This is a genomic window from Halomonas sp. Ps84H-12 (genome assembly GCF_024124725.1).
Taxonomy (GTDB): Bacteria; Pseudomonadota; Gammaproteobacteria; order Pseudomonadales; family Halomonadaceae; genus Vreelandella; species Vreelandella aquamarina.
Genome location: NZ_JAMXSJ010000002.1, coordinates 57,672 through 115,342, shown reverse-complemented (window position 1 = coordinate 115,342; position 57,671 = coordinate 57,672). Strand labels below are relative to the sequence as shown.

44 protein-coding genes (2 of these 44 cut by a window edge) are annotated in these 57,671 nt (G+C 56.5%); 23 read left to right on the top strand and 21 right to left on the bottom strand.

Annotated features, from left to right (window positions below):
* On the bottom strand, nt 1-1,169 hold the 5' portion of the coding sequence (locus NH344_RS01570) for a L,D-transpeptidase family protein (RefSeq protein WP_253027437.1). 463 nt of this gene lie to the left of the window's left edge; 1,169 of the gene's 1,632 nt are visible here — the first part of the coding sequence; the start codon lies at nt 1,167-1,169; its stop codon lies beyond the left edge, outside the window.
* A gap of 172 nt (nt 1,170-1,341) precedes the next feature.
* On the opposite strand from NH344_RS01570, the gene NH344_RS01565 reads away from it, so the two are divergent.
* The 7 genes from NH344_RS01565 to NH344_RS01535 all read left to right on the top strand — a co-directional run bounded on the left by NH344_RS01565 (nt 1,342) and on the right by NH344_RS01535 (nt 9,325).
* Nucleotides 1,342-2,061: a murein L,D-transpeptidase catalytic domain family protein gene (locus NH344_RS01565; protein ID WP_044628986.1), complete on the top strand. Its 720-nt coding sequence runs from the start codon at nt 1,342-1,344 to the stop codon at nt 2,059-2,061.
* Between the two features lie 340 nt (nt 2,062-2,401).
* Complete coding sequence (locus NH344_RS01560) at nt 2,402-3,334, top strand: CZB domain-containing protein (RefSeq protein ID WP_253027436.1); 933 nt, start codon at nt 2,402-2,404, stop codon at nt 3,332-3,334.
* 87 nt (nt 3,335-3,421) lie between these two features.
* On the top strand, nt 3,422-4,441 hold the full coding sequence (locus NH344_RS01555) for a patatin-like phospholipase family protein (protein ID WP_058575936.1): 1,020 nt from the start codon (nt 3,422-3,424) through the stop codon (nt 4,439-4,441).
* Between the two features lie 316 nt (nt 4,442-4,757).
* Nucleotides 4,758-6,110, top strand: coding sequence for a NarK family nitrate/nitrite MFS transporter (locus tag NH344_RS01550; protein WP_058575935.1), 1,353 nt, complete (start codon nt 4,758-4,760; stop codon nt 6,108-6,110).
* Between the two features lie 79 nt (nt 6,111-6,189).
* Nucleotides 6,190-7,446, top strand: coding sequence for a nitrate regulatory protein (locus NH344_RS01545; protein ID WP_062361438.1), 1,257 nt, complete (start codon nt 6,190-6,192; stop codon nt 7,444-7,446).
* An 89-nt stretch (nt 7,447-7,535) separates the two neighbouring features.
* A complete protein-coding gene (locus NH344_RS01540) occupies nt 7,536-8,222 on the top strand; it encodes an SDR family oxidoreductase (RefSeq protein WP_044628981.1) in 687 nt (228 codons plus the stop codon).
* A gap of 110 nt (nt 8,223-8,332) precedes the next feature.
* Nucleotides 8,333-9,325, top strand: coding sequence for an LLM class flavin-dependent oxidoreductase (locus NH344_RS01535; RefSeq protein WP_253027435.1), 993 nt, complete (start codon nt 8,333-8,335; stop codon nt 9,323-9,325).
* Between the two features lie 10 nt (nt 9,326-9,335).
* Here the strand turns inward: NH344_RS01535 and NH344_RS01530 are convergent, their stop codons facing one another.
* A complete protein-coding gene (locus NH344_RS01530) occupies nt 9,336-9,512 on the bottom strand; it encodes a hypothetical protein (protein ID WP_233420299.1) in 177 nt (58 codons plus the stop codon).
* A gap of 302 nt (nt 9,513-9,814) precedes the next feature.
* Between NH344_RS01530 and NH344_RS01525 the strand changes: the two genes are divergently transcribed.
* On the top strand, nt 9,815-10,309 hold the full coding sequence (locus NH344_RS01525) for a GNAT family N-acetyltransferase (protein ID WP_137094241.1): 495 nt from the start codon (nt 9,815-9,817) through the stop codon (nt 10,307-10,309).
* Between the two features lie 115 nt (nt 10,310-10,424).
* On the opposite strand, the gene NH344_RS01520 is transcribed toward NH344_RS01525, so the two are convergent.
* Both NH344_RS01520 and NH344_RS01515 read right to left on the bottom strand, forming a co-directional pair.
* The gene (locus tag NH344_RS01520) at nt 10,425-10,982 is read right to left on the bottom strand and encodes a DUF1415 domain-containing protein (protein ID WP_137094239.1); all 558 of its coding nucleotides are present in this window, start codon (nt 10,980-10,982) and stop codon (nt 10,425-10,427) included.
* Between the two features lie 90 nt (nt 10,983-11,072).
* Nucleotides 11,073-11,741, bottom strand: coding sequence for an FCD domain-containing protein (locus NH344_RS01515; protein WP_089676102.1), 669 nt, complete (start codon nt 11,739-11,741; stop codon nt 11,073-11,075).
* A 189-nt stretch (nt 11,742-11,930) separates the two neighbouring features.
* On the opposite strand from NH344_RS01515, the gene NH344_RS01510 reads away from it, so the two are divergent.
* Complete coding sequence (locus NH344_RS01510) at nt 11,931-12,488, top strand: chromate transporter (protein WP_089676101.1); 558 nt, start codon at nt 11,931-11,933, stop codon at nt 12,486-12,488.
* Complete coding sequence (locus NH344_RS01505; RefSeq protein WP_172415982.1) at nt 12,485-13,015, top strand: chromate transporter; 531 nt, start codon at nt 12,485-12,487, stop codon at nt 13,013-13,015. Before NH344_RS01510 ends, NH344_RS01505 begins: the two co-directional genes overlap by 4 nt.
* 335 nt (nt 13,016-13,350) lie before the next feature.
* Here the strand turns inward: NH344_RS01505 and arfA are convergent, their stop codons facing one another.
* The 3 genes from arfA to NH344_RS01490 all read right to left on the bottom strand — a co-directional run bounded on the left by arfA (nt 13,351) and on the right by NH344_RS01490 (nt 17,376).
* Nucleotides 13,351-13,500, bottom strand: coding sequence for an alternative ribosome rescue factor ArfA (gene arfA / locus NH344_RS01500; RefSeq protein ID WP_074210948.1), 150 nt, complete (start codon nt 13,498-13,500; stop codon nt 13,351-13,353).
* Between the two features lie 296 nt (nt 13,501-13,796).
* Nucleotides 13,797-14,693, bottom strand: a complete 897-nt coding sequence (gene cobA / locus NH344_RS01495; protein ID WP_253027434.1) for a uroporphyrinogen-III C-methyltransferase — start codon at nt 14,691-14,693, stop codon at nt 13,797-13,799.
* On the bottom strand, nt 14,653-17,376 hold the full coding sequence (locus NH344_RS01490) for a nitrate reductase (protein WP_253027433.1): 2,724 nt from the start codon (nt 17,374-17,376) through the stop codon (nt 14,653-14,655). The genes cobA and NH344_RS01490 overlap by 41 nt, the downstream gene beginning before the upstream one ends.
* Before the next feature lie 634 nt (nt 17,377-18,010).
* Between NH344_RS01490 and NH344_RS01485 the strand changes: the two genes are divergently transcribed.
* The 4 genes from NH344_RS01485 to NH344_RS01470 all read left to right on the top strand — a co-directional run bounded on the left by NH344_RS01485 (nt 18,011) and on the right by NH344_RS01470 (nt 23,365).
* Entirely contained in the window at nt 18,011-19,330 is a 1,320-nt protein-coding gene (locus NH344_RS01485; RefSeq protein WP_044628972.1) for an FAD-dependent oxidoreductase, read from the top strand.
* Between the two features lie 17 nt (nt 19,331-19,347).
* Nucleotides 19,348-21,873, top strand: coding sequence for a nitrite reductase large subunit NirB (gene nirB / locus NH344_RS01480; protein ID WP_253027432.1), 2,526 nt, complete (start codon nt 19,348-19,350; stop codon nt 21,871-21,873).
* Nucleotides 21,874-21,901: 28 nt separating this feature from the next.
* Nucleotides 21,902-22,276, top strand: coding sequence for a nitrite reductase small subunit NirD (nirD, locus tag NH344_RS01475; RefSeq protein WP_044628971.1), 375 nt, complete (start codon nt 21,902-21,904; stop codon nt 22,274-22,276).
* Between the two features lie 132 nt (nt 22,277-22,408).
* Nucleotides 22,409-23,365 carry a cation diffusion facilitator family transporter gene (locus NH344_RS01470; protein ID WP_054641359.1) on the top strand — a complete coding sequence of 319 codons (957 nt, stop codon included), beginning with the start codon at nt 22,409-22,411 and terminating at the stop codon, nt 23,363-23,365.
* Nucleotides 23,366-23,369: 4 nt separating this feature from the next.
* Here NH344_RS01470 and NH344_RS01465 read toward each other — a convergent pair whose 3' ends face one another.
* Nucleotides 23,370-24,524 carry an MFS transporter gene (locus NH344_RS01465; RefSeq protein WP_044628970.1) on the bottom strand — a complete coding sequence of 385 codons (1,155 nt, stop codon included), beginning with the start codon at nt 24,522-24,524 and terminating at the stop codon, nt 23,370-23,372.
* Between the two features lie 176 nt (nt 24,525-24,700).
* Here NH344_RS01465 and NH344_RS01460 point away from each other — a divergent pair, with 176 nt between their 5' ends.
* A complete protein-coding gene (locus tag NH344_RS01460; protein WP_044628969.1) occupies nt 24,701-26,089 on the top strand; it encodes a PLP-dependent aminotransferase family protein in 1,389 nt (462 codons plus the stop codon).
* Between the two features lie 67 nt (nt 26,090-26,156).
* Here NH344_RS01460 and NH344_RS01455 read toward each other — a convergent pair whose 3' ends face one another.
* The 4 genes from NH344_RS01455 to NH344_RS01440 form a co-directional block, all read right to left on the bottom strand.
* Nucleotides 26,157-27,653 (bottom strand): alanine/glycine:cation symporter family protein, encoded by a 1,497-nt coding sequence (locus NH344_RS01455; RefSeq protein WP_044628968.1) that lies wholly within the window; start codon nt 27,651-27,653, stop codon nt 26,157-26,159.
* A gap of 90 nt (nt 27,654-27,743) precedes the next feature.
* On the bottom strand, nt 27,744-28,511 hold the full coding sequence (locus tag NH344_RS01450; protein ID WP_054641358.1) for a metallophosphoesterase: 768 nt from the start codon (nt 28,509-28,511) through the stop codon (nt 27,744-27,746).
* A 43-nt stretch (nt 28,512-28,554) separates the two neighbouring features.
* A complete protein-coding gene (locus tag NH344_RS01445) occupies nt 28,555-29,358 on the bottom strand; it encodes an alpha/beta hydrolase (protein WP_054645167.1) in 804 nt (267 codons plus the stop codon).
* A 63-nt stretch (nt 29,359-29,421) separates the two neighbouring features.
* Nucleotides 29,422-31,134, bottom strand: coding sequence for a thiamine pyrophosphate-dependent enzyme (locus NH344_RS01440; RefSeq protein ID WP_054645168.1), 1,713 nt, complete (start codon nt 31,132-31,134; stop codon nt 29,422-29,424).
* A gap of 574 nt (nt 31,135-31,708) precedes the next feature.
* Between NH344_RS01440 and NH344_RS18230 the strand changes: the two genes are divergently transcribed.
* A complete protein-coding gene (locus NH344_RS18230; RefSeq protein WP_255303821.1) occupies nt 31,709-31,831 on the top strand; it encodes a hypothetical protein in 123 nt (40 codons plus the stop codon).
* 54 nt (nt 31,832-31,885) lie between these two features.
* Here NH344_RS18230 and speG read toward each other — a convergent pair whose 3' ends face one another.
* Together speG and NH344_RS01430 are read right to left on the bottom strand one after the other, a co-directional pair.
* Nucleotides 31,886-32,440, bottom strand: coding sequence for a spermidine N1-acetyltransferase (gene speG / locus NH344_RS01435; RefSeq protein WP_058578657.1), 555 nt, complete (start codon nt 32,438-32,440; stop codon nt 31,886-31,888).
* A 124-nt stretch (nt 32,441-32,564) separates the two neighbouring features.
* Nucleotides 32,565-33,923: an FAD-dependent oxidoreductase gene (locus NH344_RS01430; RefSeq protein ID WP_253027431.1), complete on the bottom strand. Its 1,359-nt coding sequence runs from the start codon at nt 33,921-33,923 to the stop codon at nt 32,565-32,567.
* Between NH344_RS01430 and ltaE the strand changes: the two genes are divergently transcribed.
* Entirely contained in the window at nt 33,922-34,932 is a 1,011-nt protein-coding gene (ltaE, locus tag NH344_RS01425) for a low-specificity L-threonine aldolase (protein WP_054641357.1), read from the top strand. The two genes, NH344_RS01430 and ltaE, sit on opposite strands and share 2 nt — an antisense overlap.
* Before the next feature lie 40 nt (nt 34,933-34,972).
* Here ltaE and NH344_RS01420 read toward each other — a convergent pair whose 3' ends face one another.
* The 3 genes from NH344_RS01420 to fhuB form a co-directional block, all read right to left on the bottom strand.
* Nucleotides 34,973-35,584 carry a LysE family transporter gene (locus tag NH344_RS01420; RefSeq protein WP_054645171.1) on the bottom strand — a complete coding sequence of 204 codons (612 nt, stop codon included), beginning with the start codon at nt 35,582-35,584 and terminating at the stop codon, nt 34,973-34,975.
* Nucleotides 35,585-35,738: 154 nt separating this feature from the next.
* Nucleotides 35,739-36,527, bottom strand: a complete 789-nt coding sequence (gene fhuF, locus NH344_RS01415; RefSeq protein ID WP_058578658.1) for a siderophore-iron reductase FhuF — start codon at nt 36,525-36,527, stop codon at nt 35,739-35,741.
* Entirely contained in the window at nt 36,524-38,515 is a 1,992-nt protein-coding gene (gene fhuB, locus NH344_RS01410; protein WP_058578659.1) for a Fe(3+)-hydroxamate ABC transporter permease FhuB, read from the bottom strand. Before fhuB ends, fhuF begins: the two co-directional genes overlap by 4 nt.
* A gap of 198 nt (nt 38,516-38,713) precedes the next feature.
* Between fhuB and NH344_RS01405 the strand changes: the two genes are divergently transcribed.
* Both NH344_RS01405 and NH344_RS01400 read left to right on the top strand, forming a co-directional pair.
* Entirely contained in the window at nt 38,714-39,658 is a 945-nt protein-coding gene (locus tag NH344_RS01405) for a siderophore-interacting protein (protein WP_058578660.1), read from the top strand.
* On the top strand, nt 39,651-40,274 hold the full coding sequence (locus NH344_RS01400; protein ID WP_054641356.1) for a cytochrome b: 624 nt from the start codon (nt 39,651-39,653) through the stop codon (nt 40,272-40,274). Before NH344_RS01405 ends, NH344_RS01400 begins: the two co-directional genes overlap by 8 nt.
* Nucleotides 40,275-40,515: 241 nt before the next feature.
* Here the strand turns inward: NH344_RS01400 and NH344_RS01395 are convergent, their stop codons facing one another.
* From NH344_RS01395 to NH344_RS01385, 3 genes are read right to left on the bottom strand one after another with little or no spacing between them, the layout of a single operon-like run.
* Nucleotides 40,516-40,791: a type II toxin-antitoxin system RelE/ParE family toxin gene (locus NH344_RS01395; RefSeq protein WP_054641355.1), complete on the bottom strand. Its 276-nt coding sequence runs from the start codon at nt 40,789-40,791 to the stop codon at nt 40,516-40,518.
* A complete protein-coding gene (locus tag NH344_RS01390; RefSeq protein ID WP_054641354.1) occupies nt 40,788-40,985 on the bottom strand; it encodes a hypothetical protein in 198 nt (65 codons plus the stop codon). The genes NH344_RS01395 and NH344_RS01390 overlap by 4 nt, the downstream gene beginning before the upstream one ends.
* 29 nt (nt 40,986-41,014) lie before the next feature.
* Entirely contained in the window at nt 41,015-42,703 is a 1,689-nt protein-coding gene (locus tag NH344_RS01385) for a cyclic peptide export ABC transporter (protein WP_063744345.1), read from the bottom strand.
* 212 nt (nt 42,704-42,915) lie between these two features.
* On the opposite strand from NH344_RS01385, the gene NH344_RS01380 reads away from it, so the two are divergent.
* From NH344_RS01380 to NH344_RS01365, 4 genes are all read left to right on the top strand, one after another.
* Nucleotides 42,916-44,028, top strand: a complete 1,113-nt coding sequence (locus tag NH344_RS01380) for a GNAT family N-acetyltransferase (RefSeq protein WP_058578661.1) — start codon at nt 42,916-42,918, stop codon at nt 44,026-44,028.
* Nucleotides 44,029-44,051: 23 nt separating this feature from the next.
* Nucleotides 44,052-45,344 carry a lysine N(6)-hydroxylase/L-ornithine N(5)-oxygenase family protein gene (locus NH344_RS01375; RefSeq protein ID WP_054641353.1) on the top strand — a complete coding sequence of 431 codons (1,293 nt, stop codon included), beginning with the start codon at nt 44,052-44,054 and terminating at the stop codon, nt 45,342-45,344.
* 119 nt (nt 45,345-45,463) lie between these two features.
* Nucleotides 45,464-47,632 carry a TonB-dependent siderophore receptor gene (locus NH344_RS01370; RefSeq protein WP_058578662.1) on the top strand — a complete coding sequence of 723 codons (2,169 nt, stop codon included), beginning with the start codon at nt 45,464-45,466 and terminating at the stop codon, nt 47,630-47,632.
* Nucleotides 47,633-47,794: 162 nt separating this feature from the next.
* The gene (locus NH344_RS01365) at nt 47,795-48,682 is read left to right on the top strand and encodes an ABC transporter substrate-binding protein (protein ID WP_058578663.1); all 888 of its coding nucleotides are present in this window, start codon (nt 47,795-47,797) and stop codon (nt 48,680-48,682) included.
* A gap of 136 nt (nt 48,683-48,818) precedes the next feature.
* Here NH344_RS01365 and NH344_RS01360 read toward each other — a convergent pair whose 3' ends face one another.
* Nucleotides 48,819-57,671, bottom strand: the 3' portion of a protein-coding gene (locus NH344_RS01360) for a non-ribosomal peptide synthetase (protein ID WP_253027430.1). The gene runs 4,974 nt beyond the window's last position; the window shows 8,853 of its 13,827 coding nt (coding positions 4,975-13,827); the start codon falls outside the window, past its right edge; the stop codon is at nt 48,819-48,821.

Here is a 57,671-nt window from a genome sequence, read left to right as displayed (position 1 = left end):
ACCAGATACTGCTCGTCCTGGCGGATCCGTGGTAGCACATCTTCACGCATAATCGTAGGCGGAATCGTCCAGCTCGGATTAACCGTTAAATGGCTGATGGAGGAGTGAATAATCGGCGTTTCACGGCTGGGCGAGCCCACCACCACTCGGGTATCCCAATGCTGGCCATTGGGGCGCGTATAATGCAAGCGATAGCCTGCAATATCGACCCATACGTTGGGCGCCCGCTCCAGCGAAGGGCGAATCCAGCGGGCGCGCTCCAGGTTGATGCGCAATTGGTTCACTCGTGCGGAGACGGGCATGTTCAGTGCCAGTCGTGTGCGCTCTCCCACTACGCCATCTTCTTGCAACTGGTGGCGTCGCTGAAAACGCATGACCGCTTGCGCTAACTCTCGGTCGAAGCTGCGAGGGTCAGCTCCTGACGCCTGCACGTCGACCATGGGGTAAGCGCTACTATCTGCTGCCAGCAGGTGGGGCTCGCCCCATAGCGTCAGGCGCTGGCGTAGCGTTTGAACGTCGTCATCAATATCGCCGGGACGCAGCGACTCCTCACGCCCCGGTAAGTAAGGCACGCTGCCCTGCTCTGCCAAACGGCGGTAATGCGTCAACGCTTCGCGCAGCTGAGCATACTCAGGAGATGCGGGGCGAGCGAAAGCCAGCGCCTGATGCACATCACCCTCTTCAACCGCCTGCACTACCCGAGGAAGTGCATAACTCCGCTCAGGGCGTGGTAAGTCCCAGTTGGGCTCGACGTCTTTAGGGTTCACTTTACCTAGCGATAAATGATCCAGTGCTAACAGCAGCGAACGGGTAGCGCGCACATCGAAGCTTGCTTTCGCTTGGGCGTCTAGCTGCTGGCTAAGCTGAAAATCATCCAACAGCGAAGCGGCTTGATAATCACTCGGCGTTAAACCGTCATCCACGAGGCTATTCAATGCGCTGACCAGCGCTTCAACACGGTTGATAGTCTGCCAAGCAGGCTGCCCATCCCTCAGTTGGTAAAACGACTCTACCGGCAGCGTTTCTCCGCTTTGCTGAATGCGCTGTGTCAGCGCTTGCTGTAACGCTTCGCTAGCGGGTTCGCTTGAGGTGGCCATCAGTGGGTAGGTTAGCGTCAGACAGAGCGCGGCCCCTATCGCCCATCGTCTTAGTGGCTGATTGTCGTTCATCGCCCCTCCTTGCGTTACTATGCAGCATTGTGGTGTGGCTTCACTCTTTTTGCTTAACGTCATATCAGCTGTTCCCGTACCGATACGCGTTTTTTATCATAGCCGTTTACGTTTACTCGTTATGACTCTACGTGTGTACCCTTTTTTCGCCACTTTAGTCAGGATTGCACCCATGCTTTTTCGCTCACGCATAACCACTGTACTGTTTTCTTTACCTATCGTGTTACTTTCTTACCCGCTTCAAGCGGCGAGTTTTTTCTCCCAGGTGGCAACAGCACCGCCCGCAGGTGTTTCTCCTCTTCACCACCAGTTACTCCAGTTAGCACCAGGGGCCACGCCCGAGGCACTGCGCCTTGCTGCCCAGGCACTAAGCTGTGCAGACCCATCAGCAGAGCGCCTAGCCGTAATTGATTACTCGCTCCCCTCTTCAGAGCCACGCATGTGGGTATTTGACCTTCACCAGCATACCCTGTTGTTTGAAGAGCTGGTGTCACATGGCCAGGGCTCTGGCGATGCGGTGGCTAGTGCTTTCTCGAACACACCTGACAGCCATCAGTCCAGCATTGGCCTGTTCCGCACTATGAATAGCTACTACGGCCGTAATGGCTATTCGCTGCGCCTGGACGGCCTGGAGCCAGAAGTGAACGATCTAGCTTTTGAGCGAGCAATTGTTATTCACGGCGCCGACTATGTTAGCGATGACTTTATTGCGCAAACCGGCCGCCTTGGCCGTAGCCACGGCTGCCCCGCCGTGCGTGAAGACATCACATATCCGCTGATTGATAGTTTGAAAGAGAACCAGTATGTCTTTGCTTACTACCCTGATGAGGAGTGGTTAGCTACTTCTCAGGTGATTAACTGCCCTACCGCACTGTCGTTAGCTCGCCGCTAAAGGGTAGGTAACAATTAAGAAAAGCAGTCGTGAAGCATGAAAATACTCCCTCTTTTTATATGCAAGAGGTTGATTTTGATCGTGAATCGATACTCTTTCCAGGCAGACATGGAAACCCTCTGCAATACTCTGTGACAAAAGATCACACAACGCTCCGCTACTGCAGGTATTGGTCATGTTTGCCTTTATGCACCCCTTTCAAACGATCCGCCGTTTAGAGCATGAAGTTACCGAGCTGCGTACTCAGCTTGCGACTGAAAAAAGCGTTCATGGTTGCCGTGCTATCAGCCTGATGACACCAGTTGAATCGATCAGCATGCTCCAGTCCAAAGGAGCAGATATGCTGGCTTCATTAAGCACGGGGGCCGAACACCATGCCGAGCAGTTAGCGAGTGAACGGGCCACTTTGTCAGACTTATTTGCGCGGCTTCATCATGCTGAACAAACGGCTCAGACGATCAAACACCAGTGTCAACGCTTCCAACAGGCAGATGTTCACTATGCAGCCCCGCTCGCTAGCGAACAGGCGCTGCACGAGCTACGCAAAATCGGTGTAGAGCTATCCCGTAACGCCGGGCATACCCGTGCACTTGCCATGACCACGGCGCTAGAGGAGGCTCATATACACCAGGAGCCCTCTGGCTTACCTGCTATCGTCAGCGATATCCAGCACCTTGCCGACCATACGCAGCATCTAGGCCACCAATTGGATCACTGGATTGAGCAGGTTGCCATATTGCTAAAAGAAGATGCTCGCGTGCAGGCCCATCAGCGGGAAACATCTACGGCGCTGGCCAATGCAGCCCAAGCGGCAGAGCAGGTGATAGAGCAACTCATGGATCAAGCACGTCATATGTATAAAGTGATTCACCACAGCACCACGACGGCCTGTTTGCACGCTGCCAAGCTAGAGCACGCCGTTTGGAAAAGTCGGATCTACCACCAGCTACTTTCCGCCTATTTCGAGGACCACATGGTGGATCATCAGCACTGTACGCTAGGCCGCTGGTACTTTACGGGCGAGGGGCAGCGCTATAAACATACCGAGGCGTATCGCTCGCTGGCGGCTCCTCACCGCCGCTTCCATGAAAGCGGCTTGGACGCTTTGCGCTATGCAAGACAAGGGGATCATACGGGTCAACTGGCCTCCCTAGCACTAATGGAGGAAGCAAGCGTAGCACTTGCTAAGCAACTTGATCAGCTTATGGAGCAGGCTGTTTATGAGATACCGATGTCAGCAAGTCATCCTTCACCGCTTGCTGATGCGCCTTAAATTGCTCCCCATATAACACTCCTCCCGTAATGCGTTATTTATGCCATGCTGAGCATGGAACTCATAACGCAGACGGTGAGGATGACGATGGCAGCTGCAAAGAAGCTAGATCTCGCGCTACAAGGCGGTGGAGCCCATGGTGCTTATACCTGGGGAGTTATTGATCGACTTCTGGAAGATGACCGTATTGAGATTGAGGGCATTAGTGGCACCAGCGCAGGCGCTATGAATGGCGTAGTCATGGCAGATGCCCTTACCCGTGGTGGTAAACAGGCCGCCCGGCAATCTCTCAGGAATTTTTGGAAGGCGGTAAGCCGCGCGGGCATGGCAAGTCCTATCCGCCGCTCGCCGATGGATGTACTAACCGGCAATTGGAGTTTGGAGCACTCCCCCGGCTATATCGCCATGGACTTGATGACTCGCCTGGTGTCGCCCTACCAACTCAACCCACTCAATTTGAATCCATTGCGCGATATTGTGGCGGCCCACATCGACTTTGAGCGGGTACGCCAGTGCGACCAGCTAAAGCTCTTTGTGGCAGCTACTAACGTGCGCACCGGCAAACAGCGTGTGTTTCGTCGAGAAGAGATGAGCGTCGATGCGGTCATGGCATCGGCTTGTCTGCCCTTTATGTTCCAGGCTGTGGAAATCGACGGCGAAGCATATTGGGACGGCGGCTACATGGGCAACCCAGCCCTCTTCCCCTTAATGGAAGAGTGCAGCGCAAGGGATATTCTGTTGGTACAGATCAACCCGATTCGCCGTGATGAACTACCCACCTCCGCTTCGGCCATTATGAACCGCCTTAACGAAATCACCTTTAATGCCGCGCTGATTAAAGAAGTGCGCATGATCGCGCTGTTGAAACGTACCCTTGAAGAGCAGGGTATTGAAAACTGCTACCAGCAGTCGCTTTTTCACCGCATTAGTGGCGATCAGGCACTCGATAGCTTATCGGTTTCAAGCAAACTCAACTCTGAATGGCCATTTTTATGCCACCTGTTTGACCAAGGGAGAGAAGCCGCCGACAACTGGATCACGGCTAACTTTGATGCCATCGGCCAACGCTCAACCCTGGATATTGATGCAGTATATCTGCACGAATAACTCCCTTCAGCCATCCAGCACTGCCCCAACTTGGCGCACTCTGCTCATGAGGAGTGCGCTCACTTGATTAATCTAGTGATTTTATTTCCCTTAGCACTGCTTTGAAAAAACAGTAAGCAACTGATTTAAATATTTAAAAAGACAGATGGCGGAGTATTTGCTTATTGCTATGCAGTAGTAGTAGGCGTGGACCAGGCCCGCAAGGGTACGAGTGCGTCGAACCTGACCTTCAATGGCGAAGGCATGTTCTCGTAACCACGCAACGCCTGATGCGTTGTGTCTCGGCAAACTCGTTCTATGCTCTGTGAGGCCATCCATGGACATTCGCAATAAAGCCAACCGCATTCGACTGTTGAACTTCTCAACACCGCAAATGCGCGCGTTTCACCTCTCCTGGTTCGCATTTCATATCTGCTTTTTCGGCTGGTTCGGCATTGCGCCGCTGATGGCGGTGGTTCGCGAGGATCTATCGCTCACCCAAACCCAAATCGGCAATACCATTATTGCCTCGGTGGCGATCACCGTGGTGGTGCGCCTGTTGATTGGCGTGCTGTGTGATCGTATTGGGCCACGTAAAACCTACACAGGCCTACTGATGCTCGGGTCCATTCCGGTTATGGGTATTGGTCTGGCTAACAGTTTTGAAACGTTTTTGCTGGCCCGCCTAGCGATTGGCGCTATCGGCGCTTCGTTTGTGATTACCCAGTACCACACCACCATGATGTTTGCGCCCAATGTGGTTGGCACAGCTAATGCCACGAGCGCAGGTTGGGGCAACCTAGGCGGCGGCACCACACAAATTGTTATGCCGTTGATTTTTGCGGGCATGCTGATGCTAGGCGTTAATGAGGCGCTCGGCTGGCGTCTGGCCATGGTCGTGCCTGGCGTAGTGCTATTTTTTACCGGTATCGCTTACTGGCTGTTCACTCAAGATGCCCCAGATGGCAACTTCAGCGAGCTGCGCGCCCGCGGTGAGCTACCTCCAGCCACCGGAGAGCATGGCGCAGCCCAGAGCTTTTTAGCGGCGGCAAAGGATATCCGCGTTTGGGCGCTGTTTGTAGTGTACGGGCTCTGTTTTGGGGTCGAGCTGACCATCAACAATATCGCGGCAATCTACTTCTTCGATAAATTCGATCTTACCCTGGCAACCGCCGGCTTAATCGCAGGCCTGTTCGGCTTAATGAACATTTTTGCTCGTACCCTTGGCGGAGTTTTTTCCGACCTATTCGCTAAACAGGGTGGGCTAAAAGGACGCGTCCGCTGGCTCTTTATCGCACTAGTATGCGAAGGAATCGCTCTCGTCGCCTTCTCGCAAATGCATGTACTCAGCTTGGCGATTGGCATCATGCTGGTATTTAGCCTGTTCGTGCAGATGGCGGAAGGCGCCACCTTTGGTGTGGTGCCCTTTATCAATAAAAAAGCCTTAGGCGCAGTGGCCGGTATCGTCGGTGCAGGCGGTAACGTGGGCGCTGTATCGGCAGCGTTTCTATTCCGTAGCGAAAGCCTCAGCTACCAGCAAGGCCTCTTTTACCTCGGCTTAACCGTATTGGTACTTGCCTCCTGCGTACTGGTCGTTCGCTTTAGTGATGCCACCGAAGCAGAAGAAGCCAGCGCCTATCGTGATGCGGTAGGCAAAGACACAGGAGCAGGCGCACTGTCATTGCGTTAATATTAATTAACACCGCCCCTGCATACGCATCGCTGTGGGGGCTTTTTACCTTTAGGCGGCGAGTAATAAGGAAATCAACATGTCTTCTGCCCAACAGCTACTCTTAACCGCCCTGCGCTGCGACATTGATAACCTTAACCACCTAGCAACCACAGCAGATATCGTCAGCGATGTCAGCCAGTTTATTCATGTGCTTCAACGCGAGCGAGGAGCCTCGACGATTTACTTAGCCTCAAAAGGCAAGCGTTTTAAAACTCGACGAGCCACTTACCTGCAGCATAGTCAAGCGGCGGAAGCCTCGATGCGTCAGCGTCTCGAAGCGCTTAGCCAGGAATCACGGCCACAGGCGACAGCGCGCTTATTACGCCGCATTGCTGCCGTCTGGCTGTCACTGGATGAACTAGATGTATTACGGCATGCAATTGAGACCTTCAACATATCGCCAGATGCAGCAACTCAAGCGTTTAACCATCTCATTAGCAATCTCTTAGCGATTGTTTTTGAAGCGGCCGACACAGCGGTCGACCCAGACATTACCCGTGCCCTGGTCGCTATTTTTCATCTTATGCAGGGTAAAGAGCTGGCGGGGCAAGAGCGCGCCTGCGGCGCCTTTGGTTTTACTCTCGGTCATTTCGACAATGCCCACCGTACGCTGCTGAACCAGTTGGTTGACGCCCAACAGCGCTGCTTTGACACCTTTGTAGAATTTGCCACCCCAGAGGCTCTGGGGACTTGGCAACAATCCCTCTCTCCTAGAACACTGGCGGACATTTGTCAGTTGCGAGATATTGCTTGCCAGCGCTCTCACCACCAAACGGCATCAGGCAATACGTTAGGTGAAACCTGGTACGAGCTCACCACCCTGCGTATTGATACGATTAAAACGGTTGAAGACACCCTGAATACCCAATTAACGGCCCTTTGCCATCATAAAATTGTCCAGGCCCAAGCAGAGCTAGAACAGACGAAGGCGAAGCCTGACAGACCGCTGCCTGCGCCCTGTGAACAGTTACTAGCCCTTCACTCTACTCAGCCGCTTGGAGACCTAACCGCCAACGCCCTCAACTCTCCGCTTAGCCGCTCACTACTGGAGCTCACTCATGCTCAATCCAGCCGCTTACAGGGGCTAAGCGACGAGCTGGAGAATACCCGCAAGGCTCTCCGTGAACGCAAGCTAATCGAGCGGGCAAAAGGATTAATCATGGCGCACCAGTCCATGAGTGAAGAGGAGGCCTACCGCTTTCTGCGAAAAACCTCAATGGACCAAAGCAAAAGCATGGCGGATATGGCACAGTCGATTCTTGACCTCTCTGCCATGCTGCAACGTAAAGAGTAAAAACAGCAGCGCTGAGCCCGATTTGCAACCTGATTAGGTTTTAGCCATGCTGAAAGCTCACCCAGTTTAATGAGCAAGGAGAGTAAGCGATGCATGACCGCGTACTGTTAATTACCGGCGCTTCCAGCGGCATTGGTGCGGCCACCGCTCGTGCAGCGGCTCGTGAAGGCTACCAGTTGGTACTTGCCGCTCGTTCAGCCGATAAGCTGACATCGCTTGCTCAAGAGCTTGGTCCAGAGAACGTACTCACCTGCGAAGTTGATGTCACCGACTTAAGCCAGCAGCAAGCTATGGTTGAACAGGCGATTGAAACCTTCGGCCACATTGATGCAGTATTCGCCAATGCAGGTCGCGGTGGCTCACCGGGTGGGTTTAGCAGCGCCGATCATGTTGCTTGGCGGGAGATGATTCTCACCAATATCTACGGCGTTGGCCTTACGCTGCAAGCCTGCTTGCCAGAGCTAAAACGCCGCCAGGGTCATATTCTTTTAACCGGCTCTGCCGCAGGCCGCACCACCATCCCAGGCTCCATGTATAGCGCCACTAAGTGGGCAGTAACGGGTATTGGTTATAATCTGCGCGAGGAGTTACGCGGCACCGGCATGCGGGTGACGCTGATTGAGCCCGGCATGGTCGATACTCCCTTCTTTGATGAACCACCCGAGTACGCGCTAGCAGACCGCGATATCGCCAATGCGGTGATCTATGCTCTGTCGCAACCACCCCATGTTGACGTTAATGAAATCCTAGTGCGACCCACACCGCCCCGAGAGTAACTCTGCTCGCTTGACGCCTTGTTTTTGCTCGTTGCTGCCCGCATAAACATAGCATTATGAAGCGTGCTAACAACTTGGCCCGCCGACCATGCATGTTTATTAGGTGACTTATGAGCCAACTTGCCTCAACCGCACTCTCTGTTCTTGACCTAGCGCCCATCCGCCAAGGCGGCAACGCTGCTGAAACGTTTCGTGATAGCGTCTCTTTAGCCCAGCATACGGAGTCTTTGGGCTATCAGCGCTACTGGTTAGCCGAACACCACAACATTGCAGGGATTGCCAGTGCGGCCACCGCCGTACTGATTGGCCATGTGGCGGGGCAAACATCTACCATTCGCGTGGGTAGCGGGGGTATTATGCTGCCTAACCACCCACCGTTAGTGATTGCCGAGCAGTTTGGCACTCTGGAAACCCTCTACCCAGGGCGAATTGACCTTGGCCTGGGCCGCGCGCCTGGCTCAGATGGTGCCACCATGCGGGCTATGCGCCGCCACGCCCATGCAGGAGTTGATGATTTTCCAGAGCGACTTGAAGAGCTGCGCCGTTATTTAGACGATGCGGACCCTCGCCAAACCGTTAAAGCCGTTCCAGGCCAAGGCACCCATGTCCCCATCTGGCTACTGGGCTCCAGCGGTTACAGCGCACAGCTCGCGGCAAAGCTCGGCCTACCCTTCGCCTTTGCTGCGCAGTTTGCGCCGGGCTATCTCTTTGAAGCATTGCGCCTATACCGGGATAATTTCCGGCCATCTAAGCATTTAGAGGCACCTTATGCGATGGTGGGCCTGCCTGTCATGGCGGCGGAAAGTGACGAGATGGCGCACTACTTGGCCACCACTGCTCAGCAAAAATTCTTAAACTTGATTCGTGGTAAACCGACCCAGTCACTGCCCCCCGTCGACACGTTAGACTGGTCCCCCATGGAGCGCGCTCAAGTAGAGCAGTTTTTGGGGGCGGCTATTATTGGCGGCCCGGAAACAGTAAAAGCGCAATTAGAAGAGTTTCAAGCACGTACCGGCGCTAACGAACTTATGATTAATAGCGACTTTTATAGCCACGCTGATCGGCTGCGCAGCTATGAGATTGTTGCCCAAGCCATACGTTAAGCCGCTCTACTCACCCTTTCGCAACGAGAAAAGCACCTGCCGCTACCATCAGCGAGCCTGCGGTACGGTTGGTGCCTTTCTGAGCGCGCGCCGATTGAAAAAAGCGCCGCGCAGAGGAAGCAAACGATGCTACCAGCATTAAGCCCATCATCAACCCAACCAGCGTTAAGCCCACCACCAGAAACATATCGCTCCGGTTTAGCACGGTGAGATCGATAGATCACATCGCTCACCGTCATACCCAGCGCCAGCGGGATACACGGACGCGTACCCGCCGACATCCCCTTAGCTAGTAACGCAAAAATTCCTGGGCCAGACGTCACGGCAAACACAAAGATAGCTAAAAAGCAGGTCAGTGCGCTCTCGATGGTCATTGCCAAGCCCTCTCGTTGTAATTTATGGCCCACTCGGTGGGGAACGATGCAACTGCGCTGAGCCGTATCAGAATATGCTAACGTAGCTTATGCCTTAATGAACGAGAAAAGACCCATGCAAACCCTTCAATTTTCACCAATGAGTGCGGATGAGTTCGCCCTATTTTGGCCCACGTTCCAGGCCATTGTAGCTGCCGAAGAAACCTACGCGATAAATCCTAACATCACTTATGACGACGCTTTTTCACTGTGGTGCAAAACACCACTGCTCAGTATTGCAGTGAAAGACGAACAGGGGCAGTTGCTAGGTAGTTACTACTTAAAAGCGAATGCCGCTGGCCCTGGTAGCCACGTGTGTAACTGCGGCTATATGGTAACGCCGCACGCGCGAGGTAAAGGGGTTGCGCGAGCCATGTGCGAACACTCACAGCAAGCTGCGCGCCAACATGGTTTTATAGCCATGCAGTTCAACGCCGTAGTGGCCAGCAACCAAGTCGCCGTGGCCTTATGGCAACGTCTGGGGTTTAGCATTGTTGGCACGGTGCCCAACGCTTATTGCCACTCATCGCTTGGTTATGTGGATACTTACGTTATGCATAAGTCGTTATAAGGCTATTAAGAGGGTTTTCTTCTTACTGCCAGCAGGTTGCTAGTCTGCTGGTCTTCCAACGCTGCATTAAAAATGGTCTGCAAACATAAAAATTAATTTAGGCACCCTATGCAAATTAAGGCAGGTTGTAGCATCGCTGCAGCTGCGCCTCAGCGGTTTTGCTGCCTAACGCTGTTAAGTAAGCGATATTTCGTTCAGGGATAGCGGCCGTGTCGCCGTAAAAGGCGATGGCTCTCTCAACGCTGGCTTCGCGCAGCAAATGCACCATGGCATAGGGCGAGCGGTTTGAGTAATTCGCTGCGGCCTCTGGCTCTGCATCGGCAAAACAGTAGTCAGGGTGAAACGTCGCTAGCTGGTAAATACCTTCGTAGCCCAACTCAACTAGCAGTTGCTCGGCAAGCTCTACATAATCCAAGTAGTGGTCGAAGCTTTTAAAAAGTGTCGGAAACACCAGCAGGGTAGTTTCTGCTTCAGGGTGCTCGTTGAGCCACTCCAGCTCCGCCACTAACTCCTCAAGGGCCACATCCACTTTTTTCGAGCGCACGACTTCAACACGAATCGTATTGCTATCCAGCTCACGTTTAGCAAAGGGGCAAATGTTGTGTCCAACAATAAAATGGCTCACCCATGCCAGCGTTTGGTCCACTACCTGCTGATCTGCTGCTTGCGTCATACCCGTTCCACCTGCACCTTATGGCTCTTTAAAAGGCGTGGCATCGCCACATATTGGACGCCAGTGTACAGATAAGCCCTCGCAAATACGCTAGGCATGCTGTTGATAACGCGCCAAGGCAACCTCATAAGATTTGTGAATATGGTCGTCCATTAGTGCTCTTGCGGCTGTCGCGTCGCGCTGAAGCGCTAGTTCTACCAGCTCATGGTGTTGTTCATCCAGTTCCTGTCGGATTGTCGGCATTTTCGGCCCTAAACGACGGTAGCGGTCGAACTGGTCGTGCAATTGTTCAATAAAGCGCAACAGCCATACTGAACCACAGGGTGCCACCAGGGTACGGTGAAAATGCGTATGCAGGCGTTCCCACTCTTCGCCTTTATCTAGTGTAATGTCTGCACGCTTTAGGCGATGTGCCGCCGCCAAAAGGTCTGCTTCCCATACCGCATCGCCATGAGCAATAGCTCGCTCCAGCGCCATACCTTCAAGCTCGGTGCGCAGTCGCGCAATATCGTCTAATTCTTCACGTGAGAGCTTAGGCACTCTGAACCCACGCTGATTCTCTTGGATCAGCAGGCCGTAAGCCGCCAGTTTATTAAGCGCTTCACGCAGCGGACTCAGCCCTACCTGGTACTGCTCCTTGAGCGTATTAATGGCGAGTTTCTCACCCGCTTTAAAGCGCCCCCCCACCAAATCGCGGCGCAGTAAATCATAGATAGAGCTAGATGCTTTCGTGGAGGAAAGCTGCATTGGCTTGTTCATACCGGAGTCCTTTTGCATACCTACGCAAGGCATCAGTTAACGGAGATTCCATGACTAGGTGTTGACGCCTCTTGTCTGGCTCACCTATATTCTATTTTAGACAGAATAATCGATTTTTTAATCTACAAACGATAAATAGGCAATCTCGATGCTTTTTACTGTGATGCTACCGCTGCGGGCAATGAGCGTATGAAGCAAACAGCACTTTTTTGGGCGTTTTTTCGCGTCGGCATTTTCGGCTTTGGCGGCGGCCCTGCCATGATACCGCTGGTCCGCGCGGAAGTCGTGACACGCCACCAGTGGCTAACCGATGAAGAGTTTGCCGATGTGCTCGCCATTGGCAACACCCTACCCGGCCCCATTGCCACCAAGATGCCCGGCTATATTGGCTACCGGGTAGCGGGCATCAGCGGCTGCGCGGCGGCCGTCATTGCCGTTATCCTACCGATGATCGTGGCCATGATTGTGATGTTAGGCATTTTTAGCCGCTACCGCGACGTTGGCTGGATTCGCGGTATGGGACAAGCGGTCATTCCGGTAGTCATGGTCATGATGGCTCAGCTCACCTGGGACTTCTTCGATAAATCCAAAGCCGCCCTTGGCTGGCTAATCAGCATCGCTATGGCGGTCATCGCAGGCGCGGTGATTTATTGGCTAGGCGTACATCCCGGCTGGGTGATTGGGGCCATTCTGCTGGCGGCCCTCCTACGCCCATCCCGTAAAAAACGCGCGGAGGGCACCGCATGATCTACTGGGATCTCTTTTTAGCGTTTTTTATTCCTAACATTATTGGTTATGGCGGTGGCCCCGCCATTATTCCGCTCATTGAAGCAGAAGTGGTAGGCCGCTACGGCTGGATGACCTCGCAGGGTTTTGCTGAAACGCTTGCTCTCGGCAACGCACTGCCAAGCCCCATTGCCACCAAAATGGCGGGCTATGTGGGCTATGAAGTTGCCGGTATTGGCGGGGCATTTGTGGCTGTTGCCGCGACGGTCATTCCCTCACTCCTGCTGATGCTTGGCGCTTTGGGGCTTTTATATAGCCACCGCGACTCCCCGCGCGTTAAACGCATGAGCCAATGGGTACGACCAGTGATTGCCATGATGATGGCGTGGCTTACCCTCGGTTTTTTCACAGAAAGTATGGCGGCAAGCGGCCTCCTTCACACGCTGATTATCGGTATCGTGGCCGCGATTGCGCTTGTGCGCTTTAACACCCATCCCGCCTTTGTTGTTATCGGCGCATTGGTTTATGGAGGGCTCTTCATTTCTTAATAAGGATAAAAATACTGACTAAAGTGGGTGAGTTGTTAAGCCGCGCTCACTTATTGAAGCTGGTGTGGGGGATCAAAGGCGATGTGTCGACGCGTACGGATACTCAGTCAGCCGTTTGCGACGCAAGTTAGAGCTGGACGGTCGGCACGTGCTGCGCCTACGCAGCGTGTACCAATCAGGCTACCGTATGGAAGTGTGCAGTATCTCTACTGTGGAGCAAGCGGCCAATTGACATAAAAAAGCCGACCTAGCGGTCGGCCAAAAGCTGATGAGAGTCTGCAGACTGGCAAATTGCCTGCAGCGATGCCTGGGGAAGGCATCGCCAAAACGCTGGTTCAAGCGGCTTGGCGATGCCCTCTTTGAGCATGACGCCCTTTACGAGAGTAGCTGCCCTTCCCTTTCTTCGGCGTTTGCTGCTGCATTTTGAACATAGGGGTACGTAACTGCGCTTTGAGCGCGTTTTCGCCAACCTTGTGCTTTTTCATAGAATACTCCTGGTTTATTAAGAGACGCTTAACCGGGCAGTGGAAGCCTCCGCTCCTATGAACATTCGCGTCGCCATCGGTTCCTGCCAGCACGGTAGTTTTCAATAAGCCCCATGAGATACCGAATGGCCGACCGTACTGCTGCTGGCCAACATCGCACCTAGAGACATCGTCATGCACTCCTGACTCTCCTCTCCACCGCCTCGTTTGATAGCGTGTTAACGAATATGGGGAGAGCCTTTGAAGACTTCAACCCCAGCGTTTAAAACGCTTAGTAAAAGAACACGACTCGGCTATCAATGCTGCTGCCAGCACTGCGTTTGAGAGAGTCGAGCGGCGGGGCTGTGGGCCACCATGCTCACCACACTCCCCACCATAATGAGGCAGGGCGATGGCAGCGGCTGAGCGGCAAGGCGTTCGGGCATATCGGCTAGCGTGCCCACCAGGGACTGCTGCTCGGGCTGGCTGGCGTTGGCCACCAGCATGATAGGCCACGTATCGGGCAGGCCCGCTTGGCGCAGGCCATGGCAAATGGCGGCCACTTTGGAGAGCCCCATGTAGAACACCAGGGTCTCGTCTTGACGCGCCAGCGATGCCCAGTCCGGCATACCGCCTTCCCGGCATAGCTGAGCCGTAATAAAACGCACCTGCTGGGCGTGGCCGCGATCAGTAAGCGGAATTCCCATCCCCGCCGCTGCGGCGGAGGCGGCGGTAATACCCGGCACAATCTCTGCGGGCAGCTCGGCCTCTGCCAGAGCCGCTAACTCTTCGCCCATGCGCCCAAACACGCCAGGGTCGCCGCCCTTCAAGCGCACTACCGATTTGCCTGACTGGGCCAGGGAGACGATCAGCGCACCAATTTCTGCCTGAGGCATGCTGTGGTGGCCGCTGGCTTTGCCGACATAGTAGCGCTCGGCACCCGGAGGAATGAGCCCTAACACCTCGTCCCCGACAAGGCGGTCATACACTACTGCGTCTGCCTGCATTAGCAACCGCGCGGCTTTTAACGTCAGCAGCTCGACATCGCCGCTGCCTGCGCCGACTAAATAGACGGTTCCCGGCTGGCACTCACCGCTTAACGGCAGGTGTAAACGAGCGGCGGTGTCGCGACTAAAAGGCGCCCACGCCCGCTGACCCAAGCGCCACAGCGCGTCAGGCCACTTCTGTGTTAGCTGTTTGCTTAGCGCGCGCATGGGGCCGCTCCTCTTCAAGTATCGCTTTTAGTTCGGGTAGGCAGCTGCCGCACTGGGTGCCGCAGGCCAGTCGTGCGCCTAACGCTTCAACGCTGGTATCGCCCGCATGAATCGCTTTCACAATGCTGGCTTGGCCAACCTGGTGGCAGCTGCACACCACCGGGCCGGTATCGACAGCACCATCATCGCACCCGGCCAGCAGGCGTCTACGGTGCTGTGTCTCCAGGGTAGCGTCATTGAAGCGCGCTTCAAGCCAGGCAACCCCGGGCAGCTCGTCGGGTGGCCCCACCATCAACCACCAGCGCAGCCGCCCGTTCACTACTCCTGCTGCGCGCAGCCTACCCGTTGCCGGGTCGTCACACCACAAAGAGACAGGCATGCCGCACCACGCTTCCACCTGCACCAGCCAATCCTTAACTGGCTGGCTATCCGCTAGCTGCCAACGGGTGCAGCTTGCCATCGGAATGCGCGCCCAGTAGTCGCTGCGACACCAGGGCGATGGTTGCGTACCCAACTCGTTGGCTAGCAGCAGCGTCGCCTGCCAAGCAATGGAGAGTTTACTCACCGCCACCGCCCCCTGCTTGGCTTCCGGCTGCCCGGAGAGCGGGTCAGTATAGCCTTTAATCAGTGCACCGCTGCGACCCTGCTTGGTAAAGCAGTCGGTCCAGTGCATCGGCACGAAGACTTCGCCTCGGCGCTGGGCGTTGGAAACCCGCACCCGCCCACGGTACTCCCCGGCGGCAGCGGTCAATGTCGCCAAGCTTTGATCTGTTAAGCCTGCCTGAGCAGCATCGTCTGGGTGCAGCTCGATGAACGGTTCGGCGCGGTGGTTCATCAAACGCGGCGAACGGGCGGTACGCGTCATGGTGTGCCACTGATCCCGCACGCGACCGGTATTCAAGCGCAGCGGGTAGTCGTCGCTCAGCGGCTGCGCCGGTGGTCGCGGCGTAATCGGCAGCAGTTTGGCTCGGCCATTCGCCGTAGCAAACCGGCCATCTTCAAACAGCCTTGCCGTGCCGCGAGGAGCCTGCTGAGTCACGGGCCACTGGATCGGTGCGAGCGCATCATAAGCCGCTTGGCCCAGGCCTACCAGCCCTGAGATATCGAACAGCCGCTGGGTCTCGCCGCTATTCTCATAGCTAGAGAGGCGTGCGTGCTCATCGAAAATCTCCCACGGGTGGGTATAGCTGAACGCCTCACTAAAACCTAACCGCTTAGCCACTTCGCAGAGTATCCACCAGTCGTGCTTCGCTTCGCCAGGAGGAGGCAGCATCCCCCGCTGGCGGGAAATTCGCCGCTCTGAGTTGGTCACCGTGCCATCCTTCTCCGACCAACCCGACGCGGGCAGCACGATATCCGCAAAGGGCAGCAGGTCAGTATTGGCGACGCACTCCGAAACGATCACCAGCGGGCATTTTGCCAGCGCGCTGCGCACTTTCTCCCCATCCGGCATGCTCACCGCCGGATTGGTCGCCATCACCCACAGGGCGGTAATCTCGCCACGCTCGATGGCATCAAAGAGCTCTACCGCTTTGTAACCCGGGGCGTCAGGCAGTGCCGGGGCTAAATGCTCAGTAGCCCAAAAGCGGCTGACTAACTCGCGAGCGCCAGGCGTGTGGTAATCCATATGCGCCGCTAGCTGATTGGCCAGCCCGCCCACTTCTCGCCCGCCCATGGCGTTGGGCTGGCCGGTAATCGAAAACGGCCCTGCCCCTGGCAGGCCAATTTTCCCGCCGGCCAAGTGGCAGTTGATAATCGCGTTGCACTTATCGGTTCCGCTAGAGGATTGGTTCACCCCCTGGGAGTAGAGAGTGACCACGTGTAGCTGGCTGGCAAACCAGTAGTAGAAGGTTTCTAAACGTTCGGGGTCTACATCACACTCGCGGGCGACGGCTTCTACGCTGCCTGAATTCTGCTGAGCGGCGTTCAGCGCATCTTCCAGCCCTTCGGTGTGGCGTTCTAGGTACACGCTATCCAAACGATTGTGGGCGTCCATCCACGCCAACAGCCCGTTAAACAGGTAAGCATCGCTGCCTGGACGAATGCCCAGGTAGAGATCAGCGATCTCACAGGTGTCGGTCACGCGGGGGTCGATCACCACGACCCGCATCAACGGGTTGCGCTCTTTGGCTATCTTCAAACGCTGATAGAGCACCGGATGATTCCAGGCAAGGTTGGACCCCACCAGCACCACCAGCTCCGCCTCTTCGAGGTCTTCATAACTGCAGGGTACCGCATCGGCCCCAAAGGCGCGCTTGTAGCCCGCCACGGCGGACGCCATGCAGAGCCGCGAGTTGGTATCCAGGTGCGGAGTGCCCAAGAAACCTTTGAACAGCTTGTTGGCGACGTAATAATCTTCGGTCAGCAGCTGGCCTGATAAGTACGCCGCCACCGTCTGCGGGCCATGGGCAGTGCGCTGGGCCTGCAAGCGTTCGGCGGTGGCGGTGAGTGCTTGCTCCCAGGAGACCTCCTGTCCATCCACGCGGGGCATCAGCAAGCGCCCCTGTGCGCCGAGCGTTTCGTGCAGCGCGGTGCCTTTCACACATAGGCGGCCGTAGTTGGCTGGGTGCTCGCGGTCCCCCTCGACGGCAATGAGCTGGCCGCTTTCAAGCGTTGCAGTCACGCCGCAGCCGACGCCGCAGTAGGGGCAGGTGGTTCGGGCGAGCCGATTGGCCTGTGGCATGGCAGTTTCCTCCGGCGCTAAAAAGCAAAAAGCGCCCAAGCCAGCCTCTCTCAAGAGGCTTGCCTGGACGCCGTTGTCACAGGGGCACGTCACGTGCCGTACTCATCAGTGGTTTGCTGCGTTTAGCGTTATTCGACGCGATTAGTCGTTGTGATCGTTATGGGCAAAGACCCTGCACTGAGCCGTTGTTGCTTGTTACTGGAATAACTGCAAACCCTGCGCCCACGCTGCGCTAAAACCATTAAAATAATTAATAAACAATAATTTATAAACGCAGCCTGCATTTCTACTACTCGCCAAAGGAATGCTCTTTGTCGAATAAGCGGCTGAAGAGAGTGCATTAACCGCCGCTTAAGCACCAAAGTGGGGCAAACCTAGCTAACCATGAGCGGCCTGCCGCCTCCTCAAAAACGCTTAATACCCTGATTAGGCTGAATTAAATCCACCGACGGCAAAAGCTGGCGGGCTTTTTGCTCACCATAAGATAAGACAGCTCGGCAGCCAACGGCGGTTGCTGCGCGTTATCAACGACGCTAACGGGCAACGACGCCCCTGATACTCCCTTCTTGAAAGGGCTGTGTCAGGGGCGTTTTTTTATTTGCTGAACATTATGCTTCAACCACAGGAGCTACCTATGGAAACCGCTTCCCGGTGCTCACCGAACGAACACCTCGTCATTATCGGTAACGGCATGGCTTGCCACCGACTACTTGAAGCGCTGGTTAACCATCCGCAGCGCCCCCGCCGTATCACAGTGGTGGGTGAGGAGCCGGTACCTGCCTATAACCGCATTTTGCTCTCTCCTTTACTGGCGGGCGAACTGGCGCCCGAGGCGCTCACTCTGCAAGACGCCTCCTGGTACGCCGATAACAACATCACACTGACGCTTGGCGACCGCGTGACCTCCATCGACCGCGAACGCCGCCTGCTCCTCACGCATCGCGGCGACATCTTAAGCTATGACCGATTAGTGATGGCCACTGGCTCGCGCCCCACGCTGCCAGCGGTGCCTGGCATCACGCTTGACGGTGTTCATACGTTTCGTGACCTGCGCGATGCCGACGCCTTAGAAGCTATTGCTCAGCAAGGCGGCAACGCCGTGGTGATTGGCGGCGGCTTACTTGGATTGGAAGCCGCTGAAGGGCTGCGCAAACGCGGCGGTAGCGCGCTCACCGTCAGCGTTTTACAGCGCAGCGAGCGGTTGATGAACCGCCAGCTAGACACCACCGCCGCCCAATTGCTGGAAGCCACGCTGCGCGAGCGTGGCATCATCATTGAAACCGGCGCATCGCTTGCTGCCTTGGAGGGTAACGGCCACGGGCAGGTGCAGTCGGTCACACTAAGCGATGGCCGGAAGCTAGCTGCCGACAGCGTGATTGTCGCGGCGGGTATTACCCCCAATGCGGAGCTAGGCCAGCAAAGCGGGCTTATGTTCGACCGCGCCATTGTGGTGGATGGGCACCTCACCACCTCAGACGACCACATTTATGCGCTGGGCGAATGCTGCCAGTTCGAGCAGCACACTTACGGGCTGGTGGAACCCATTTGGCGGCAGGTGGAGGTGCTGGCTGCCGTGCTGTGTGGTGAAACGCCAGCGGCGTATCAAGAAGCCCCCACGGCCACCAAACTCAAGGTCAGCGGTGTCAGCCTGTTTGCCTTTGGCCCCACCGAGGCCGCCGCTAAGCACGAAGAGCTTCGTTACCAAGACCCGGAAACCGGCGACTACTGCCGCCTGCTGCTCCATCAAGGCCGCCTTATCGGCGCGGTGCTGTATGGCGATACCCGCCACGGCCCCTGGTATTTCGAGCAGGCGCTGGCCGCGACCGATCTCACCGCGTGCCGCCACCTGTTGCTGTTTGGCGCAACCGATGCCCAAACAGCGCTCGACAACCATTTCGATAACCCTCTCGACACCCTGTCATCCCCTTTATCTCTCACCCGTGAGGCGGCTTAGCTATGGTGAATCACACAATGTCTACTCCAACCACGTCTTCCAACACGCAAAAGTTGATCATTGTAGGCAACGGCATGGTCGGCCACCATTTTGCCGAGCAGCTCGTAGAAAGCGGCGCGCTGGCGGAGTTTGAGGTGACGATGTTTGGCGAAGAGCGCCACCGCGCCTATGATCGCGTGCACTTATCCGAGTACTTTAGCGGCCGCGATGCGGAGTCACTGGCACTGTGCAACGCCGATTACTACCACACCCACGGCATTCAACTACGCAGCGGCGAAGCGGTCACCGCGATTGACCGCGAACAGCAACTGGTGGTGACCGAACAGGGCCACTACGCGTATGACCAGCTCGTGCTGGCCACCGGCTCCTTTCCCTTTGTGCCGCCCATTCCCGGCAACGACAGCGAAGGCTGCTTGGTTTACCGCACCCTGGATGACTTGGATGCCATTCAGGCAGCGGCCAAAAACGCCACCAACGGCGTGGTCGTGGGTGGCGGCTTGCTCGGTTTGGAAGCCGCCAACGCGCTGCGCGGACTGAACCTGGACACCGCTGTGGTGGAGTTCGCCCCACGACTGATGCCCATGCAGGTAGATAGCGAAGGCGGCGAGCTGCTGAAAGAGAAAATCGAAGCCCTGGGCGTTCAGGTACTCACCGAGCGGGCCACACAGCGTATTGAACCCGGCGACAACAGCCGCCTGCGGATGGTCTTCCAAGACGACAAAGTGCTAGAAACCGACCTGATCGTCTTTTCCGCCGGTATTCGCCCCCAGGATACGCTCGCCCGAGAGTGCGGCTTGAGCATCGGCGAGCGCGGCGGCGTGGTGATCGACGACCAGTGTCGCACCAGCGACCCGAACATCCTCGCCATCGGCGAAGTAGCGCTGTGGAATCAGAGTATCTTCGGCCTCGTGGCGCCTGGCTACCAAATGGCCAAAACGGCCGTCGCCACGCTGACGGGGGGCGATATTTGTTTTAGCGGTGCCGATATGAGCACCAAACTAAAACTGTTGGGCGTGGATGTCGGCTCTATTGGCGATGCCCACGGCAATCAAAATCCTGGCGCCCGCATGTTCCGCTACCTCGACCCGCTCACTCAGGTCTACCGCAAACTGGTCGTCACCAGCGACGGTAAGAAGCTGCTGGGGGCCATGCTGGTGGGCGATAACAGTGTGTATGACACGCTGTTGCAGTACTACGCCAACGGCATCGAGCTGCCTAAGGAACCCGCATCGCTCATTCTGCCGCAACAAAGCGGTGCTGCACCGGCGCTGGGGCCGGATGCCTTGCCGGAAACGGCGATGATCTGCTCCTGCCACAATGTGACCAAAGGCAGCATCTGCAGTGCCATCGACGCGGGCGCGGCTGACCTTGGCAGCGTTAAAGGCGCCACCAAAGCCAGCACCGGCTGCGGCGGCTGCGCGGCGCTGCTCAAAAGCGTGGTGGATCACGAATTGGAAGCCCGTGGCGTCGAAGTGGATAAATCGATCTGCGAGCACTTCGCCCATACCCGCCAAGGGCTTTACGACATCGTACGTGTCGAAGGCATCAAGACATTTAGCGAGCTAATGGAGAAGCACGGCAATGCCGAGACGCATCGCCTGGGCTGCGATATCTGCAAACCGGCGGTGGCCTCGATTCTCGCCTCCTGCTTCAACGAACCAATTACCGATGCCGCCCACGTGCCGCTGCAGGACACCAACGACACCTTCATGGCCAATATGCAGAAAAACGGCACCTACTCGGTGGTGCCGCGCATTGCGGGCGGTGAAATTACCCCTGACAAGCTGGTGGTGCTGGGGCAAGTGGCCCAGAAGTACCAGCTCTACACCAAGATTACCGGCGGCCAGCGCATCGACCTGTTCGGCGCACGGCTGGAAGACCTGCCGGCCATTTGGGGCGAACTGATTGAAGCAGGCTTTGAGACCGGCCACGCCTACGGCAAGTCGCTGCGCACCGTGAAATCTTGCGTCGGCAGTACCTGGTGCCGCTACGGCGTACAGGACAGCGTGGGCATGGCGATTCAGTTAGAGAACCGTTACAAGGGCCTGCGCGCACCGCACAAGATCAAGTTCGGAGTTTCCGGCTGTACCCGGGAGTGCGCCGAAGCGCAGAGCAAAGACATTGGCATTATCGCCACCGAAAACGGCTGGAACCTCTACGTGTGCGGCAACGGCGGCATGCGCCCCCGCCATGCGGAACTCTTCGCCACCGATTTAGATGACGAGCAACTCTACCGCACCATCGACCGCTTTTTGATGTTCTACGTACGCACCGCCGACCGCTTGCAGCGCACCTCGGTATGGCGGGAAAACCTGGAAGGCGGCCTGGACTACCTGAAGGAGGTGATTCTGGAAGACAGCCTGGGTATCAACGATGAGCTGGAGCGCCAAATGCAGCATGTGGTGGATAGCTACCAGTGCGAGTGGGCCAACGCCATCAGCGACCCGGAAAAGCTCAAGCGTTTTAGAAACTTCGTGAACGATGCACGGCCCGACCCTTCCATCATCATGACCTCCGAGCGCGGCCAGCTACGCCCTGCTTAACCCAGTGACCACCGAATCGAGGACGACCATGACCGCCACCGCACTCAAACTATCGAACCACAACGACACTTGGCAGCCGCTCTGCACCAGAGCAGACCTCGTGGCCTTTTCCGGCGTTGCCGCATGGCTGAGCACACCGGAAGGCCCCGCCCAAGTGGCGCTGTTCTATTTGCCCGGCCACGCGCAAGAACTCTATGCCCTGGACCACTTCGATCCTTTCTCGAAGGCTTATGTGATTGCCCGTGGCATCGTCGGCGATATCAAGGGCAGCCCCGCGGTGGCCTCTCCGATCTACAAACAGCACTTCCGCTTGGAAGATGGGCAGTGCCTGGAGGACGACAGCCAACAGCTACGCGTCTGGCGCGTGGGTTTTAAGGGCGATGAAGTATGGATTGAGGGCTAATAGACTCACCAGTAAATAGCGCCGCCGCCAAGCGGCGTTATTTTACTGTGGTATAAACCACTGACATTTCCCACCTTGATGTTGCTATGCTTCCCAGCCTCTTGATTCGCTAGGCATGGGAGCCATACGTTCGTGAAGACAGAATCCAGTACGTTAGCCTTTTCCGCCTTCATGGCGCTGCTCATTGGCTGTGCCGGTATCGTGGCCACCTTGGCCTCGAACTCCCAGGCCATCCTATTGGATGGCTTGTTCAATCTTATCTACTTTAGCGTAGCGCTGGTGACCATCAAGGTCAGCAAGCTTGCCAGCCGCCCAGATAGCGAGTCGTACCCCTTTGGCTACAGCTACTTCGAGTCGTTGGTTAATTTATGCAAAGGTTTGCTGATTTTTGGGGTATCGATCTTCGCACTGGTGGATGCCGTGGCCGCACTGCTTACCGGTGGGCGAGAAATTTCCGCAGGGCTTGCGGTGATTTATGCGCTGTTCGCGACCGCCGCCTGCTCGCTCACTGCCTGGGTCATGCAGCGTAGTCAACGCCATGTCAGTAGCCCCTTGGTGGCCGCCGACAAATTCAACTGGCTGGTCAATAGTGTGATTTCAGGAGCCGTACTGGCGGCTTTTTGCCTAGTGATGCTGTTTGAGCATCTCGGCTGGCGAGCGGTGTTGCCCTATGTGGATTCCGTATTGGTGATTGCAGTGGTGGTGCTCTGCCTGGGAGTGCCCGTGCGCATGGCATCGCAAGCGCTAAGAGAGCTGCTCAACAAAACTCCGGAAGAAGCCGTCGCTGAACCAGTGCGCCAAGCCGTTGCCCGTGGCCTTGCCGATATCGATACCCTGGAAGTGCGCGTGCGTATGGTGCGACCCGGCCGCCTACTCTACGTCATCGTCCACGTGGTACTCCCCAAGGATCTGCCCGAAGCGACCCTGGCGAACCAGGACGCGCTGCGTCAGCGCATCGATGAAGAAGTGCGTCGCTACTACTCGCCCGTGGTGTGCGACGTGGTGTTCACCGCTGACAACCGCTGGGCAGCGCCCTCTTGTGGGCTGCTGGTGGATACACACGCCTCCTCGCCAACTAATAATGCTTAACGGACTACAGCGAGCGGCGCAGCAACAGCGCCGTTATCATCACACCGCCCAAGAGGGCTAATCCAAACAGAGACAACGCCAGAACATGACCGACTGCATCAATGAGTAATCCGGTCATGATCACCGGGAGACTGAAACCAATATATGCCATCAAAAAGTAACCGGCGCTGGCCTGAGAAACAGCAGCCTCGCCCGCTGCTAACACGCCACTCAACCCACCCAGGTAGATAAACCCGTAGCAAGCGCTGCTGGCGGCAACCGTTCCCACCAGCACTGCCGATAGATAGCCTTGAACAGCACCCCAGGCGATTAGCGTATAGGCCATTGGCAAAATGGCCAGCCCCAGTAGCGTTGCACTGCGTGGTGTCAACTTTCTTGCCCAAGGCTGAAACAGCACACCGCAACTGCAAATACCAAACGTGGCGAATCCGCTCCAGACAGATAAACCGTGGCGCTGCAGGGCGGAAGGGAGTATCGCAATCACTAACCCTACTGTTGCCCATGCCAGTAAAATGGCTAGCCCGAAGGCGAAAGTACCCCGGGGGAAGCTTGGCAAACGCAGCAAAGAGCGTTTATTGGCACTCGGTGGGGTATCCCCCAGAGTAGAAACCGCCATAAGCGCCAGCGTCGCGGCAGCCATATAAATCCATAAACTGGGGGGCGACATGCTGGTGGTATGGAAGAGAAACAGGCTAGTGACCGCGGCTCCCAGACCAAAACCCAGCGAGGTGCTGGCCGTTACGTAGTTGGTGGCAACACGGTTATCCTCCCGGCTCACGAGCAGTTGCATATAAGCAGGCGCGACTGCCGACGTCAGCCCCATGCTGATGCCCAGTAGAAAGCGGGCTACTCCTAGTGCCACCAAACTGGGGGCTATTAAGGTCGTTGCAGTCGCCATTAGACTTAGCAGTAGCGCGGCCATGATTAATGGCTTGCACCCCACTCGATCTGCCAGTCCGTTTAAACCCAGCAGAACCGGCAAGACACCCACTACGTAGCAGGCAAAGGCGATCGTTGTCGCCCCAACGCCCAAGCCGTCGCGCGCAGCGAGTGCATCGTAGAGCGGAGCCTGTAAATTAACCGCTGTGGTAATCATGCACAGCGCAAAGGCTAGATAAACAGCACTGCGGACAGTGGCTCGAGGTAAAGCGCGGTTCATAGCGTTATCCTAAATAAGCAGATATTTGAACCACTAAGCTCCCACGCTTGCCGATCACCGGTAAGATACACTTGGCAACCAGTTTCAAGACACTGTTCCGCCCTTTTCGAGAACAGTTTTACAGCACAGTTTTAAAGAAAGACTGTGGAGAACCGTTGTGAGCCACAGGGTCCACTATGAAGCTCAAGGTTAACCGCGACTCCCCTACCCCTATCGCCCAACAGATTGAGACGGGTGCTCGCGCCTGGATCGCAGCACATGGTGCTGGCGGAGGCCGCCGTTTACCCTCAATTCGTCGCTTGGCGGCGACCCATAACATTAGCCGTAATGCCGTGATTGAAGCTTACGAGCGACTGGTCGCTGCGGGCTTAGTACGCTCACGGCCCGGTTCAGGGTTTTACATCGCGGATAGCGCGGCAGCACTAATATCACAGCCAGCAGCCACGAACGGCCTGGAAGAGGTCACCAACGGGCTGTGGGGGCTTTTCAATGCTAATGAGCACACGCTCAAGTTGGGGTGCGGCTGGCTGCCAAGCGATTGGCGAGAGGGAGACGACCTAACCCACGCCATTCGCCAAGTGGCACGTAAAAGCCGTTCGGGAATTTTCGAGTACAGCACTCCTCAAGGGCCGCAGGATTTACGTGATTTAATACAGGAACGCCTGCGCCCATTGGCGATTAACGCCAACGCCCAGCAAATAGTCATGACCGGCGGTGGTAGCCATTCACTCGATCTTTTGGTTCGAATGCTGCTTGAGCCCGGCGATGTTGTCTTCGTAGAATCGCCAGGCTATTACAATCTGTTCGGCCTGTTGCGCTTGCAACGCATACATGTGGTTGGCGTACCGCGGCTAGCAGATGGGCCAGACATTGAGCGTCTGGAAGCGTTGTTGGCTCAGTTCCAGCCCAAACTATTTTATATCAACAGCGTGTTTCATAACCCTACCGGTAGCACGATTACCCCAGCAGTAGCTCATCGGGTGCTGCAACTCGCCCAACAGCACGACTTTCAGATCGTTGAGGATGATATCTACGCGGATTTTCAGCACGCACCAACGACTCGCCTAGCTGCATTAGACGGCTTGAATCGTGTGTTCTACCTGGGCAGTTTCTCCAAAAGCCTCTCTTCTTCGCTGCGGGTAGGGTTTATAGCTTGCCCCCTTTCACGGGTACAACGCTTGGTCGATATTAAGATGCTGACCAGCATTTCCGCATCTCGCTTTGCAGAGCAAGTGGTCACTACGATGCTCCAGAACGGCAGCTACCGAAAGCTGGCCGAGCGGCTTCGTGGCAAGCTTTCCTACCAAATGGCGTTGGCGCTAAACATGCTTAAAAAGGCAAACTGGGCGATCCATACCGAACCGGCTGGAGGAATGTTTGTGTGGGCTAAACCTCCGGTCGATATGACGCCTGAAGCGCTAACTGAACTGGCCGAGAGGTGCTCAGTGACACTGTCACCGGGCCACCTGTTCTTTGCGGATCATCAACCCACTCCCTGGATACGTATTAACGTCTCCTACATACAAGATCCTAGAGCCAAAGAGTTTATTGAGTTGGCGAGTTAGCAGATTAAAAAAAGCGGCCTTTTGCGATAGCGAAAAGGCCGCTCGTCACACTTTTTATCTATTCGCTTTATCTATCCGCTTCTTTAGCCTCTCTCACCGGCCACACATCCTCATCCACTAGCTCTGGATTTTTGAGTATGGCGGGGTCGAACAGCGGTTCCTCGATGCCCTGTCGCCGCTGGCGTTCGTAATCCTTCAACACCGAGACCGCAATCGGCGCCATCAGTAGAATGGCAAACAGGTTGGTCGTGGCCATCAGGCCCATGGCGAGGTCGGCAAAATCCCAGACCACGCTGAGTTCAGCGACAGAGCCCAGCAACACCATGGCGATGATAACGATCTTGAATGCGCCCACCGCTTTTTTGGCGTGGCGGCGGAACAGGTATTCGATGTTTACCGAAGAGAAGGAGAAGTTGGCCAAAATCGAGGTAAAGGCAAAAAACAGTATGGCAATGGCAATAAAGATCTCACCAAAGCCTCCTAGATGATCCACCATGGCGTCTTGGGTGAGCTGGATGCCCTCGATGCTCTCCCCCGGCGACTCGGATAGCAGCCGTTCATAAACACCGGAAAGCAGAATCACCACCGCCGTGCAGCTACAAATCACGATGGTATCGACAAACACCCCAAAGGATTGCACTAACCCCTGGGCTGCTGGATGCTTCACAGTGGCCTGGGCCGCCGCATTGGGGGTCGAGCCCATACCGGCCTCGTTAGAAAAGAGGCCGCGCTTGATGCCGTTTTCCATGGCGGCCTTGATGGCGTAACCCGCCGCGCCCCCGACCGCCGGGCCTAACCCAAAGGCACTCATCACGATCAACGACAGCATGTCGGGCACGGCGGAGAGGTTGGCAAACAGAATCCATAGCGCCACCAGCAGGTAGGCAATGGCCATGACCGGTACGATTTTCTCAGCCGTGCGTGCCACCGACTTTAACCCGCCGTAGATCACGACACCTGCCAGTGCCGCAATCACCACCCCGGTCAGCCAGTTAGGAATGCCAAAGGCACCGCTCATCCCCTGCGCAATGGTGTTGGATTGCGCCGCGTTGAACGCCAGTCCGTAGGCAATGATCAAAAACACCGCAAACAGCGACCCCAGCCAGCGCCAACCCAGACAGCGCTCGATATAGAACGCAGGGCCGCCGCGAAAGACCCCATCTTCGTTGCGGTGCTTGTACACCTGCGCCAATGTCGACTCGATAAACGAGGTCGCAAACCCCACCAGAGCCGTCACCCACATCCAAAAAATCGCTCCCGGCCCGCCAATCCATAGTGCCAGAGCGACACCCGCCAAATTACCGGTTCCGACCCGCGCCGCCATGGAGGTCGCGAATGCCTGAAAACCACTGATGCCATCTCCCGCTCCGCGCGCGGTAAAGGTCACGTGGGCCATGTGCCGAAACATGCGAAACTGCATCCCGCGCGTCATGATCGTGAACAGCAGACCTGCTCCCAGTAGCAGGTATACCAGGATATAGCTCCAGATAAAGTTGCTGATGGGCATCATGACGGCATAAAGGCCGTCGCGAAGTGGCCCTAGCACCGTTTCTAATAATTCCATGGCCTTTCACTCCCTGTGGTTATATGAGCAACTGTCATCGTCACAAGTAGGAGTGTAGCTAGGTTATAGAGCAGCGCGTCATTTCAGCCCTTATTCACCTACCGTGACCACCCAATCAGGTCGAAACAGCGGCGGCGAAAACTCCTCTGGATAACCGCCCGGGTTGGCGATAACGCGGGTGCCATCGCACCACGTATCCACCGGCTCGTGAACGTGACCATGGATCCAGAGATCCATCTTGCCCATTAAGTGCGGCAAGTGGGAGGCAAAGGCTGGGGACAACGAATCGCCTAAGTACTGCTCTGGAATACAGCGATGTAAGGGCGCATGGTGTGTAATCACCACGCGGGGGCCATCAAAAGCTTGTTGGAGTTCATCTTGCAGCCACGTCAGTGCTTCCCGGTGCATGTATTGGCTGGCTTGAGGCGTGAACACTTGGCCGGGGGCCGTGGTAATGATGCGAAAATCAGGCATGTAACGCAGCGCTTTAGACTCAGTATCGGCAGGGTTGCGTGTGGGGTCATCGGCATAAAGCGCGAAATCCGTCCATAGCGTGGTGCCATAAAAGCGCACGCCTCGTAGGGTCACGCAGCGATTATCCAGCAGTTCGATATCATACCGAGCGGCTTCCAGCGCTAACTCTTGGCGCAGCAGCGGCATGCAGGTGCCATAGAACTCATGGTTGCCCGGCACGTAGAGAATCGGCAGGTCGGGAAACTGCTGGCGTGCCCACGCCAGCCCTTCTGCTCTTCGATGAATATCCCCTGCCAGCACCACCACATCCGCGTCGGCAGGGGGCAGCTCGCGGTGACCATCAAAATGCTCTAAATGAAGATCGGATAAGACTCTTAAACGCATAGAACGTCTCACGTGATGCCTACATGGGCTTGGTATCGGGTCGTCAATCGTCAAGGCGAGAAATAAACTGACGGATGAACTCCACCACGACGGCTTCGGCCTGCCGGTGTGGCACATGACCGATGCCGGGCAACATTTCGCAGTGGGCTGGGCCTTGGGTGTAGCGGGCAATGCGTTCAGGCTGACGGTGAGAGCCGTATTCATCCTTCTCGCCATGTAGCACGAGCGTAGGGCACCGCACACGTTCAAGCGCAGGAGTGAGGGACCACGCCGCAAATTCGGGGCTTAGCCAAGTATCCGTCCAGGCATCGAACACCCAACGGGCTTTGTTGCCGTGGTACTTGACCAGCTTAGCGAACTGTTCCGGCGTCTGAAACGTCGCTTTTGCCTCTTCGATCCCTTGTCGCGTGCGATTTTCATTGAACGCTTGGGCGGCGATGGTGACGAGCCCCTGGCACTGCGAAAAATAATACCCGGCGCAGTGCACGGCCATACAGCCACCCACGCTATGGCCTAACGCAATAAAGCGAGTCACCTGTAGCGCATGACAGATGGCCGCAAAGTTGCCCCTCGCTTCATCGTCGATAAAACTGAGCGGCAATGGTATTGAAGATGCATCGGAGCGGCCAAAGCCGAGCCGGTCATAGGCAATGACCCGTTGCCGCGTTGCTGCGCATAATGCTTCGGGGAAGTTGCGCCACAAATCCACGCATCCGAGAGAGTCGTGAAACAGTAGGATAGGAACCTCTGATCGTATTCGATCTGGTTCCCAAGTGCGCGTAAATAAACGACCGTTGGGGGTACTCACCCAACGGTCATAGTGATGAATAGCTGGCGTTAGCGTCATAGCATTGCTCTTGATATTGTCAGTGTGTCATGCGCCACTGCCAACATAGCATGCGATAACCCGCTAGCGTTTCAAGAAGTTGCTTTTGACTAAGTGAACGACCTCATCCATGCGCCCGCTCAACACGGCTTTAGCGGAGTAGAGGGCGGTCGAGGCGACCTGCCCGGCCTCGACCTTGGGCGGCATCACCAGCTCCATGGGATTCACCACCACATCCAACAAGGCAGGCCCCGGCTGGGCGAGCCACTGGCTAATCGCGACGTCCAGCTCGTCTTCTTGCTCGACTCGGCGGCCCCATAATCCCATGGCAGCGGCAACCTCGCCAAAGTTGGGGTTTTCGAGCTCGGTGTAGGCATCGAGCATTCCCTCTACTTTTTGTTCTAACTCCACAAAGCTCAAGGAGCTGTTGTTATACACGACGATTTTTAGCGGAATTTGCTGCTGTACTAGGGTCAATAAATCCCCCATCAGCATGGTTAACCCGCCATCCCCGCACATCGCAATGACTTGGCGATGGGGATGCGCGAGCTGAATACCCAAAGCCTGAGGATACGCATTGGCCATGGTGCCATGCTGCAAGCTCGCGAGGGTGCGGCGCTGCTGGGAGGCGTGAATATGGCGCAGCATCCATACGTTGACACTGCCGGTGTCTGCCGTAAACAGTGCGTTCTCTGCCGCGTGACGGTCAATCGCCAACGTCAGCTCTTGTGGGTGGATCACTTGGCTATCATGACTTCCATGGGCAGACTTTTCCAACGACTTGGCGTAGCGCTTGCGGCACTTCTCTAGCCAGTGACTGCGCGTATTTTCCTTGACGACTTGAACGAGCGCCTCGCAGGTATCCCGCGTACTGCCGACGATGCCCACGTCCACCGGATAGCGCTTGCCAATTTGTGCGGGATCTCGATCTACCTGAATGATCGTGGCGCGCTCCGGATAGAACTGAGTGAACGCGAAATTACAGCCGATTAGCAGCAGCGTGTCGCACTCGGCCACTGCATGGTAGCCGCCTTCAAGACCATAAACGCCCGTCATTCCCACGTGATAGGGATTGTCGTGCTCCATGAAATCTTTTGCCCGGGATGTCCAGGCAATCGGTGCTTGCAGCTTTTCGGCAAGCGCGATCACCTGCTCCCGCGCATCGTCGCAGCCAGCGCCTGCAAAAATAGTGATGTTGCCGCCTTTATTGAGCTGCTCGACGGCGGGCACTAGCGACTCTGCCGTCGGGCGTACCGAGTAGCTAAACCGGTGCGTGCGATAGCCCAGCTGATTCTCCGGGGTTTGGGTCATCACATCACCCGGCACGATAAGGACCGCAACGCCACCTCTGGCGAGCGCCGCTTGGGCGGCTAACGCGGCCATGCGCCGCGCCTGCTCGGCGGAGACGACGGTTTCGCAAAACACGCTGTACTGCTTGAAAATGGCGCTCTGATCGACTTCCTGAGGGAACTGGCTGCCCGTTTCGCCTAGCGCGATTTGCGAGGCGATAAGCACGACAGGTGAACCATTGCGATGCGCATCGAACAAGCCGTTCACGAAGTGCAGGCTACCAGGGCCACAGGAGCCTGCGCAGAGCGCTAGCTCCTGTGTCATATAGGCTTCGCCACCGGCGGCAAAACCACCGACTTCCTCGTGGCGAACGCCCACCCACTGGATGTCACTTTGCCGTAGGGCGTCCGTAAAGTGGTTCAACGTATCGCCCACCACACCATAGCAGCGCTTGGCGCCGGCGCTTTGCAGGGTTTCGACGATGATCTCAGCAACGTTTGCGCTCATGTGCGACTCCTTTCGCGGGGGAAATGGCACGTCCACCACCAAGCCTAGACCGAGACGATGAGTTTTGCCGGGCGGTCAGAGAGTAGCACACTATGCTGCGTCGCAGCATAAATGGGTCTACACTGAAAAGGGTGCCCTATAGGAGGACCCTGCGATGACCAACTCGAGCGTCATCACACCCGTGAGCGATGAGGTGCTAGCGTTTTGGCAATGTCAGGCGTATTGGCTGCGCGCCGCCAACGATGCCATCGCCGATTTTTACGGATAGCCAGCGCTTATGCGCCTGTATTTGCCTACTTAGACGAAAAGATAACCTGCAAAGCCGACACAGCGTGTCGGCTTTTTTATATTATGAAAACCTTTTCCATTCAATGATCTAACAAGCATCTTCGTATTGACGCCCCTTTTTGTAAGCTATTTCTTACGCGACATGGCAAATCACTTACATCTTTTGGACTAGAAACGCTCTGCAAAAGCGCCTAATATTCATATCACAGCTATCTTACTGCACTGCACAAAGCAAGCTGCGTATAACAAAAACGATTCCTCTACCTCTGCACCAGGAGTGTTCGCCATGAAGGATGCCATTACTCATAATGCGGCCATGGAAGTCGACGTCATGGAAGTCTGGGCAAAACGCGCGCAGCAGCAACGCGCCGCGTTCGACGCCCTCGCTGCCTATATGCGCCAGCAGTAAGGCACTGACTACGTCTTGGTCAGCGCCTTTGGCAAACGACCAAGACGTGGGGTGTCATGACTCCCAACCGCCCTCTTCAATGGGCTGCTGATTCAACTGCGCCAGATACGTCTCCTGCAGGATATACATACGTTTGACGTCACGGTATTGGCCGTTGATGAAGAATTCCTGAACCAAGTGGCCCTCTTCGATGAACCCGCTCTCCTCGTAGAGATGGATCGCTTTGACGTTCTGTACCGCTACGATCAAGTAGACCTTGTGCAGATTCAAAATCGTGAAGGAGTAGTGCAGCGCTTGGCGAATCAGTGAGCGTGCGAACCCTTTGCCCTGGTGCTCTGGGGTAATGATGATCTGAAACTCGGCGCTGCGGTGGATGTAGTCGATTTCGATCAGTTCCACCAAACCAATCGCGTTACCGGCGCTGTCTTCTGCTACGAAACGCCGTTCGGCGTTGTCGTGGATATGCTTGTTGTACAGCTCTTCGAGTTCATCGAAGGATTCGTAAGGCTCCTCGAACCAGTACGACATGATGCTCTGGTTGTTATTGAGTTCATGGACGAAGCGCAAATCATTGCGCTCCAGGGCACGAAGGAACAAAGCGGGACTCATGGTCGACACTCTCTTAATTCATCAAACGAGACAATGCCATCACACGGGCAATGTGGCAGGTCAGTCATTTTAACGACGGGGTTGACGCAACTGGGTGTGTTAGCCCTCGTAGTGTAGCGTTTTATTAACGGCGCGTTGACGCCATCGAAGGCTCTCGCTGCAAGGAGAACAACGCCCCAAGGGGGTGCTCGCGACCTTCGATCAGTGCACGCAGCAGTTGGGCACCTATCATGCTATACGTGATGCCGTTACCGCCGTAGGCCATGGCGAAATGCACTCGGGGACCTAGCGACTCGTGAGGTCCGAAATAGGGCAAACCGTCGTCGGTTTCCGCGAACGTGCCACCCCAGCAAAACGTCGGATTGATCTCAAGGTCAGGCCACAGTGTTTCTACCTTGGCCGCCAGCGTTCGCGCTTTTTCCATCACCCGTGCGTCCCGACGCTCGGCAATGTCTTCATCGTCATCCTCTCCGCCGATCAATAACCGCCCTTCTTGCGTGGAACGCAGATAGAGATACGGTCGTGCGGACTCCCACACCAGCGTGTGTCCCAGCTTGCCCAATACCTCGCTAGGCAAGGGGTCGGTCACAAACGCATAGCTACTACGATTGGCAGCCACTGGCGCTGGCAACCACGTTTGGCTTTCGTATCCAGAAGCGATAATGACCTGTTGGCAACGCAGCGTAGCCCCATTGCGAAGCCGAACGTTGACGCCGTCGTCATCAGTTATCAGCTGCTCCACCTGGGTGCGATCGAACACTTGGCTGCCCCGACGGACGACGTTTTCCAGTAAGTGATATGCCATGCGATATGGGTCGATACGGGCGGCCAACGAGGACAGGATCGCCCCTGGCGCTGAAAAGCCGTAGTCAGCCTCAATCGCACGCTGTTCCAGCCAAGCGACATCGAAGCCGAAGCGCTTGCGCATCGCAAGCTCAGCCTTCAACGCGTCGACATCCGCTTCTTGGCTCGCGAAGTAGAGGCTCTTCTGGCGACTGAAAGCGACATTACCCAGCTCGGCAGCCAAGCGCTCTAGCGAGACAATCGCCTCGGCGCAGCTTCGATAGGCCATCACGGCATTGGCCTCACCGTACTGCTCGGCCAAATGCACCATATGGGTGTCGATTTCATACTGCAGTAGCGCGGTACTGGCCGCAGAGCTTCCCCACCCTACATCACGCCTCTCGAGCACTACGACGCGATGGCCGTGGCGGCTTAGCTCATCGGCGATCAAAGCGCCGGTAATACCGCCGCCAATAATCACTGTTTCCGCTTGCAAATCCTGGTTAAGCTGCGGAAAAGGGGTCAATAATCCATTTTTTACCGTCCAGAACGGATAACCACTTTTAAGATCCATCTTATTGCCTATGCTGGATTGCCATACGGTCAGACCGGGCAGATAAACGTTGGGTGTCGCACCCATTAACCATAGTGGATGATTGGCAGCGTGCCCTGTCTCTGCCTCAACCAGGAGTCGTTCCATGAAGATTGATTTAAGAAGCGATACGGTGACACGCCCTACCGCCGCCATGCGAGACGCCATGATGGCGGCCCCGCTGGGCGACGACGTATGGGGCGACGACCCGACGGTGAACGCCTTTCAAGCCACGCTGGCCGAGCGTGCGGGTAAAGAAGCGGCGCTGCTTTTCCCCAGCGGCACCCAGAGCAACCTGGTGGCTTTGATGGCCCACTGCGAGCGGGGTGATGAGTACATCGTCGGCCAGAACGCCCACACCTATCGCTACGAAGGGGGCGGTGCCGCGGTATTGGGCAGCATTCAACCCCAGCCGATCGAAAACGCACCAGACGGCAGCCTGCCCCTCGACAAAATCGCCGCCGCCGTCAAGGCCGATGACTTCCACTTTGCCCGTACTCGGCTCTTGGCGCTGGAGAACACCATAGGTGGCAAGGTACTGCCTGCCGAGTACGTGCAGCAGGCCACCGCGCTGGCCCGAGAACACGGCCTGGCTACCCACCTAGACGGTGCCCGGCTATTCAATGCCGCCGTGGCCACGGACACCTCTCTCAAACAGCTTTGTCAGCCTTTCGACAGCGTGTCGCTATGCTTCTCGAAGGGGTTAGGCACGCCCATGGGCTCGGCACTGGTGGGCTCTCAGGCATTGATCGACCGGGCTCGACGTTGGCGAAAGGTCGTGGGTGGCGGTATGCGCCAAGCAGGCCTCATCGCTGCCGCCTGCCAGCACGCCCTGGATCACCACGTGGCAGATTTGGCTCACGACCACCGTCGTGCGGCACGCTTGGCCGAAGGTTTGGCAGCCTTTTCCGCCATCGAGGTGACCTCCCAGGCCACCAATATGGTATTCGTGCGCATCGACCCAGCGCATGTCGCGCCGTTGGCTAAGTGGCTCAAGGCGAATGGCGTGCTGATAGAACTTCTTTACGCTACGCGCATGGTCGTGCATCGAGACATTAGCGACGACGATATCGAACAAGTGCTGACCATCGTCCAGCGCTACTTCGATCAGGCGTAGCCGGAGGATGCGTTTCTTGCACGTTGCTTAAACACGTTGCTTAAAACAGTACCGAGTCGAACGCAAGGTGCACTGCGATGGCCGCCATCATCAGGCCGATCAGCCCATCGATGGTGCGCCATGCGCCGGGACGGGAGAGCCATGGCGATAGCGCCGCCCCGCCCCAGGCCAACAGGCTGAACCAGAGAATCGACGCTGTCGACGCCCCCGCGACGAACACGCCAGCACTCTCCTGCTGGGCACCAATGGCGGGAATCAGCAGCAGCGTATCGAGGTAGACCTGCGGGTTGAGCACCGTCACCGCTAGTGTCGCCAGCAGCACACTGCGCAGGCTGCGGGCTTTGACGCCGTTGACTTTCAAGCCTTCACGGCCGCTGACTGCACGCCATAGCGCTTGTGCCGCCAGCCAACTCAAGAACAGCACGCCCACCCAGCGCATGGCTTCCATGGCGCTCGGCATGGTGAGCAAAAATGCGCTGGCACCAAACATGCCGGCCGTCAGTAGCACGACATCCGCACTCATGCACAGCCCCGCCGACCACCAGTGGTATTCGCGGCGAACGGCCAGCCCCAGCACGTAAGCGTTCTGCGCCCCAATCGCCATGATGATGCCGCCACACACCACTAACCCCGTTAGGTAGCTTTCCCACATTACCCCGTCCTCTTTATCAGTATCCGCGATTCACTGGCAATAAAGTAACGGAGCGTACTGATTACCAAAAATCATACTGCTAATGAGGCATTATTTTTTCTAATGAAAATCGGTCATCTTTGGCCACTACTTTCGCTCGATCGGCCATGCTCTCCTAACGGCGTTGCTTGCTCGGCTTGTTCTCAGGTTTGAGCGGGCAGCCGCCGCAAAGCGGCTCGCCGGGCAGCCGATACTTGATACAGCAGAGTCGTCTCACCCTGGACGGTGTCTCACCCCCCAGTTCCAGATAACGCACCGGCTGATAAAGAGGGTTTCGCCGCCCATCGGGAAGCGTCTTGGTATCGAGATAATCCAACAGTGGGTCACCGGCAGCCGAAAACTCCGGGTGCCGCGAGCAGGCCTTGCCCACAAATTCAACGTAGTGCCCCAGGTTGCTCCAGAACACTTTGGCAGAGAGTCCCGAGATCACCGCCAGCAGCTCGATCAGCGGCGCGCAATGGTCATCGAATAAACGACAAAATCGCGCCTGGGGTGCGCTGGACGACAATGGCACGCCCCCATGGGGCAGCCAGATACGCGCGGTCTGGCCCTGATCGCCAACCGCCAACCGCAACTCATCTCCAGCCAATGGCAACTCGTAGCCCAGTAGCAGATTGGCCACAAGCGTCGGGATCGCGACACTGCTGAAGTGAAATTTCGACCAAATCGACGCAATGGCTTTGCCGTCAGCATGGTCACCGTGGCTACGGCCATAGCGCGCCAGTTGCTCACTCAAGAAGCCTCGATCCAGCAATGCAGAGGCTGCCAGCGTCGGTTCGTCAGGCGGACCAAACGCTGGAGCTTTCAGGTTCTCCAGCGGCGGCTGGCGGTACAGCGCTATCAGCGCCTCCGCAGGGTTCGCTGTCGCCCAAAGCTCACTTGGTTTGGTCGCCACACACCTCATAGCCGCCGCAGCCCCCACATGAAATAAGCACCGCCAATCAAGGAGGCGACCAAGCCAGCCGGTATCTCATAAGGGAAAATGATCTGACGGCCGACCCAGTCCGCCAGCACCATCAGCAGCATACCGATCAACGCCGCCCCTAACAGATGCTGGCCCGCGCGCGAGAAGCCGACCAAGCGGGCCATGTGCGGTGCTAACAAACCAATAAACGATAACGGCCCCACCACCAAGGTGGCGCAAGCGGTGAGCAGTGCAACGAGCAGTAGCAGCGCTAAACGCGCGCGGTTGAGCGTGACGCCAAGCGCCTTGGCCGTCGCTGCGCCCAGTGGCAGGATATCCAGCCAGCGGGTAAAAGGCAGCGTGACGAGCGCCAGTACGGCGGCAATGCCCCCGACCACCACGGCGTTGGTGATATCCACGTAGTAGGTGGAGCCCGCCAGCCAGGCGATCACCTGCTGGCCACGCGGGTCACCGCCTGCCAGCATCACGCTGCGCACCGCATCAAACAGAGCGCTGACGGCCACCCCGGTGAGCAGCAAACGCTCGGGGAGATAGCCGCTTTTACGGTTAATCCCCACCAATACCAACAGCGTCGCAAAAGCGCCCAGGGTGCCGACCCCGATCAACGTGAAGTTGGTCGGCGCGGGCAGCAGGAAAATCCCCAGAATCAGCGCAATGGCACAACCACCGCTAATACCTAAGACTTCAGGGCTGGCCATGGGGTTGGCCGAAAGGCGCTGAAGAATCGTTCCGGCAATCGCCAGCATCAACCCGCTGGCGGCGGCCGCCATCACTCGCGGCAGGCGCCACTGCATCACGTTCCAGTTATCCGGCGACAGCCAATACCAGCCATCGACACCTTGGCCAACGAGCAGACCAAGCAGCGTGGCGCCTAGTAGCGCGAGGAGCAAACCAGCGGCCAAGCGGGAAGGCGCCGGGTGACGATGGGCGAACACTCCCGCCCCTTTTGGCGGTTGGTCGCCTTGCAATTTCAAGCGCGGAATCAGCCACATCAACAGCGGTGCCCCTAGGGCACCGGTAATCGCTCCGGTGGGAATAAAGGCTGCCACCATGCCCCCGAACTGCTGCAGCAGCAGATCCGTGGTCGCCAGCAGTACCGCCCCCAATAGCGTCGACCATATCAGCCGCGACCTCAATCGACGCGCCCCCGCCATGCGTACGATGTTGGGTGCAGCCAAGCCAATGAAGCCGATGATCCCCACCACGCTGACGATGCTGCCGGTAATGAACACCGCCAGCCCCATGCCCGCAAAGCGTAGGTAAGTCAGCGATACCCCTAGGCTCTTGGCGCTGGCATCGTCCAGTTCCAGCACCGCCAGAGGGCGCAGCAAAAACCAAGCGGCGACACAGCTAATTGCCAGCCGCGGCCAGAGAGTCGCCACGCCGTCCCAACCGTTTTGCGCCAGCGATCCCGCGCCCCAAATCAGCAGCCCGGAAAGCGCCTCGTGGTTAAACAGCAACAGCGCGGTGGAGAGTGCGCCCAGGTATAAATTAACGACCAGGCCCGCCAACACCACCACAACAGGGGCCAAACCGCGCCGCCAGGAGAGCAGGAACACCAGCCCCACCGCTAGCGCGCCACCCGACAAGGCGACCCACTCACGCCCCACCACCAGCAGCCCTGGCGCCAGCAAGGTAGCGGTCATCAGCGCCAGATTAGCGCCCGATGCCACCCCCAACGTGGTGGGTGACGCCAACGGGTTGCGCAGCACCTGCTGCATGAGCACGCCCGCCAGCCCCAAACCGCCCCCGGCCAACAGCGCGATCGAGAGGCGCGGCCACCAGGCGTAATGGAGCAGAAGCTCGTCGACATTCTCGAAAGAAGGGGCCACTAATGCCTCTAGGCCCAGCGCAAAACCGCCTTGGCTCTCTAGGCCGACCCAAAACAGCACGACCATCGGCAGGCTCAGCAACAGACAAGCTTTCGCGGGGGTCATTCCTCCCATTCGTTGAGCAGCGCCTAGCATGAGACCCCTCCGTTGGTGGTGGCGGGACGATTCACCAAAAGAGCGTGAGTAGGCGGCTGCGTCATGGGAGTGACCTTAGGATATAAGCAAACGAGTGGATGGAAATGAGCGCTTGAATGACTGTCGAAGATTCTAAATGATAATAATTAGCACTACAATTGACCCCTTGATTTATGTCTCCGCATGAGGAACCCCATCATGGCAGCCAAACCGAGCTATCGGCTTTTCGATATCACCCTAGCCAGACGCACCCAGGTCAGTGCCTCGCTCGTCAAGTTCACCTTTACGGGCCCAGACGTTGGCTACATGGCGACCTACGCGCCGGATCAACGCGTCAAACTGTTCTTTCCCAAAGACGGTGGCAGCCTCGACCCGCTGTTCGAAATCGCCAAGCTGGAAGAGCACGACTGGTACGGCGCTTATCGCGCACTGCCCGATACACAGCGCCCCGCCGCGCGCACCTACACCATCCGCGCCCTACGCCCAGAGAACGCTGAAGTCGATGTCGAATTCGTGCTCCACGGCGACAATGGCCCCGCCTCACGCTGGGCCATGCATGCCCAGCCCGGTGACCGGCTTGCCATGACGGCCCCCGACGCCACGGCAGAAGGCCCAGCGCAAGGTTACGAGTGGAAACCGCCCCAGGGTGTGCGCCGTATTCTACTCATCGCCGATGAAACCGCCCTCCCCGCTGCTGCCGGTATTCTGGAAACCCTCGATGACCTGCCGCTCAAACCCAAGGTCGAAGCGCTGCTCGAAGTGCCCCACCTCGACGACGTTCAGTCGCTCCCCCAAGCCGCTAAGCTACACTGGCTGGCCCGCGACACCGAGCCCAGTTGTCGGCACGGGGAGCTGCTGATGAGAGCGCTACGCGATATCGATTTGCATCGGGAAATTCAAGCGCTAGGTGGTGCGCCTGCCACCCCCACTACCAGCGCCACGACCCACGATGAAAGCGACGATGAGGACGGCCCCCTCTGGGAACCCGCCACTCTGGACGACAGCGCGCCCTTCTACGCCTGGATTGCCGCTGAAACCAAGGTCGCCATGAAGCTGCGCCGCTACTTGGTCAACGAGTGCGGGCTCCCCAAGCAGTACGTCACCAGCATGGGCTACTGGAGGCAGGGAAAGGCCAATGGTTAAGGAAATGGCAAACGACACGGCGTCAAACAAGGGTCTCACTAGCCAGCCAGCTCAGACGCCTATTGGCTGGCGAGACAGCCCCAACCGCTATGGACGAATCAGCCGTATACTTCACTGGCTGACCGCCGCGCTGGTCACGCTGCAATTCACCGTGTTGCTGGCTTGGCGTGGGATGGGCGAAAACGCTATCACGCTTTTCCTGGCCAGCATCGGGCCTCATGGCTCGTTAGGGTTTCTGATTCTCATCGTGACGCTGGCGCGCCTTGGCTGGGCATGGCTCAACCGCAAGCGGCGGCCTGCGCAGCCGCCTGGGTGGGGAGGTCGCATCGCGCGCCTGGTGCATATCACCTTTTACGCGCTGCTGCTGTGGCTACCCGCTTTCGCCATACTACGCCAGGTCGGCCGCGGCGGGGCGCTACGCTTTTATGGCATGGAGCTACTGCCCGAAGCAGAGCGCGAGATCCCCTGGATGATCGCCCCCGCCGATCTGCTTCACGGCCCACTCTCGTGGCTGCTATGTGGATTAATCATCGGCCATATCGCCATGGCGCTGATTCATAGGTTCTGGCTCAAGGACAAGGTACTGGCGCGTATGGTGGGGGGAAGTGGCAGGTAAGAGCTTAAGAAGTCATTAGATGAAGGCGCATACTCTGATGAGGAACTCGCTCAGCGTCATAGTGCTAAGGAGAGGTGCTCTTCGCCACTAGCCTGAATGGCATGTTTAAGCACTGACAGACATGACGCCTCCGGCAAACCCATTTATCTGACCGGCTCGAATTTTCCAGCGTCCAGCGCCAAATGGTGGCCTTTGAGGTGGAGACTCTGGGTTAGCAGTTCGTATGAGCGGCGAGTAGGCGTCAGGGATAATTTTGGCGAGAGTGAACCACTGATATGACCTCAATGCGATCCGTCACTTGGTAGACCACGATAAAGTTTGGGTGAGCAACAATTTCTCGCGTACCCGGCAAGCGGCCCACTTGGTGTAAGTAGGGGTGTTCAGCCACTGAGGAGACAGCTGCTTCAATACGAATACGCAGCCGCCGGGCGGCTTGAGGATCGCGCTCGGCGATGTATACGACAAGCTCAAACAAGTCGTTAATCGCCTCGTCATGCCAGTGGATAGGCAGGCTCACGAAACTCCGCCGCGTTGGCGTTGCTCCGCGTCGGCGATGATCGCATCAACCTTGGTCATAACTTGGTCATGAGGCATTCCTTGGCCCGGGTTGTCGATGCTGCGCTGAACTTTGGCCTTGAGCCAACGATCATAGCTATCGGCTTGTTCCTGCGTCTCGAATTCCGAAACGATAGGATCTAGCTGGGTATTCATGATCACCTCTCCTCGGTTACCTGTACAGTTTAATCGATACTCCCTATTTTGACATCTTCCTCTGAAGCTCCCACCTCCGCGCCAATCGACTGCTCGTCAGTCGTTTGCCCAGCCGCCAACAGCTTGCCACTCTCTAGCCGCACCAACCGATCCGCGAGGTGGAAATAGCGGTCATCGTGGGTGATCACCAGCACCGCTTTGCCCATGCGTTTTAGCTCGGGCAACACCTCGCAGTAAAACACCTCTTTGAATAACGGATCCTGATCCGCCGCCCACTCGTCAAACACCAAGAAGGGCCGATCCTCAAGGTAGGACACGACAAGCGCCAGACGCTTACGCTGGCCCTGGGAGAGTGCTTGGGTGGTAAACGCACCGTTTTCAACCCGCACCTTGTGCTGCAGGTGCAACTTGGCCAGCAGGCGGTTGCCTTCCTCGTCCAGGCCATCACGCGGTGCCTCTAACAGGCGCTCAAAGAGATGGAAGTCCGAGAACACCACCGAGAAGAGCTGCCGGTAGGCATCCCAGCCATCCGCTTCGACCCGCTCGCCATTGAGCAATACCTCGCCACCTTCCGGCGGGTAAAGCCCCACCACTACTTTGGCCAGCGTGGTCTTACCGCTACCGTTGCCCCCCACCAGGAACACCACTTCCCCCGGTGTGAAGTCAAGGTTGATCGGCCCCAGCTCGAAAAAGTCATCGCTCTGCTCGTGGTAGTACTGGTGGGTCACGTCACGCAACTCGAGCCGCTGAAAATCCGGCACCGGAGGTGATGTTTGCTTCTCCTGGCCTTGGGGCATCTCGCGGGTGATCTCATCGATTCGGCTAGCGGCCACCCGCGCCATGTTGATCCGCGGAATATTGATCAACAAACCTTCAAGGGGCGTCACCATGAACACGAACACCAGGGCAAAACCGGTCATGATCTGGGTTTGATTAGGCCCATCATCCGCCAATCCAAACAGCACCAGCCCGATGAAGGCGTACATCAGAAACTGCCCCCAGCTGGTCGAGATCACGAACAGCGACATGCCACGGGTACGCAATCGCCGCACGCCTTCAACCGACTCGCCGAGTACCCGATCCATGAAGACCCGGCTCTTGCGCCGGTGCAGACGCAGCTCTTTCGCACCATCGGTCAGCGCACGGAAATGTCCAAACAGGCGATCCTGCTCGGACGAGGCACTCTGGAGGTAACGAATAGCGCGTAAATGAACCAGATGGTAGCCAACAGCCCCCAGCCCAATCACGCCTAAAGCAAACAGGAACACCTGCCATGAGAGCATTGCCAGGTAGCCCAAGCACCCCACCACGATGACCGTATTGGTCAAAATCACCGGCAAGCTAACAAACAGTACCGCCACGTTGTTGCTGTGCTCGGTGAGTGCCGACTGGATCCGCGCACTGCCCACACGCTCGAACCGAGCAAAGGGGGTTTCGGCCACACACTGGGCGACAAAACTGCGCAACTCGGCCAGAGCACGCTGCCCCAATCGCTCAAACAGCGCCGTCGACACCATGCGACAGAGCATCAACGCCACGGCAATGCCCGCAAAGACCCAGGCAGGGTTGACATGAGAGTCGGCACGGCTGGCGGCATCGCCGGTCAACGCCGCATTGATTTGGGCAATCAGCAGCACGCTGAAAAGTCCCGAGAGAATACTGGCCAAGGCAGCGGCGGTCATCAGCCCGCGGGTTCGACGAAACAGATAGGAAAGCACATTCACCTCGTTGGAAAGCGATTGGAAGCCCATTGAAAACCGACAGCTACCTCTAAAGACGAATCGCTCCCGCAAAAAGTTAACCCACCATTACGTAAACAAGCCTCATTCTCATTCGTCCTTAGATAAAGAAGTCCGTCATACCGGCCCATGGCAGGTGATGTCGACGGCTGTTCCTTGTTTGATCCGTTCTCATCGATAGGAGCTTTGCGGTGTCCCGTTCTGTCCAGGCACAAACACAGGTAGACGCATCTTATGAAAGCCCCGCGGAAGCCGCGTTGCTCTCACGTCCCGAGGGCGTGGGCTATCACGTCATTGCGAATGCCACCACGCAGTCACTGCTCGTCAAGGGTGATCAAGAACGTCTTGAGTGGTCATTGGAGGACGATAGCAACACCTTGACGCTGCGCTGGCCGCAGCGCTCCGCCCCCCCACTCCCGGCGTTGCTCGCGGCGATCGAAGGGGCGTTTACCTTTCACCCGGCCACTGTGGCGATACGCCTTCGCTTACCCAGCGTCGTGCATGCCAACCTGTGTGCCGCCGGCATCGCCGTGAAAGATAACCAGGGAGAACTCTGGGCCTACGCGGAGCTATTTTGGCAGCTGCCCACCCTTTGGCTTACCTCCCCCTCCCTGCGCGCCTACCCCCAGCAGCCGATCCTTACGAATGGAAAACGCCATCCACGCCGCCCACCGCGCCCCAGTGGCACGGTCTATCAGCGCCATATTCCCTGGCTCGATGCCACGGTGAGCTTTCGCGTGCTTGACCTGGCGCTCGACCTGGAACGCTTCAACCGCTGGATGAACGACCCGGTCGTCGCCCACTTCTGGGAGGAGCAGGGCGACCTGGAACAGCACCGCGAGCGGCTAGAGAGCACCCTGCAAAACCCCAGCGTGTTACCGCTGATCGGCTGTATCGACGGCGAGCCCTTCGGCTATTTCGAGACCTATTGGGCCAAGGAGGATCGCATCGGTGCCTATTACGCAGCCGATGACTTTGACCGCGGCTGGCACGTACTCATCGGCGAAGCGGCTTTTCGAGGGCGGCCATATGTGGCGGCCTGGATGCCCTCCCTCTCGCACTATCTGTTTCTCGATGACTGCCGCACTCAGCGCCTGGTGATCGAACCCCGGGTGGATAACGCCAAAATGCTGCGCAACCTTGCCCAGTGCGGTTACGCCCACGTCAAGGCGTTCGATTTCCCCCATAAGCGGGCCATGCTCGGCATGCAGCTTCGCGAACACTTCTTCAACGAGCGCAGCTGGATTCCGCTGCCGCCCCACCCTGGGTCAGCGCCACGACCCGACCCACGCTTCACCTTATAAACACGTCAGCCACGAGGACCCTTATGCATATTCATGACTTGATCGGCATCGGCTTCGGCCCCTCCAACATTGCCCTGGCCATTGCGCTCGACGAACATCGTCAGACAGGGCAAGCGAAGGATGCCTTGTTCATTGAGCGCCAACCCTGCTTTGCCTGGCACCCGCATATGCTGCTGGACAACGCCCATATGCAGATCTCTTTCCTGAAAGATTTGGTCACGCCACGTAACCCTAAAAGCCGCTTCAGCTTCCTTAACTATCTGCACAGCAAAGGCCGCCTGCAGGACTTCATCAATCTGCAGACCTTCTTCCCCAGCCGTCACGAATTCAATGATTACCTGAGCTGGACGGCCAGCCACTTTGAACACCAGTGCGCCTATGGAGAGGAGGTATTTGAAGTACTGCCCGAAACGGACAGCGACGAGGTCGCCTACCTTCGCGTTCGCTCACGGGATGAGAGCGGCGCGGTACAGGAAAGGCTCACCCGCTCACTGGTGATCAGCGTGGGCGGGGCGCCCAACGTGCCGGAGTGCTTCACCGGGCTAAAAGACGACCCAAGGGTCTTCCACTCCAGCCACTACCTCAGAGAGCTGGCAAAGCAATACGCCCCCAAACGCATCGCCGTAATTGGTGCGGGCCAGAGCGCGGCTGAGATCTTCCTGGATCTGCACGGCCGTGAAGGCATCCAGGTGGATCTGATCAGTCGAGCCTGGGCCTTCAAACCCTCGGATGATAGCCCCTTCGTTAACGAAATCTTCAACCCCGAGTACACCGACTACGTGTTCAACAACCCCACCGGCCAGCGGGAAGCACTACTGCAGGAGTACAAAAGCACCAACTACTCGGCCCCTGATTTGGCACTGATTCAGGAGATTTACGATGTGTTCTACCAGCAAAAAGTCACCGGCCAGGCCCGCCACCGCTTCCGCCGCCGCCATGAGGTGATCGGCAGTGAAGCAGGCCCTGAAGGCGTCGAGCTCAAAGTGCGTGATTTGGAGACTGGCCATACGGATATCACCCGTTACGACGCCGTAGTGTTAGCCACCGGCTATGTACGCGACACCCATAAACGGCTGCTGGCTCCGGTGGCGGACTACCTGCCCGATTTTGCCGTCAATCGCCGCTATCAGCTCTATACCAAGCCTGAGTTCAAACCGGCTATTTTCCTGCAAGGCAGCTGCGAGCCCACCCATGGTTTAAGCGATACCCTGCTGTCGATTTTGGCAGCCAGGACAAGTGAGATTTGTGCTGCACTAGATCAGAAAACTGCCTTATATGCATCCTCGCCCTGTAAGCAAGAAGTCACCGCGCCATAGTGCTCGGCCACCCCGAGGCTCACTTGATGTTGACTTCGGGGTTCATATACTCATAATGCAAACAATAACAATTAAGATTTACACAAAATTAAAATGAACCTCATTTAAGGAGAACATTCGTGAACCAACCCACTTTCCGCAAGCGGTGGCTTACGGCCGCCATTGCTGTTGCTGCCTGCAGTACGTCGGCAGCTGTGCTTGCTCAGCAAAATGCTACGTCGACAAACCACTCGATTGACAATGATGGCAGCGAGCTGTCTACACTCACTGTCACCGGGGATCGCCTGCCCTACGGCATGACCGAAAACAGCAATTCCTACACTAGCGAAAGCACTAGCATTGGCTTAGTTTCACAATCTGTGCAGGAAACGCCGCAATCTATTAGCGTTGTTACACGAGATCGCCTCGATGATCAAGGGACTACCACGCTGTCTGAGGCCCTACGAAATGTCACAGGCATCACCGTAAATGAGTACGGTCCTAATCAGTATGTTATCAAGGCTCGAGGCTATAATATTGATTCCTTCCTTATGGATGGCAGTCCTGTTCAGAGCGCGGGCAGTGCCTGGGAAAGTGCCGGAGTATTTGACCCCGCACTACTTGATCGAATTGAAGTATTGCGCGGACCTGCGGGCATTCTCCATGGCGCCGGCGAACCCGGCGGCACTATCAACCTAGTTCGTAAGCGTGCTTTAGCTGAGAGCCAAGCCTCTGTATCTATTTCTGCAGGTACGGACGATGCCTATCGGGGTGTTGTTGATGTTACCGGCGCGTTAGACAGCGAAGGGCAAGTACGGGGCCGTTTCGTCGGTGTCTACGATGATCGAGACTCTTTTATTGATCACGTTTACTCAGAGAACCAAATCGGCTATGGCACGCTTGAGTTTGACTTGTCTCCCGAAACGACACTGTCAATGGGCGTTACTGTGCAAGATGAAGAGTTTAGACCGCACTCTGGATTACCAGCTTACAGTGATGGCACTCTACCCAATGTAGACCGCTCTACCTATATCGGATCTGACTGGGATAAGCAGACAGGAGACGCACAACGCTATTTTATAGAACTTGAGCATCGCCTAGCTAATGGAGGCGAAATAGTCTTTAAAGCTAATCGTTTGGATCGCGATGCAAGCCTAAGAAAAAGTAGTGAAGGAGTTCTAGTCGCTGATCAAAATACCGGCGAGTTTGCGATTCGTCAGATCGCTTGGGATCTGGAGAAGCAGGACGATTATTTGGAGGCCCAGTTTAGCACCCCATTCCAACTAGCTGGAGCAACTCATGAAGCCGTATTCGGCACCAGCTATCAGAGTAGTGAGCTAAGTAATCAATGGGTCTTCGGCGACCCTCAATATCTTCCTCAGAATCTGTTTGACCCAATACATAACCGTACAGAACCAGATTTCGATGGCACACCTGGTAGGACTGAGCTTAATATCGAACAATATGCCTCTTACGGCCAGTTTCGATTCAATCTTATGGATGATTTTACACTTGCGCTTGGTGGCCGTATAAATTGGTGGGAAACCAATAACTTTCTTGGTGGTGAAACGTCCGGTGATGATGGCACTGAGTTTATCCCCTACGCAGGATTGATCTATCGCCTCAACGAAGGGCTCAACTTATACACAAGCTACACTGGCATTTTTGAGCCACAAACGGCTGTAGGAAGTGACGGCAACCCTATCAAGCCAAGAGAGGGTGAGCAATACGAGGCCGGTATTAAAGGCTCACATGCCGAGGGTAGCTTGAACTGGCATGCTGCAGTTTTCCGTATCGAAGACACCAATCGCGCATATTCTGATCCTAATAATCCTGGCTTCTCGATTCCTATCGGCGAAGCAAAAAGTGAAGGCTTCGAGCTAGAAGTTAGCGGCGAACTGTTGCCTCGCTGGGATCTCAGCGCTGGTTATGCCTATACACAGACAGAGTTCGTAAGAGATGCTAATTCGGAAGGACTCACACTCTCGCCGGACACGCCGGAGCATAACTTCAACCTATGGTCACGCTATCGATTCAGCGATAATCCAAATCAGGGCTGGCGCCTTGGTGCTGGCATAAATACAGTCAGCAGTGTTTATGCCGAAAGCGGAGATACGCGTATAGAGCAAGGAGGCTATACCACCGTGTCAGCCATGGTCGGCTATCGAGTCAATGAGAACTTGGATATCTCTTTTAACGGCAACAACCTAACCGACAAAGAGTATTACTCCTCAGTTCGGGGAGAAACCCGACATAACTACTACGGTGCACCACGCAATTTCATGATGACGATGAAATATGACTTTTAAAAAATCAGCATAGCACTCCCCAACATCTCGATTTACATGTATTTTATTCGGCCCTGCTTAGGTAGGGCTGAATTTTTGATAGTGAGTATCTATCATTTTTTATACACTAATATTTAATCAGTCTTTTTTTGGGAATTTTTATTTTTTCTAAAGGAGTTCGCTGTGAGTTTTTTACGATTTCTGCCTAGGTCTTGGCGTACCCCTGTTTATTTAGTTGGTTTTATTTTAACCACTAACCCAGCACTGGCAACTAAATTGCCTCCATCTGTTGCAGTCTTTGACTGGACAATTGCAGAAACACTTCTCTCTCTTGATCCTAGCGCTGTCTCATTGGGCAATACCGCAGCCTTCCATAAATGGACTGGCGATAACTACAAAGATGTCGACATCATAGATATTGGAACACAGACATTTCCAAACATGGAACTACTAAGCAGCATCGAACCTCATCATATCCTTCTGTCTCCTAGCCAAGTTCGCCTCGGGCAAAGGTTAGCTAACATTGCACCTTATACCATCATCCAATCTTATCCTTATGTCGGAAATAGGAGTGGCCGTCTGTGGTCAAGCTTTGATGCATTTGCTCTTGAAATTGGTGTATCAGTCGATCAAAAAGCTGTAGCGGAACAGCTAATTATGGACACACGATCTCATCTTGAAGAATTGCGAAGTAACCTAAGCTCACAGCCACCACTGCTAGTTATTCAACTAGTAAATGAGCACTATGTCCGAGTATATGGCGAGAATAGTATGTTTCAGGAGGTGCTTCGGCAGTTAAATTTAAGCAATGCATGGACAGAAAAAACCAATCAGTGGGGCTATTCACTAGTAAGCATCAGAGAGCTTTTCAATGTGGAAGAAGCGAGACTGATTGTCATCGAAAGTGCATTCCCCATAGGTATAGAAAATAATATCGAGACTAGCGGCATGTGGCGTTACCTCCCCAGTGTCCAGCAAGGAGATTCTGTTGTTTTGTCGTCTTCTTTCTGGATAGCGGGTGCCCTCCCCTCCGCTCAACGCTTTGCCAATGCCTTGGTGAAAGCCCTATGATAGACACAATTTTAATGAGCATACTTTTTTTACTTTCATCCTAACCAGTTCACGCAAGTAGAATACTATAGATGAAATAACTGTAGCGGCATGCCGCTACAGTTATTCTATAGGCAAGAGGTCATAAAACCTTTACTCAAGCTGGCACCTGCTCACCGATATACCGATGAGCACTTGCTTCCAGTAGCTCCTCCACCTGAGATATCAGATCCTCATCCCCAACAATTGAGAAGTGGTCATGGGGAGTTTCAATTGAGGTTCTCGGGATTCGATTTAACTGGTTCGCTAACGCCTGTCGCTCTTCCCAACCTCTTTTCGATTCCCACCAGCAGTCCACGTCACAGTCCAATGCAGGCAAGGCATCAAGCTGTAGTGAAAGGTACTTCAAATGCCGCGCCACGCAGAATATTCTAGCAAGCTCCTCGCTACCCAATGTTGCGTAACCCTCACGACCATATGCATCGAATGACGCCATTAGCTTCGACAGCTTAAGGGCAACCTCCTCCTCACTCGGTTCCTCCTTGCTCTCCTCCTTACCATCCCGAGCTTCAAGCGAAACACTTGGCAATATAACCGATGCAAAGTTTGCAAAATCTCGCTGCCAGCTATCCTCGCTATGCAGACCACCGCCAGGTACATAGGGATCTATCAAAGCCAGTTGGCTCACGTCTTGCCCCACCCCTTCAAGACGTGCCGCGATCATCGCGGCCAATGCTCCACCAAGAGACCATCCCAATAGCCGATAGGGCCCCACGGGTTGTATGCGGCGTATCGTCTCCACATAGTCATCAGCCATTGTTTCAAGTGATGAATCTCGATGCTGTGGGTCGGTCAACATTCGGCAAGACAGACCGTAAACCGTGCATACTCCCTGCAAGCGCCGAGCCAACGGTTGATAGTCAAAAACCGTTCCCATCACGGCATGAATGCAGAATAGCGGCGGCTGAGTGCGACACTCGCCATTGAGCATGAGAGCCCCTTTGGGCAGAACCTCAGTGTGATTCCTCACTTCCAGCAGATCAGCAATGGTCGGCTTCTGCATCAGGTCGAATAGCTTGAAGTCGAGTTTAGGTTCCCGCAGCGCTTGCACATGGTTCATTACTTTTAGGCTTAGCAAAGAATCACCACCTAATTCGAAGAAATTATCAGTTTCGCCGACCCGCTCAATGCCCAGCACTTGCTGCCAAATCTCAGCGAGTTGGTGTGCCTCTGGTGTGGAAGGTGTCACGTAATCCCGGGGCTCTCCTGGATGAGGCTCAGGCAATGCTTTGCGCTCCACCTTACCGTTGGCATTCAGCGGCAGTGTGTCGAGCATGATCACGACACCCGGCACCATATAGTCTGGCAACTGTTGGCCCAGTCGATCATGTAATTTACTCGTGTCGAGTTCACTGTCGGCCTGGGGAACCACATAGGCCACCAACCTGGCGCCATTGGGGCCTTCTTGGGCGACCACCACCGCCTCGCGAATCTCCGGCTGAGCGAGCAGTTCGGCTTCGATCTCGCCCAGTTCGATCCGCAGACCGCGGATTTTTACTTGGTGGTCGAGGCGGCCCAGGTACTCGAGCTGACCATCCTCCCGCCAGCGCACCAGGTCACCGGTACGGTAGAGGCGCTCGCCCTCATGGAATGGGTCGGCAATAAAACGCTCCGCCGTGAGATCACTGCGATTGAGATAACCACGGGCCAGGCTTACCCCGCCCAGGTACAACTCTCCCGCGACGCCCTGGGGCACCAGGTTAAGGTCATCATCCATGATGTAGGTGCGAGTACCACTAATGGGCCGCCCAATAGGGATCTGGCGGTGATCGTCATCACGGCACCACCAGTGCGTGACATGAATGGTGGTTTCGGTGGGGCCATAAAGATCGTGAAGGTTAGCCCCATCGAGACACTCCGCCACGTCCTTCTGCAGCGAGGCGGGAACAGCCTCGCCACCGCACATGATATGTTTGAGACGCGTCTTGGCTTTGACGTCGGGATAGGCCAGGAAGGCCTTGAGCATGGAGGGCACAAAGTTGAGCGTGGTGACGCCGTGCCGCTGGATCAGCTCGATGATGCGCTCTGGATCTCGATGGTCGCCTGGCTGGGCAATCACCAAACGTGCCCCGACACTCAGCGGCCAGAAAATCTCCCACACCGAGACGTCGAACCCGAACGGCGCCTTGTGCAGTACGGCATCGGTATCGGTGAGCTGGTAGGTCTCCTGCATCCAGACCATGCAGTTGGTCAAGGCATCATGGCGGATGGCAGCGCCTTTGGGTCTCCCGGTGGAGCCCGAGGTGTAGATCACATAGGCGAGGTGCTCGCCGTGCAGTGTTACCGATGGATCGGTAGAGGCGTGATGTGCCACGTCCAGTCGATCCAACTCAACAACGCTAAGGCCAGCCGCTAGCGGCAAGGACTCGCGCAAGTGGTGCTGGGTCAGCAGCAGCTCGATGCCACTATCGTCGGCGATAAAGGCCAGCCGCTCCAAGGGATACTCGGGATCCAGCGGCACATAGACGCCGCCGGCCTTGAGGATGCCCAGCAGCCCCACCACCATCTCTATGGAACGCTCCATGGCAATGCCCACACGGGTCTCGGGTTGTATACCTAGGCCGATCAGATAATGGGCCAACTGGTTGGCACGGGTATTGAGTTCGGCGTAGCTGAGCGACTGATCGTCGAAGATGAGAGCCGTGGCCTCTGGCGTTGCTTCCGCCTGTCGCTCTATCAACTGATGCACTGGAGAAGTGTCAGAATACTGCTGAGCATTCTCTCCCCACTCGCTCAACAACTGATGCTCATCCTTTCCTAGCAGGCTGATCTCACTGATCGCTTGGCGTGGTACCGTTTGCAGACTTTCCACGATGCCTGTCACGGCCGAGCACATGTAATCACATAGGCGCTGGGCGCCGATTGTACGGCTCACTTGCCCTACTAGTTGGAAGCCTTCTCCCGAATCATCTACCGCCATACCAATGGGGTAGTTGGTACGCTCCTGGCCGCTCAGCACTTCTATCCCTTCCCAGGTGTGGGTGGGCGTTCCTTCTTCCTGGAGAGCGCTGTAACGGTAGTTCAGCATGCTCGTGAATAGCGGCGATCCTCCAGACAACCCGCTGCATCGCTGAGCCAGTCCGAGGCTGGCATGCTCGTGATGCATGAGCTCAGAAAGGGCCTCGTGGGTTTGTCGCAAAGACTGCTCGATACCTTGAGTACCCGTTTTGATGCGCACCGGCAAGGTGTTGATAAACATCCCCAGCGCCCGCTCGGCACCTGCGATGCCCTGCATTCGGCCGAACAAAACGGTGCCAAATACCACGTCGTGCCGCCCCGTCGTTTTGCTCAGCACCAAGGCCCAGGCCAGGTGGAACAGGCTGGCCGTGCTGACGCCATGGCGCTGGGCCTGTTGCCGCACCCGCTGGGCTAGATCCGCAGTCAAAGGAACGCGCACTTCTTCGATATCGCGGCCATCGCCACGTACCTCCAGCAGCCCAAAGGGGGCGGTGGGCTCTTCGATATCCCCCAACTGCTCGCGGAAGAAGGCTTCATGTTGGTCTGAGTTTACCCCTATCCGAGCCTGCGCCACGAAGTTCCGGAATGGAATCGGCTTGGGTAGTTCGTCCTCGCGTCCTTGCTGGATCAGGGCTATTTCTTCCACCAGTAGCTCAAGGGTGGTGTGATCCAGGACGAGGTGGTGGCTGGGTAGCTGCAGCAGCCAGCGACCTAGTTCGCCATCATGGGCAGCCACTGCTCGCAGCATGGGGGCCCGGCGAACATCGAGGCGGTGGTGCTCAGGATCCACCTCGGCATTCAGTTGTTCGGCGACGCTCTGTGATGGGGCACCATCCAAGTCCAGCCACTCGAGCACCAATTCTGCATGCCTGCAGACCACCTGCACCGGTTCGCGAAGCCCTTCCCAGAGCACGGCGGTACGTAGAATATCGTGACGGGCGATCAGCTGGTTAAAACCGGCAATAAAGGCTTCCAGCCTCTCGCGGCTATCGAAGCCCAGTAGTCGTGGCGTCACATAGGTATCGCCTTCTTCTTGCAGCCGGTGGTGGAAGAGAATGCCCTCCTGCAGTGGTGCCAGGGGGTAGATGTCCTGAATATTGCTGACACCACCGGGCACAGCGGCTTCGATCTCACGAAGTTCTTCGGCATTGAGCTCGATTAGCGTCAACATCTCGGGCTGGAGAGCCTGACAATAGTGAGGAATCAGATTGGGTGGGATGGTGATCTCAGTATGCTCGGGTGCCTGCGTCAACGCTTGAGCAAAGGCCGCCAGCTCTGGACATTGGAACAGCGTGCGCACCTCTGCCGTCAGTCCTCGATGCCGCATTTGCTCCAAAACTTTCAGAGCCAATAACGAATGGCCCCCCAGCTCGAAGAAGTTGTCGTGGCGGCCCACCCTTTCGACGCCCAGTATTTCTGACCAGATGTCTGCCAGCGCTTCTTCCACCGCACTCTGTGGAGGCGCGTACTGCGAGCCACTGGCCAACTCCGGCTCGGGCAGGGCCTTGCGATCCACTTTGCCGTTGGCATTCAGCGGCAATGCCTCGAGGGCGACCACGATGCCCGGTACCATATACTCCGGTAGCTTTTGTCCCAGCGTTTCACGTAGTGAGCTGGTGTCGAGTTCACTGTCGGCTTGGGGAACCACATAAGCGACCAGCCTCGAACCGCCGGGGCTTTCCTGGGCGGCCACCACCGCCTCGCGAACCTCCGGCTGAGATAATAGCTCGGCTTCGATCTCGCCTAGTTCGATACGCAAGCCACGTATCTTCACCTGGTGATCAAGGCGGCCCAGGTACTCGAGCTGGCCGTCCTCCCGCCAGCGCACCAGATCGCCGGTGCGGTAGAGGCGTTCGCCCTGCGCAAACGGATCAGCGACAAAACGTTCTGCGGTAAGGTCAGGCCGGTGCAGATAGCCCCGTGCCAAACCAATACCTCCGAGATAGAGTTCACCTGCGACTCCGGGCGGCGCCAAGTTAAGATCGCTATCCAATACGTAAGTGCGGATACCGGCGATCGGTTGGCCGATCGCTACCTGGTTGCGTCCATCGTCTTGGCAAGTCCAGTGGGTAACATCAATGGCCGCTTCGGTGGGGCCATAGAGGTTGTAGAGTGCCACTTGAGGTAAGCGGGCAAATACCTGATTCTGCAACTCTGCCGGTAGCGCTTCGCCGCTACACACCATGCGTGTCAGGCTGGTGCAGGCCTCGATGTCGCCGTGGGCCAGGAAGGCCTGCAGCATCGAGGGTACAAAGTGCAGTGTAGTGATGTCATGGGTACGGATTAGCTCGACCAATTGTGACGGTTCGCGATGGGCTCCCGGCGGCGCCATCACCAGGCGCCCCCCCTGCATCAGCGGCCAGAAGAACTCCCACACCGAGACATCGAAGCTGAAGGGCGTCTTCTGCAGCACCGCATCGTCAGCCGTTAGGCCATAGGCATCCTGCATCCACCGTAAGCGATTAGTCAGTGCATGGTGACGGTTGGCCACTCCTTTGGGTCGCCCGGTGGAACCCGAGGTGTAAATCACGTAGGCGAGGTGCTCACCATGCAGGGCTACTCCGGGATTATTCGAGGCATAGTGCGCTACTTCTAGACGATCCAGCTCGATAACGCTCAGACTCTCAGCTATCGGCAACGTATCGCGAAGATGCTGCTGGGTGAGAAGCAACTCGATGCCGCTGTCTTCGACCATATAGGCCAGCCGCTCGGAGGGGTAATCCGGATCCAGTGGCACATAGGCGCCACCCGCCTTGAGAATCGCTAGTAGACCCACCACCATCTCGATGGAGCGTTCCATGGCGACACCCACCTGGGTTTCGGGCCTTACACCTAGGCCAATAAGATAATGAGCCAAGCGGTTGGCGCGGGTGTTGAGTTCGGCGTAGCTAAGTGACTGATCTTCGAATACTACTGCCGTGACCTCGGAAGTTGCCAAAGCCTGCTGCTCAATCAGATAATGGACTGGAGAAGTGTCAGAATACTGTTGCTTATCCTCTCCCCACTCTCTCAACAACTGCTGCTCGTCTGTTCTGAGTAGGCTGATCTCACTTAATGATTGTTGAGATGCAGCTTGCAGACTTTCTACGATGCCTGCAATTGCTGTACTCAGATAGTCACACAGCCGCTGAGCACCGACTATACGGCTCACCTGCCCTACCAACTGAAAGCCGTTACCTAGATCGTCCACCGACATCGTGATCGGGTAGTTGGTGCGCTCCTGACTATCCAGCAAAATCATGCCCGAGCTAGGCTGAGAGTCTTCATCCTTTGTCGGGCTATAGCGGTAGTTAAATAGAGTTGTGAACAGCGGTGTTCTTCCAGGCAGACCGCTGCAGCGTTGCGCCAGGGCGAGGCTCGCATGCTCGTGTTGCAACAGCGCAGACAGGGCCTCGTGGGCCTGGCGTAGGGAGTTCTCGATGCCTTGGGAACCCGTCTTAATACGTATGGGCAGCGTATTGATAAACATCCCCAAAGCCCGTTCGGCACCCTCGGCGCCTTGCATGCGCCCGAATAACAGGGTGCCAAACACCACATCGTCCCGCCCAGTGGTTTTGCTCAGCACCAACGCCCAGGCCAAATGGAACAGGCTAGCCGTGCTCACACCATAACGCTGTGACTGTTGCCTCACCTGCTGGGCCAGCTCCACTGGCAAAGGAAGGCGAACTTCCTCTATCTCACTGCCATCGCCGCGAACGTCTAACAGACCGAAGGGCGCGGTAGGTTCTTCAACATCGCCCAACCGCTCGCGGAAGAAGGCCTCATGCTCTTTCTGGCTTACCCCTAGTCGGGTCTGGGCAACGAAATTGCGGAATGGGAGCGGTTGGGGTAATTCATCTTCGCGGTCTTGCTGGATCAGGGTAATCTCTTCCACTAGTAGCTCAAGGGTAGTGTGATCCATCACCAAGTGATGACCAGGCAACTGCATTAGCCATCGATCCTGTCTAACATCGTACGCAGCCAGCGCCCGAAGCATCGGCGCTCGCCGCACATCAAGGCGATGATGCTCAGGATCCACTTTCGCATTCAGTTGTTCGGCAACGCTTTGTGATGAGGCGCCATCCACGTTTAGCCATTCGAGGGCTAATTCGGCATGCCGGTATACCACCTGTACCGGCTCGCGCAGGTTTTCCCACAACACCGCTGTACGTAAAATATCATGACGGGCAATCAGCTTATTGAAACAGGCTATAAAGGCTCCCAGTCGTTCTCGGCTGTCGAAGCCAAGCAGACGCGGGGTGACATAGGCATCGCCTTCTTCCTGCAGCCTATGGTGGAAGAGAATGCCCTCCTGCAGTGGTGCCAACGGATAAACATCCTGAATATTGCTAGTACCGCCGGGCACTGCCGCTTCGATGGCGCTGATCTCTTCGTCATCGAGTTCAATTAAGGGCAGCATCTCAGGCTGGAGAGCCTGACAATCTTGAGGGATCCGGTTGGGCGGGATGATTACCTCCTGCCGCTCTGATGTCTGCGTCAGTGCCTGGGCAAAGGTCGCCAATTCCGGGTATTGGAACAGCGTGCGTACCTGCGCCGTTAGTCCCCGATGCCGCATTTTCTCCAGCACTTTTAGAGCTAGCAGCGAATGCCCCCCCAGCTCAAAGAAGTTGTCATGACGGCCCACACATTTGACACCAATCACCTCTGACCAGACTTCCGCCATCGCTTCTTCCACTTCGCCCTGGGGCGGCTCATACTGCGAGCCACTGGCCAAATCCGGCACGGGCAGGGCCTTACGGTCTACCTTGCCATTGGCATTCAACGGAAGCGACTCCAATGGGATCACAACGCTCGGCACCATATAGTCCGGCAGTCGTTGCCCCAGCGCCTCACGTAGTGGGCTAGTGTCGAGCTTGATGTTAGCCTGGGGAACCACATAAGCGACTAACCTAGAGCCGCTAGAACCTTCCTGAGCTACCACTACCGCTTCGCGAACCTCTGGCTGGGATAATAGCTCGGCTTCGATCTCCCCCAGTTCGATACGTAGGCCACGTATTTTTACTTGATGGTCGAGGCGCCCCAGGTACTCGAGCTGGCCATCCTCCCGCCACCGCACCAGATCGCCGGTGCGGTAGAGGCGCTCGCCCTCTGTGAACGGATCAGCGATAAAGCGCTCCGCCGTAAGATCACTGCGATTGAGATAGCCACGGGCCAGACTGATCCCACCCAGGTATAACTCTCCAGCCACACCCGGTGGCGCCAGGTTGAGCTCACCATCCAAGACGTAGGTGCGGGTACCGCTAATAGGCCGCCCAATGGGGATCTGGCGATGAGCGTCATCACGACACCACCAGTGAGTGACATGAATGGTGGTTTCAGTGGGGCCATAGAGGTCATGCAGGTGGGCGCCGTCGAGGCACTCAGCTACGTCCTGCTGTAGAGTGGCGGGAACGGCTTCGCCACCGCACATGATATGCTTGAGCCGCGTCTTGGCCTTGACATCAGGATAGGCCAGGAAGGCCTTGAGCATAGAGGGCACGAAATTAAGCGTGGTGACTCCGTGCCGCTGAATCAGCTCAATGATGCGTTCTGGATCCCGGTGGTCGCCTGGTTGGGCGATCACCAAGCGTGCCCCAACACTCAGCGGCCAGAAAATCTCCCATACCGACACGTCGAACCCGAACGGCGCCTTGTGCAGTACTGCATCGGTATCGGTGAGTTGGTAGGTCTCCTGCATCCAGACCATGCAGTTGGTCAAGGCATCATGGCGAATGGCAGCGCCCTTGGGCCGCCCGGTGGATCCCGAGGTGTAAATCACGTAGGCGAGGTGCTCACCGTGCAGCGCCACCGCTGGATTGGTAGAGGTGTGATGTGCCACGTCCAGCCGATCCAACTCGATAACGCTAAGTCCATCCGCTACCGGCAATGACTCGTGCAAGTGGTGCTGAGTCAGCAGCAGCTCGATGCCACTATCTTCGGCGATGAACGCCAGCCGCTCTGAAGGATACTCGGGATCCAGCGGCACATAGGCGCCCCCCGACTTGAGAATCGC

Coding starts and splice junctions, on each gene's coding strand:
- NH344_RS01565 (WP_044628986.1), top strand. CDS start 1,342: ATGCTTTTTCGCTCACGCATAACCACTGTACTGTTTTCTTTACCTATC.
- NH344_RS01560 (WP_253027436.1), top strand. CDS start 2,402: ATGCTGGCTTCATTAAGCACGGGGGCCGAACACCATGCCGAGCAGTTA.
- NH344_RS01555 (WP_058575936.1), top strand. CDS start 3,422: ATGGCAGCTGCAAAGAAGCTAGATCTCGCGCTACAAGGCGGTGGAGCC.
- NH344_RS01550 (WP_058575935.1), top strand. CDS start 4,758: ATGGACATTCGCAATAAAGCCAACCGCATTCGACTGTTGAACTTCTCA.
- NH344_RS01545 (WP_062361438.1), top strand. CDS start 6,190: ATGTCTTCTGCCCAACAGCTACTCTTAACCGCCCTGCGCTGCGACATT.
- NH344_RS01540 (WP_044628981.1), top strand. CDS start 7,536: ATGCATGACCGCGTACTGTTAATTACCGGCGCTTCCAGCGGCATTGGT.
- NH344_RS01535 (WP_253027435.1), top strand. CDS start 8,333: ATGAGCCAACTTGCCTCAACCGCACTCTCTGTTCTTGACCTAGCGCCC.
- NH344_RS01530 (WP_233420299.1), bottom strand. CDS start 9,512: ATGTTTCTGGTGGTGGGCTTAACGCTGGTTGGGTTGATGATGGGCTTA.
- NH344_RS01525 (WP_137094241.1), top strand. CDS start 9,815: ATGCAAACCCTTCAATTTTCACCAATGAGTGCGGATGAGTTCGCCCTA.
- NH344_RS01520 (WP_137094239.1), bottom strand. CDS start 10,982: ATGACGCAAGCAGCAGATCAGCAGGTAGTGGACCAAACGCTGGCATGG.
- NH344_RS01515 (WP_089676102.1), bottom strand. CDS start 11,741: ATGAACAAGCCAATGCAGCTTTCCTCCACGAAAGCATCTAGCTCTATC.
- NH344_RS01510 (WP_089676101.1), top strand. CDS start 11,931: ATGAAGCAAACAGCACTTTTTTGGGCGTTTTTTCGCGTCGGCATTTTC.
- NH344_RS01505 (WP_172415982.1), top strand. CDS start 12,485: ATGATCTACTGGGATCTCTTTTTAGCGTTTTTTATTCCTAACATTATT.
- arfA (WP_074210948.1), bottom strand. CDS start 13,500: ATGAAAAAGCACAAGGTTGGCGAAAACGCGCTCAAAGCGCAGTTACGT.
- cobA (WP_253027434.1), bottom strand. CDS start 14,693: ATGCGCGCGCTAAGCAAACAGCTAACACAGAAGTGGCCTGACGCGCTG.
- NH344_RS01490 (WP_253027433.1), bottom strand. CDS start 17,376: ATGCCACAGGCCAATCGGCTCGCCCGAACCACCTGCCCCTACTGCGGC.
- NH344_RS01485 (WP_044628972.1), top strand. CDS start 18,011: ATGGAAACCGCTTCCCGGTGCTCACCGAACGAACACCTCGTCATTATC.
- nirB (WP_253027432.1), top strand. CDS start 19,348: ATGTCTACTCCAACCACGTCTTCCAACACGCAAAAGTTGATCATTGTA.
- nirD (WP_044628971.1), top strand. CDS start 21,902: ATGACCGCCACCGCACTCAAACTATCGAACCACAACGACACTTGGCAG.
- NH344_RS01465 (WP_044628970.1), bottom strand. CDS start 24,524: ATGAACCGCGCTTTACCTCGAGCCACTGTCCGCAGTGCTGTTTATCTA.
- NH344_RS01460 (WP_044628969.1), top strand. CDS start 24,701: ATGAAGCTCAAGGTTAACCGCGACTCCCCTACCCCTATCGCCCAACAG.
- NH344_RS01455 (WP_044628968.1), bottom strand. CDS start 27,653: ATGGAATTATTAGAAACGGTGCTAGGGCCACTTCGCGACGGCCTTTAT.
- NH344_RS01450 (WP_054641358.1), bottom strand. CDS start 28,511: ATGCGTTTAAGAGTCTTATCCGATCTTCATTTAGAGCATTTTGATGGT.
- NH344_RS01445 (WP_054645167.1), bottom strand. CDS start 29,358: ATGACGCTAACGCCAGCTATTCATCACTATGACCGTTGGGTGAGTACC.
- NH344_RS01440 (WP_054645168.1), bottom strand. CDS start 31,134: ATGAGCGCAAACGTTGCTGAGATCATCGTCGAAACCCTGCAAAGCGCC.
- NH344_RS18230 (WP_255303821.1), top strand. CDS start 31,709: ATGAAGGATGCCATTACTCATAATGCGGCCATGGAAGTCGACGTCATG.
- speG (WP_058578657.1), bottom strand. CDS start 32,440: ATGAGTCCCGCTTTGTTCCTTCGTGCCCTGGAGCGCAATGATTTGCGC.
- ltaE (WP_054641357.1), top strand. CDS start 33,922: ATGAAGATTGATTTAAGAAGCGATACGGTGACACGCCCTACCGCCGCC.
- NH344_RS01430 (WP_253027431.1), bottom strand. CDS start 33,923: ATGGAACGACTCCTGGTTGAGGCAGAGACAGGGCACGCTGCCAATCAT.
- NH344_RS01420 (WP_054645171.1), bottom strand. CDS start 35,584: ATGTGGGAAAGCTACCTAACGGGGTTAGTGGTGTGTGGCGGCATCATC.
- fhuF (WP_058578658.1), bottom strand. CDS start 36,527: ATGAGGTGTGTGGCGACCAAACCAAGTGAGCTTTGGGCGACAGCGAAC.
- fhuB (WP_058578659.1), bottom strand. CDS start 38,515: ATGCTAGGCGCTGCTCAACGAATGGGAGGAATGACCCCCGCGAAAGCT.
- NH344_RS01405 (WP_058578660.1), top strand. CDS start 38,714: ATGGCAGCCAAACCGAGCTATCGGCTTTTCGATATCACCCTAGCCAGA.
- NH344_RS01400 (WP_054641356.1), top strand. CDS start 39,651: ATGGTTAAGGAAATGGCAAACGACACGGCGTCAAACAAGGGTCTCACT.
- NH344_RS01390 (WP_054641354.1), bottom strand. CDS start 40,985: ATGAATACCCAGCTAGATCCTATCGTTTCGGAATTCGAGACGCAGGAA.
- NH344_RS01375 (WP_054641353.1), top strand. CDS start 44,052: ATGCATATTCATGACTTGATCGGCATCGGCTTCGGCCCCTCCAACATT.